58 protein-coding genes (2 of these 58 running past the window's edge) are annotated in these 56,774 nt (G+C 48.2%); 34 read left to right on the forward strand and 24 right to left on the reverse strand.

The genetic code is table 11. From position 1 onward, the window contains the following. Positions 1-251 carry the 5' end (the start) of an FMN-dependent NADH-azoreductase gene (locus NOG12_RS01055; RefSeq protein WP_313932173.1) on the reverse strand. It extends 313 nt beyond the left edge of the window, so 251 of the gene's 564 nt are visible here — the first part of the coding sequence; its start codon is at positions 249-251; its stop codon lies beyond the left edge, outside the window. Positions 252-395: 144 nt separating this feature from the next. On the opposite strand from NOG12_RS01055, the gene NOG12_RS01060 reads away from it, so the two are divergent. The 4 genes from NOG12_RS01060 (at position 396) to NOG12_RS01075 (ending at position 4,502) form a co-directional block, all read left to right on the forward strand. Next, on the forward strand, positions 396-1,331 hold the full coding sequence (locus tag NOG12_RS01060; protein WP_153826040.1) for a LysR family transcriptional regulator: 936 nt from the start codon (positions 396-398) through the stop codon (positions 1,329-1,331). Between the two features lie 99 nt (positions 1,332-1,430). Further along, positions 1,431-2,657, forward strand: coding sequence for an acyl-CoA dehydrogenase family protein (locus tag NOG12_RS01065; protein WP_313932174.1), 1,227 nt, complete (start codon positions 1,431-1,433; stop codon positions 2,655-2,657). Next, complete coding sequence (locus tag NOG12_RS01070) at positions 2,658-3,746, forward strand: phosphotransferase family protein (protein WP_313932175.1); 1,089 nt, start codon at positions 2,658-2,660, stop codon at positions 3,744-3,746. It abuts the gene before it with no gap. Positions 3,747-3,749: 3 nt separating this feature from the next. Continuing rightward, positions 3,750-4,502 carry an SDR family oxidoreductase gene (locus NOG12_RS01075; protein ID WP_110075332.1) on the forward strand — a complete coding sequence of 251 codons (753 nt, stop codon included), beginning with the start codon at positions 3,750-3,752 and terminating at the stop codon, positions 4,500-4,502. 12 nt (positions 4,503-4,514) lie between these two features. On the opposite strand, the gene NOG12_RS01080 is transcribed toward NOG12_RS01075, so the two are convergent. Next, on the reverse strand, positions 4,515-5,000 hold the full coding sequence (locus NOG12_RS01080) for a hypothetical protein (protein WP_110075331.1): 486 nt from the start codon (positions 4,998-5,000) through the stop codon (positions 4,515-4,517). Positions 5,001-5,017: 17 nt separating this feature from the next. Continuing rightward, positions 5,018-5,941, reverse strand: coding sequence for a pirin family protein (locus NOG12_RS01085; protein WP_313932176.1), 924 nt, complete (start codon positions 5,939-5,941; stop codon positions 5,018-5,020). A gap of 140 nt (positions 5,942-6,081) precedes the next feature. Between NOG12_RS01085 and NOG12_RS01090 the strand changes: the two genes are divergently transcribed. From NOG12_RS01090 to NOG12_RS01125, 8 genes are all read left to right on the forward strand, one after another. Further along, the gene (locus tag NOG12_RS01090; RefSeq protein WP_153826043.1) at positions 6,082-6,261 is read left to right on the forward strand and encodes a hypothetical protein; all 180 of its coding nucleotides are present in this window, start codon (positions 6,082-6,084) and stop codon (positions 6,259-6,261) included. Further along, complete coding sequence (locus tag NOG12_RS01095) at positions 6,251-6,535, forward strand: hypothetical protein (protein WP_313932177.1); 285 nt, start codon at positions 6,251-6,253, stop codon at positions 6,533-6,535. Before NOG12_RS01090 ends, NOG12_RS01095 begins: the two co-directional genes overlap by 11 nt. Positions 6,536-6,624: 89 nt before the next feature. Further along, entirely contained in the window at positions 6,625-7,032 is a 408-nt protein-coding gene (locus NOG12_RS01100; RefSeq protein ID WP_313932178.1) for a hypothetical protein, read from the forward strand. Further along, positions 7,032-7,835, forward strand: coding sequence for a 5-oxoprolinase subunit PxpA (locus NOG12_RS01105; RefSeq protein ID WP_313932179.1), 804 nt, complete (start codon positions 7,032-7,034; stop codon positions 7,833-7,835). Before NOG12_RS01100 ends, NOG12_RS01105 begins: the two co-directional genes overlap by 1 nt. Further along, positions 7,832-8,575, forward strand: a complete 744-nt coding sequence (locus NOG12_RS01110; protein ID WP_313932180.1) for a 5-oxoprolinase subunit B family protein — start codon at positions 7,832-7,834, stop codon at positions 8,573-8,575. Before NOG12_RS01105 ends, NOG12_RS01110 begins: the two co-directional genes overlap by 4 nt. After that, complete coding sequence (locus tag NOG12_RS01115; protein ID WP_313932181.1) at positions 8,572-9,534, forward strand: 5-oxoprolinase subunit C family protein; 963 nt, start codon at positions 8,572-8,574, stop codon at positions 9,532-9,534. Before NOG12_RS01110 ends, NOG12_RS01115 begins: the two co-directional genes overlap by 4 nt. Before the next feature lie 75 nt (positions 9,535-9,609). Next, positions 9,610-11,274: a glutamine--tRNA ligase gene (gene glnS / locus NOG12_RS01120; protein WP_313932182.1), complete on the forward strand. Its 1,665-nt coding sequence runs from the start codon at positions 9,610-9,612 to the stop codon at positions 11,272-11,274. Between the two features lie 90 nt (positions 11,275-11,364). Next, a complete protein-coding gene (locus NOG12_RS01125) occupies positions 11,365-13,077 on the forward strand; it encodes a sensor domain-containing diguanylate cyclase (RefSeq protein WP_153826050.1) in 1,713 nt (570 codons plus the stop codon). Here the strand turns inward: NOG12_RS01125 and NOG12_RS01130 are convergent. The 5 genes from NOG12_RS01130 to NOG12_RS01150 all read right to left on the reverse strand — a co-directional run bounded on the left by NOG12_RS01130 (position 13,037) and on the right by NOG12_RS01150 (position 16,421). Next, positions 13,037-14,254: a DEAD/DEAH box helicase gene (locus NOG12_RS01130; RefSeq protein WP_153826051.1), complete on the reverse strand. Its 1,218-nt coding sequence runs from the start codon at positions 14,252-14,254 to the stop codon at positions 13,037-13,039. The two genes, NOG12_RS01125 and NOG12_RS01130, sit on opposite strands and share 41 nt — an antisense overlap. A gap of 72 nt (positions 14,255-14,326) precedes the next feature. Then, positions 14,327-14,770, reverse strand: coding sequence for a ferric iron uptake transcriptional regulator (gene fur / locus NOG12_RS01135; protein ID WP_110075319.1), 444 nt, complete (start codon positions 14,768-14,770; stop codon positions 14,327-14,329). A gap of 17 nt (positions 14,771-14,787) precedes the next feature. Beyond that, positions 14,788-15,312, reverse strand: a complete 525-nt coding sequence (fldA, locus tag NOG12_RS01140) for a flavodoxin FldA (protein ID WP_110075318.1) — start codon at positions 15,310-15,312, stop codon at positions 14,788-14,790. Between the two features lie 29 nt (positions 15,313-15,341). Further along, positions 15,342-15,557, reverse strand: a complete 216-nt coding sequence (locus tag NOG12_RS01145) for a DUF2788 domain-containing protein (protein ID WP_313932183.1) — start codon at positions 15,555-15,557, stop codon at positions 15,342-15,344. A 60-nt stretch (positions 15,558-15,617) separates the two neighbouring features. Continuing rightward, on the reverse strand, positions 15,618-16,421 hold the full coding sequence (locus tag NOG12_RS01150; protein WP_153826053.1) for an alpha/beta fold hydrolase: 804 nt from the start codon (positions 16,419-16,421) through the stop codon (positions 15,618-15,620). 93 nt (positions 16,422-16,514) lie between these two features. Here NOG12_RS01150 and seqA point away from each other — a divergent pair, with 93 nt between their 5' ends. Both seqA and pgm read left to right on the forward strand, forming a co-directional pair. Next, positions 16,515-17,102 carry a replication initiation negative regulator SeqA gene (gene seqA, locus NOG12_RS01155; protein WP_153826054.1) on the forward strand — a complete coding sequence of 196 codons (588 nt, stop codon included), beginning with the start codon at positions 16,515-16,517 and terminating at the stop codon, positions 17,100-17,102. Then, positions 17,102-18,742 carry a phosphoglucomutase (alpha-D-glucose-1,6-bisphosphate-dependent) gene (gene pgm, locus NOG12_RS01160; protein WP_153826055.1) on the forward strand — a complete coding sequence of 547 codons (1,641 nt, stop codon included), beginning with the start codon at positions 17,102-17,104 and terminating at the stop codon, positions 18,740-18,742. Before seqA ends, pgm begins: the two co-directional genes overlap by 1 nt. Here the strand turns inward: pgm and NOG12_RS01165 are convergent. Continuing rightward, positions 18,739-20,004, reverse strand: coding sequence for an MFS transporter (locus tag NOG12_RS01165; protein ID WP_153826056.1), 1,266 nt, complete (start codon positions 20,002-20,004; stop codon positions 18,739-18,741). The genes pgm and NOG12_RS01165 overlap by 4 nt on opposite strands. A gap of 131 nt (positions 20,005-20,135) precedes the next feature. On the opposite strand from NOG12_RS01165, the gene NOG12_RS01170 reads away from it, so the two are divergent. Together NOG12_RS01170 and hda are read left to right on the forward strand one after the other, a co-directional pair. Further along, positions 20,136-21,431 (forward strand): DUF2066 domain-containing protein, encoded by a 1,296-nt coding sequence (locus NOG12_RS01170; protein ID WP_313932184.1) that lies wholly within the window; start codon positions 20,136-20,138, stop codon positions 21,429-21,431. Further along, positions 21,428-22,126, forward strand: a complete 699-nt coding sequence (gene hda, locus NOG12_RS01175) for a DnaA regulatory inactivator Hda (protein WP_110075311.1) — start codon at positions 21,428-21,430, stop codon at positions 22,124-22,126. Before NOG12_RS01170 ends, hda begins: the two co-directional genes overlap by 4 nt. On the opposite strand, the gene NOG12_RS01180 is transcribed toward hda, so the two are convergent. The 3 genes from NOG12_RS01180 to arsC are packed head-to-tail and all read right to left on the reverse strand — an operon-like array spanning position 22,123 to position 23,529. After that, positions 22,123-22,545 (reverse strand): DUF2069 domain-containing protein, encoded by a 423-nt coding sequence (locus tag NOG12_RS01180; RefSeq protein WP_313932185.1) that lies wholly within the window; start codon positions 22,543-22,545, stop codon positions 22,123-22,125. The two genes, hda and NOG12_RS01180, sit on opposite strands and share 4 nt — an antisense overlap. Before the next feature lie 37 nt (positions 22,546-22,582). Further along, the gene (locus NOG12_RS01185; RefSeq protein WP_110075310.1) at positions 22,583-23,164 is read right to left on the reverse strand and encodes a flavodoxin family protein; all 582 of its coding nucleotides are present in this window, start codon (positions 23,162-23,164) and stop codon (positions 22,583-22,585) included. Positions 23,165-23,175: 11 nt separating this feature from the next. Beyond that, positions 23,176-23,529 (reverse strand): arsenate reductase (glutaredoxin), encoded by a 354-nt coding sequence (gene arsC, locus NOG12_RS01190; protein WP_313932186.1) that lies wholly within the window; start codon positions 23,527-23,529, stop codon positions 23,176-23,178. Between the two features lie 77 nt (positions 23,530-23,606). On the opposite strand from arsC, the gene NOG12_RS01195 reads away from it, so the two are divergent. Then, complete coding sequence (locus tag NOG12_RS01195) at positions 23,607-24,083, forward strand: TlpA family protein disulfide reductase (protein ID WP_313932187.1); 477 nt, start codon at positions 23,607-23,609, stop codon at positions 24,081-24,083. Here NOG12_RS01195 and bepA read toward each other — a convergent pair. Continuing rightward, positions 24,080-25,594, reverse strand: a complete 1,515-nt coding sequence (bepA, locus tag NOG12_RS01200; RefSeq protein WP_313932188.1) for a beta-barrel assembly-enhancing protease — start codon at positions 25,592-25,594, stop codon at positions 24,080-24,082. The genes NOG12_RS01195 and bepA overlap by 4 nt on opposite strands. Before the next feature lie 160 nt (positions 25,595-25,754). On the opposite strand from bepA, the gene NOG12_RS01205 reads away from it, so the two are divergent. Beyond that, entirely contained in the window at positions 25,755-26,849 is a 1,095-nt protein-coding gene (locus tag NOG12_RS01205) for an AI-2E family transporter (protein ID WP_313932189.1), read from the forward strand. On the opposite strand, the gene bcp is transcribed toward NOG12_RS01205, so the two are convergent. Beyond that, positions 26,846-27,316 (reverse strand): thioredoxin-dependent thiol peroxidase, encoded by a 471-nt coding sequence (gene bcp / locus NOG12_RS01210; protein ID WP_313932190.1) that lies wholly within the window; start codon positions 27,314-27,316, stop codon positions 26,846-26,848. The two genes, NOG12_RS01205 and bcp, sit on opposite strands and share 4 nt — an antisense overlap. Before the next feature lie 156 nt (positions 27,317-27,472). Here bcp and dapA point away from each other — a divergent pair, with 156 nt between their 5' ends. Genes dapA through purC form a run of 3 tightly spaced genes read left to right on the forward strand, consistent with a single transcriptional unit; the run spans position 27,473 to position 30,179 of the window. Further along, the gene (dapA, locus tag NOG12_RS01215) at positions 27,473-28,357 is read left to right on the forward strand and encodes a 4-hydroxy-tetrahydrodipicolinate synthase (protein WP_153826061.1); all 885 of its coding nucleotides are present in this window, start codon (positions 27,473-27,475) and stop codon (positions 28,355-28,357) included. A 2-nt stretch (positions 28,358-28,359) separates the two neighbouring features. Further along, positions 28,360-29,427, forward strand: a complete 1,068-nt coding sequence (gene bamC, locus NOG12_RS01220) for an outer membrane protein assembly factor BamC (protein WP_313932191.1) — start codon at positions 28,360-28,362, stop codon at positions 29,425-29,427. Positions 29,428-29,465: 38 nt separating this feature from the next. Then, positions 29,466-30,179 (forward strand): phosphoribosylaminoimidazolesuccinocarboxamide synthase, encoded by a 714-nt coding sequence (purC, locus tag NOG12_RS01225; protein ID WP_153826063.1) that lies wholly within the window; start codon positions 29,466-29,468, stop codon positions 30,177-30,179. Here purC and NOG12_RS01230 read toward each other — a convergent pair whose 3' ends face one another. From NOG12_RS01230 to NOG12_RS01245, 4 genes are read right to left on the reverse strand one after another with little or no spacing between them, the layout of a single operon-like run. Beyond that, complete coding sequence (locus tag NOG12_RS01230) at positions 30,180-30,326, reverse strand: DUF2897 family protein (protein WP_110075301.1); 147 nt, start codon at positions 30,324-30,326, stop codon at positions 30,180-30,182. After that, entirely contained in the window at positions 30,314-31,027 is a 714-nt protein-coding gene (locus NOG12_RS01235) for a M15 family metallopeptidase (RefSeq protein WP_313932192.1), read from the reverse strand. Before NOG12_RS01235 ends, NOG12_RS01230 begins: the two co-directional genes overlap by 13 nt. Further along, entirely contained in the window at positions 31,021-32,145 is a 1,125-nt protein-coding gene (gene dapE / locus NOG12_RS01240) for a succinyl-diaminopimelate desuccinylase (protein ID WP_313932193.1), read from the reverse strand. The genes NOG12_RS01235 and dapE overlap by 7 nt, the downstream gene beginning before the upstream one ends. Continuing rightward, positions 32,142-32,507, reverse strand: a complete 366-nt coding sequence (locus NOG12_RS01245; protein ID WP_153826066.1) for an ArsC family reductase — start codon at positions 32,505-32,507, stop codon at positions 32,142-32,144. The genes dapE and NOG12_RS01245 overlap by 4 nt, the downstream gene beginning before the upstream one ends. A 311-nt stretch (positions 32,508-32,818) precedes the next feature. Here NOG12_RS01245 and yfbV point away from each other — a divergent pair, with 311 nt between their 5' ends. After that, on the forward strand, positions 32,819-33,232 hold the full coding sequence (gene yfbV, locus NOG12_RS01250) for a terminus macrodomain insulation protein YfbV (protein WP_153826067.1): 414 nt from the start codon (positions 32,819-32,821) through the stop codon (positions 33,230-33,232). A 5-nt stretch (positions 33,233-33,237) separates the two neighbouring features. Here the strand turns inward: yfbV and xthA are convergent, their stop codons facing one another. Then, positions 33,238-34,044, reverse strand: coding sequence for an exodeoxyribonuclease III (gene xthA / locus NOG12_RS01255; protein ID WP_153826068.1), 807 nt, complete (start codon positions 34,042-34,044; stop codon positions 33,238-33,240). Between the two features lie 156 nt (positions 34,045-34,200). On the opposite strand from xthA, the gene NOG12_RS01260 reads away from it, so the two are divergent. From NOG12_RS01260 to NOG12_RS01280, 5 genes are read left to right on the forward strand one after another with little or no spacing between them, the layout of a single operon-like run. After that, positions 34,201-35,268, forward strand: a complete 1,068-nt coding sequence (locus NOG12_RS01260) for an alpha/beta hydrolase (protein ID WP_153826069.1) — start codon at positions 34,201-34,203, stop codon at positions 35,266-35,268. 11 nt (positions 35,269-35,279) lie between these two features. Next, positions 35,280-36,380: a ferrochelatase gene (hemH, locus tag NOG12_RS01265; protein WP_153826070.1), complete on the forward strand. Its 1,101-nt coding sequence runs from the start codon at positions 35,280-35,282 to the stop codon at positions 36,378-36,380. Positions 36,381-36,402: 22 nt separating this feature from the next. Then, complete coding sequence (locus NOG12_RS01270; RefSeq protein ID WP_153826071.1) at positions 36,403-36,678, forward strand: hypothetical protein; 276 nt, start codon at positions 36,403-36,405, stop codon at positions 36,676-36,678. Next, positions 36,675-38,168: a phospholipase D family protein gene (locus tag NOG12_RS01275; protein ID WP_313932194.1), complete on the forward strand. Its 1,494-nt coding sequence runs from the start codon at positions 36,675-36,677 to the stop codon at positions 38,166-38,168. The genes NOG12_RS01270 and NOG12_RS01275 overlap by 4 nt, the downstream gene beginning before the upstream one ends. 46 nt (positions 38,169-38,214) lie before the next feature. Beyond that, positions 38,215-39,576, forward strand: a complete 1,362-nt coding sequence (locus tag NOG12_RS01280; protein WP_313932195.1) for an MBL fold metallo-hydrolase — start codon at positions 38,215-38,217, stop codon at positions 39,574-39,576. A 23-nt stretch (positions 39,577-39,599) separates the two neighbouring features. Here the strand turns inward: NOG12_RS01280 and NOG12_RS01285 are convergent, their stop codons facing one another. Beyond that, positions 39,600-40,985 (reverse strand): SLC13 family permease, encoded by a 1,386-nt coding sequence (locus tag NOG12_RS01285; RefSeq protein ID WP_313932196.1) that lies wholly within the window; start codon positions 40,983-40,985, stop codon positions 39,600-39,602. Positions 40,986-41,121: 136 nt separating this feature from the next. On the opposite strand from NOG12_RS01285, the gene NOG12_RS01290 reads away from it, so the two are divergent. After that, on the forward strand, positions 41,122-43,152 hold the full coding sequence (locus NOG12_RS01290) for a BCCT family transporter (RefSeq protein ID WP_153826075.1): 2,031 nt from the start codon (positions 41,122-41,124) through the stop codon (positions 43,150-43,152). A gap of 88 nt (positions 43,153-43,240) precedes the next feature. Here NOG12_RS01290 and NOG12_RS01295 read toward each other — a convergent pair whose 3' ends face one another. The 3 genes from NOG12_RS01295 to NOG12_RS01305 all read right to left on the reverse strand — a co-directional run bounded on the left by NOG12_RS01295 (position 43,241) and on the right by NOG12_RS01305 (position 47,903). Further along, positions 43,241-46,714, reverse strand: coding sequence for a putative bifunctional diguanylate cyclase/phosphodiesterase (locus NOG12_RS01295; protein ID WP_313932197.1), 3,474 nt, complete (start codon positions 46,712-46,714; stop codon positions 43,241-43,243). A gap of 101 nt (positions 46,715-46,815) precedes the next feature. After that, positions 46,816-47,286 carry a GNAT family N-acetyltransferase gene (locus NOG12_RS01300; RefSeq protein WP_313932198.1) on the reverse strand — a complete coding sequence of 157 codons (471 nt, stop codon included), beginning with the start codon at positions 47,284-47,286 and terminating at the stop codon, positions 46,816-46,818. After that, complete coding sequence (locus NOG12_RS01305) at positions 47,286-47,903, reverse strand: YceI family protein (RefSeq protein WP_313932199.1); 618 nt, start codon at positions 47,901-47,903, stop codon at positions 47,286-47,288. The genes NOG12_RS01300 and NOG12_RS01305 overlap by 1 nt, the downstream gene beginning before the upstream one ends. A gap of 109 nt (positions 47,904-48,012) precedes the next feature. Here NOG12_RS01305 and NOG12_RS01310 point away from each other — a divergent pair, with 109 nt between their 5' ends. Further along, a complete protein-coding gene (locus tag NOG12_RS01310; protein WP_313932200.1) occupies positions 48,013-48,951 on the forward strand; it encodes a mechanosensitive ion channel domain-containing protein in 939 nt (312 codons plus the stop codon). Here the strand turns inward: NOG12_RS01310 and NOG12_RS01315 are convergent. Beyond that, positions 48,948-51,116: a putative bifunctional diguanylate cyclase/phosphodiesterase gene (locus tag NOG12_RS01315; protein WP_313932201.1), complete on the reverse strand. Its 2,169-nt coding sequence runs from the start codon at positions 51,114-51,116 to the stop codon at positions 48,948-48,950. The two genes, NOG12_RS01310 and NOG12_RS01315, sit on opposite strands and share 4 nt — an antisense overlap. A 163-nt stretch (positions 51,117-51,279) precedes the next feature. On the opposite strand from NOG12_RS01315, the gene NOG12_RS01320 reads away from it, so the two are divergent. The 5 genes from NOG12_RS01320 to prpF form a co-directional block, all read left to right on the forward strand. Continuing rightward, positions 51,280-51,978 carry a GntR family transcriptional regulator gene (locus NOG12_RS01320; protein WP_313932202.1) on the forward strand — a complete coding sequence of 233 codons (699 nt, stop codon included), beginning with the start codon at positions 51,280-51,282 and terminating at the stop codon, positions 51,976-51,978. A 1-nt stretch (position 51,979) separates the two neighbouring features. After that, positions 51,980-52,858, forward strand: a complete 879-nt coding sequence (prpB, locus tag NOG12_RS01325; RefSeq protein ID WP_153826082.1) for a methylisocitrate lyase — start codon at positions 51,980-51,982, stop codon at positions 52,856-52,858. A 100-nt stretch (positions 52,859-52,958) separates the two neighbouring features. Beyond that, positions 52,959-54,083, forward strand: coding sequence for a bifunctional 2-methylcitrate synthase/citrate synthase (prpC, locus tag NOG12_RS01330; RefSeq protein ID WP_110075282.1), 1,125 nt, complete (start codon positions 52,959-52,961; stop codon positions 54,081-54,083). A gap of 84 nt (positions 54,084-54,167) precedes the next feature. Further along, positions 54,168-56,762, forward strand: a complete 2,595-nt coding sequence (gene acnD, locus NOG12_RS01335; RefSeq protein WP_313932203.1) for a Fe/S-dependent 2-methylisocitrate dehydratase AcnD — start codon at positions 54,168-54,170, stop codon at positions 56,760-56,762. Positions 56,763-56,766: 4 nt separating this feature from the next. Continuing rightward, positions 56,767-56,774, forward strand: partial view of a 2-methylaconitate cis-trans isomerase PrpF gene (gene prpF, locus NOG12_RS01340; protein WP_313932204.1) — the 5' portion only. It continues 1,177 nt past the right edge of the window; the window shows 8 of its 1,185 coding nt (coding positions 1-8); it begins with the start codon at positions 56,767-56,769; its stop codon lies beyond the right edge, outside the window.

The following is a 56,774-nucleotide window of genomic DNA, read 5'->3' on the forward strand; positions in this document are numbered from 1 at the left end:
TTGTACATAGGAGCGCCGATGACTAACACGTCGGCCGCTTGTACCTCAGCAATCAGTTGCTGAGTAAGAGCGTTGTCGCCGTCTAATAATGTGCTTGCATCTAAATGAGGCACAGGCTGCGTAACTAAGTCACGGTACACCAACTGAGTGGGCGATTGCTTCGCACTCAGGTGCGCGACTATGTCGGCGCTTAGTTTACGGCTAACAGACTGATCAATAAAAATGCCTGAATCTATGTGTAAAATATTCAAAACAACCTCTCAAAATTTTTTGCGCTGTAGGTTTGGGTATTAACTGATGATGAATATTCTACACTGTTCCATTTATGTCGGTAACTAGGTATATTGGAAAGTATCGTTCCATATATGGAACAAGGTCGCAGTTAAGGGAAACTTATGGCATTACCTGATCTCACCAATTATTTAATCTTTGCCAAAGTGGTCGCAGCGGGCAGCGTCAGTGCCGGTGCCCGTGATCTGAAGATGCCAAAATCGACCGTGAGTCGGCGCTTAACAGAATTAGAAGAACAGCAGGGGGTAAGGCTGCTGCATCGAAGTACACGCGGCCTTAAGCTAACCGATGTGGGCCAGGCTTTTCTGGTGCATTGTGAAACGCTAGTGGCAGCGGCCGAAGCGGCGCAACAAGTGACGCAACTGGTGATGGATACACCGCGAGGGGATATTCATGTGAGCTCTCCCTATGCTATTAGCCAAAGCATGCTGGTGGCGTTACTACCCGAATTTATGGCCTTGTATCCTGAAGTACGAGTGAATCTGATGGTGACTAATAAGCCTGTGAACCTGATTGATGAGGGCATTGATGTAGCGCTGCGGGTGCGCTCAAGTATTGAAGATTCATCGCTGATTGCAAGACCGCTGGCCGATGCTCCCTTGACCCTTTATCGAAGCCCCACGTGCGGCGACGTTGCTGCGATAGCTAAAGAGTTACAACATCCGTTAGATTTGGTGCATTTTCCACATTTAAGTTTGCACTACACCAGCGGTCAATATCGCTATGACTTAACCTCAGATACGGGCGATAAATTAGCCGTGAGTTTCCGACCTCGGTTAATCACCGACGATATGATTGTTCTCAGAGAGGCTGCAATTGCTGGGTTGGGAATGGTGGCGCTGCCAAATTATTTGTGCCAACAGGCGGTAGCTGCCGGGCAATTAGAACGCGTGTTACCCGATTGGTCATTGCCACTAGGTATTATGCATATGGTGTACCCTTACCGCCGAGGCTTGCTGCCTGCGGTGCGGGTCTTTATAGATTTTTTGGCAGCCCGACTGCCGGTGATTGCGAAACGTTCGTTAACAAATATTGATTGAGTTTTAGCGCCGCTTCACTACAATCATTTAAACAAGCGTTTAAGTTTTATCGAAAACGTACTACTAATAACGATTTCAGAACAACACAAGGCCCAGACGATGGATTTTTCTCCGAGTGCCAAGACCCTGCAATATCGGCAGCGGTTAATTGACTTTATGCGCGAGCATATTGAACCAATAGAAGCCAATTACCACAAAGAAAATCGCCGCTTGAACCCAGATGGGCAATGGCGTGATTGGCAAGTCGCCCCGATGATTCATGAGCTTAAACAACGTGCCAAAGCAGCTGGGCTATGGAATCTATTTTTGCCCGACGCGGAACTCGGGGCAGGATTAACGACTCTCGAGTATGCGCCGTTAGCCGAGGTGATGGGGCATAGTTTAATTGCACCGGAAATTTTCAACTGCAATGCACCGGATACCGGCAACATGGAGGTGTTGTATCATTTTGGCAGTGCCGCGCAAAAGCAACAATGGCTAACGCCCTTGCTTGCCGGTGAGATTCGTTCGGTTTTTTGTATGACAGAACCGGATGTTGCCTCATCAGATGCAACTAACATGCAAACGCAAATTACTGCCGATGGTGATGATATCGTTATTCATGGGCGTAAATGGTGGTCTACTGGGTTAGGTCATCCACAGGCGAAGTTTGCCATAGTGATGGGCCTAACTAACCCTGAAGCACCTAAACATCAGCGCCATAGTATGGTCATTGTGCCGCTTGATACCCCTGGCGTCACCGTGGAACGAATGCTCCCTGCTTTTGGTGAGTATGATGCACCGTACGGTCATGGCGAAGTGCTTTTTGATCAAGTTCGAGTACCTAAGGCAAACTTAATTAGCAACTTGGGTGACGGGTTTAAGATAGCCCAGGGGCGGTTGGGGCCAGGCCGTATTCATCATTGCATGCGCGCCTTAGGAGCGGCCGAGAAAGCGCTTCAGTTATTTATGCAGCGAGGGGCTGAACGTATTGCGTTTGGCAAACCGCTGTTGCAGCTTGGTGGTAACTTAGAGCGGGTTGCCGATATGCGGATAGCTATTGATCAAGCGCGCCTGCTGACCTTTTATGCAGCATGGAAAATAGATCAAGTTGGGGCGATGAAAGCCCTTGCTGAAATATCTGCAATCAAGGTCGCGGCACCTAATGCCTTGCAGATGGTGGTAGATGAAACCATTCAATTATTTGGTGGCGCCGGCATGAGCCATGATGTGCCGCTAACTGCTTTGTTTGCCGTAGCGCGCGCCTTACGCATTGCTGATGGTCCAGATGCTGTGCATCGAGCAACCATTGCTAAAGTTGAATTAGCTAAGTATCGGGAGCGCTAAGTGCAACAAGAGCAACATGTGCAACAAGAGCAAGCATTAGAAGATAAAGCCGGTCAGGTTCGTCCCGGTGAAGAGCTACCTGAAGCTGAGCTACTAGCTTATTTACAGCAACATTTAGAGGGCCTAACTGGGCCGATGCAGGTGACCCAGTTTAGTGGTGGGGCTTCAAACTGGACTTACCGTCTAGCTTGCGCCAATGCCGATTTAATTTTGCGGCGGCCACCGGCTGGCACTAAAGCTAAATCAGCTCATGACATGGGCCGCGAGTTTCGTATTCAGCAAGCGCTGAAACCGGTTTATCCCTATGTGCCTAAAATGCGCCATTATTGTGCAGATGAAAGCATTATTGGGGCCGATTTCTATATCATGGATCGGCTGCATGGCATTATTCCACGCAAAAATATGCCGCGCAATTTAGAGTTATCCACCGCGCAAACACGCACCTTATGCCAACGTGCGTTAGACTGCCTCATAGAATTACATCAAGTTGACATTCATGCGGCCGGCTTGACGGATCTTGCTAAAGGTGAAGGCTACACAGAGCGCCAAGTGAGTGGTTGGAGTGAGCGCTATCGCCGCGCTAAAACCTGGAATGTGCCATCGGGTAAAGGCATCATGCGGTGGTTAGCTGAACATATGCCACCCACCGAAACCATTTGTATGACCCATAATGACTTCCGCTTTGATAATTTGGTGCTAGATAGCCACGAGCCCACCAACATCATTGGGGTGTTGGATTGGGAACTGGCGACTTTGGGTAATCCATTAATGGATATTGGCAACAGCTTAGCCTATTGGATTCAAGCCGATGACGATGCTATTGCCCGTTCTACCAGGCGTCAGCCAACGCATTTGCCGGGGATGTTTACCCGTCAGCAAGTGATTGATTACTACTGTGACAAAATGCAGCTTGATGCATCAGATTTCGCTTTTTACGAGGTGTTTGGGTTGTTTCGGTTAAGTGTGATAGCGCAACAAATCTATTATCGCTATCACCATGGTCAGACTCGTAATCCAGCTTTCAAGAATTTCTGGTTTTTGGTGAATTATTTGCATTGGCGCTGCCGCAAACGAATGAAACAAGGATAATGCATGCGTAAAACAATATTGATAACCGGCGCAAGCTCTGGATTAGGTGAGGGCATGGCCCGCGAATACGCTAAACAGGGGCGTGACCTCGCCCTATGTGCCCGCCGTACGGAACGTTTAGAGCAACTTAAAAGCGAAATAGCGCAACAGTATCCGAGCGTGAAAGTGTCCGTAAAAGCCTTGGATGTAAACGATCATGATGCAGTGTTTCAGGTGTTTAAAGAGTTTCAACAGGAATTTGGTAGCATCGATAGAGTGATTGTGAATGCAGGCATGGGCAAAGGTGCATCGCTAGGAACTGGCTATTTCTATGCCAATGTGCAAACCGCACAAACTAATTTTGTAGCTGCCTTAGCCCAATGTGAGGCGGCCTTAGAGATTTTCTATCAACAACAGCATGGCCATTTGGTGACCATTAGCTCTATTAGTGCGTTACGAGGTATGCCGCGCGCCATGACCGTTTATGCCGCTACTAAAGCTGGCTTATTGGCACTGACCGAAGGTATTCGCGCTGATTTAATTAGAACCAAATCAAAGGTTAAAGTAAGCGCTATTTTACCTGGGTTTATACGCTCTGAAATTAACGAAAAAGTTAAGAACACGCCCTTTATGGTGGATACTGAAACGGGCTGTAAGGCTTTGGTGAAGGCGATTGAGCGAGAGCCGGTACAAGCTTATGTGCCCGGCTGGCCATGGGCGTTGATTGGCTTTTTAATGAAGCGTCTGCCGTTAAAGTGGGTGATGAAGTTAGGTTAACTCGTGTTAGCCCTAAGGCAGCGGGCAGTCTTCAGTGCGCTCGCTGCTTACCGCTAGGGTGAAGGGTTGACCTTGTTCATTACGGTAAATCACAGAACTTTTTGCCAACTGTAGGTCACCACGGCTATGACTGTGATGAATGATGAGTTGGCCATGTTTAGCTAAGCTCACAGTCAGGCATTGGCCTTGCTCGGCAGTCGCGATACGTTGCCAATCGTTACTGAGTGGTTGGCGTAGCCAGACTTCAAAGCCTTGCCATTGCTCACGTTTACCGCGTTGGCACTGGTAGACTTGAATTTCAGCGGCTACGGCAGACTGGTCGTTGGCTTTGAGTGGTAACACCTGCAAGGCTTCGCAGGCGGCCGCGGTTGGCGGCTCTGGCTCAAAGACCCACCATTTGTATAACAATACCGACACAAACAGCACGGCTAAAGTGATCACTGCAGCAATAACCCATAACATCAGTCGGTTTGCAGCAGAACGTAATTTAGCCAGCATTGTTTATCCTTTTTTGCTCAATCAGTATTAACATCGCCAAATCTTGGGTGGCCATTATCCCAATCTTGTTGTGCTTGCTCAACCCGTGCAAGCTCGGTGCTGACAAAATTCCAGCGCATAAACAGATGTTGACCAAATGGCTCACCACCTAATACCAGCACTCGAGTATCTGCGGCAAGCTCTATTTCTAAATGGTCACGTTCACTGCCTAGATCCAGTAATTGATGGGCAGTAATGGGCTGGGTTAGTTCACTGTCCACCAGATATAAGCTGCCACTCACGATATAGATAGCATGTTCAAACGAGGGGTTAAGTGACAAGCTTAGCACTGTGGTACGAGGGGTGGTTAGGCTTAATGCCAGGCTTGGATGGAAACTCAGCGCAGGTGATTGCCAGCGCTGCTTCAGTAAACGGTCGTAATAGTCGCCAACAATTAGGGTGGCAGTGCATTCGCCTAGGGCAAACTGTGGCAAATCGCGATAGTGATCAAAGCGTGGGTAAGTTAGCTCATCAGCTGGGGGTAAGGCGGACCATAATTGCAGCCCATGCAAAGGCTGGGTGGGATTATCTTGCGCTATTTCGGCATGACTGATACCGCGGCCTGAGGTCATTAGATTTAACTCACCTGGGCGCAAGGCTTGTTGATAACCTAAGCTATCATAGTGCATGAGTTCGCCCGAATATAACCAAGTTATCGTCTGTAGCCCAATGTGCGGATGAGGCGGGATATTGAAATCCTGATAGGCGGGCGTTGTTAGAGGACCGAAATGGTCTAAAAAACACCAAGGACCAATCATTCTTAGCTCTGCTTGCGGCACCACCCGCTGCACTTGCAACTGAGCGGTTAATGGCTTGGTTTTGCTATGCAGGATCTTTAATACACCGCCGCCTGGATTAGAGTCACATTCTTGTAAGTGCTGATCGCTGGCGCTTCTACTCATGGGCTTTACTCGCAAAGGGTGGCTAATATCGATAGCCATCAGTATGGCATTGGCCACGACAATAGTCGAATATCCACCCAAGAGGCTTTATTCGGCATCCAAATTTAAGTAAGGTGAGGTCCTAACCTAAGGAGATAATCATGATTTATGCAATCTTGATTCTAGTCATCGGGTTTGCCGCTATGTTGAGCGGCGTATGGGAGCACAACCTGGTGACCATTATTATTGGTTTAGTCATGCAAGCAGGTGGTGCAATCGGATTTTTTATCAGTTGGCGCAAAGCCGCTAAGCAAGGACATATAAACAACAATGACAACTAGTATTGCGAAGCGAATTGCCGCATTGGCTGTAATTATAGTGGGGCTGTTGTTACTGGTGCTAGCACCAGCTGGCGATGCCACCTCAAGTTATCGGATTGTTGGCCTGTTAGTGGCTGCAGCCGGTGGCGCTTGGCTAGGGGGACAACGACGAGATACCAGTAGGGTGACGGATGAACCTTATCAGCAGCCCGTATTGCGTTGGTATCAAGCACCGATTGTGCTGTTTCCCATTATCTTACTGATCGTGGCAAGCTTAGTTTATTTGGCCATGTAGTTGTGATGCCCGAGCTAAACTTGAGAAAAACAAAGACCTTTTCATGATTACTTTAGAGCCCAAATAGGGCTCATATCACAGGATGAATTATGGCGTTAACAACCCGATTAGTCATTTTGGCTGGTTTAATTGGCCTAATGTTTTATAACCTCAGTGACGAGCGCCTTGTCGCACTTATTATTGACTACCAGTTAGGCTGGTACAAGTTGGGCGTGCCACTTGCGTGGGGCTTGGTGTTGGGAGCCTTGCTGCAGTTGCTTGGGCTGAAGCAACTGCATAAATTTTTAGAGCCCATTACCTTTATTGCCGTATGTGTCATGACCATCGGATTAACCGGCGCTGCTGCTATTTTCGGTGCTCATCAAACGGCGATCTTGATGTTGCCAGCACTACAAATAGCGACCATAGGTTTGGGCGTTTATCTATTTGCCTATAGCTATGCACGCTTTGCCGGGGCACGAGAATCGTCATCAACTGCCACAGGCAAGGATGAGTGATGCTATTGAACTGCGATATGGGCGAGAGTTTTGGCGCCTGGCAGATGGGCAATGACGCGGCAGTGATGCCATACATTGATATGGCCAATATCGCCTGTGGCTTTCATGCGGGTAGCCCGACCATCATGGCTGAAACCGTAGCTTTGGCGAAACAGCACCAAGTATTGATTGGAGCGCATCCGGCGTATCCAGATTTAGAAGGGTTTGGGCGCCGTTCGATGAGTTTTCAGCAAAGCGAATTAGCCGCCATTTTAACCTATCAGATAGGGGCTATGGAGGCTATTTGTGCACAACAAGGGGAGACTTTAGCTTATGTTAAACCCCATGGCGCCTTGTATAACGATATGCAAAGTCAACCGCATTTGTTTGAGACGGTCGTGCAAGTGCTAGCGGAGCGTAATCGTCATCGTCAGCAACCCTTGCGCTTAATGACCCTAGCTCCGTTAGTTTCGGCCGCAAACACCGCCGCTACTTGGCAGCAACAACTTGCTCACCGCTACCGCGTGCCGTTATGGTTTGAGGCTTTTGCCGATCGGCGTTATGAGGCCAACGGTCAGTTACGTGCGAGGCGCCATGCCGATGCAGTGTTACAGACCAGCGCTGAGATTCTCAGCCAAGCCCAAGCGCTAGCCCAGCAACACCCCATTAACGCCAGTGATGGCAGTAGCATTCAGTTGCAGGCTGATACCTTGTGTGTACATGGTGATAATGCTGAGTCTATAGCTACGGTAGCGGCTATTCGTAAAGCCCTGACCGAGGTCACGCGGTCAACCACAGGTACGACCGCAGTCAAGCCGCAATGACAGCAAGGTTATCAGACTCCCAGCAGCCCCTAGCACAGGTGGAAATAGCTGCCGCAGATGCCTTGTTGGTTCGTTTTGCGAACCGAATTGATCGCAAGATTAATGCGCAAGTATTAGCTTTGCGAGACGCACTGCAACAGCGACAGCAGAGCGGCCAGTGGCCTTGGCTGCTGGAGCTAGCGCCGGCTTATCATAGTCTGTTGGTACAGTTAGATATTCGCCACATCATGCCCGATGCTGCCCAATATCAGCTCCAGCAGCTGTTAGCACAGCCCGAGCTGGTGCTGCAGTTGCAGGCTGCAACGCCAGCTAGTAAGCCTGATACAATCCACCAGATTGACGTGTGTTACCACCCCGAATTAGCCGCTGATTTGCAAGCTATTGCCAGCGCTGCGAATTTGTCAGTAGCCGAAGTGATAGCTTTGCATACCCAACCCACCTATCATGTGTATGCATTGGGGTTTGCGCCACAATTTGCTTATTTAGGAGATGTCCCTGAACCACTGCGAATGCCGCGTTTAGCCACGCCTCGACAACAGGTCCCCGCCGGGAGCGTAGCTATTGCCAATCAGCAAACAGCGATTTATCCGCGCACCTCGCCAGGTGGCTGGCAATTGATTGGACGAGCAGTAAGCTGGCCGCAGTTGCAAGCAGGTGATCAAGTTCGCTTCCGTTCGATTAGTTTAAGCTACTATCAACAAGCGGCAGCAGCCATTCACTCAGCGAGCGCGCGCGAATGAGCTTACGCATACTGCAATCTGGGCCGCTAACCACCCTGCAAGATTTTGGCAGATTTGGCTATCTACACCAGGGTATCAGTGTGGGCGGGCCTCTTGATGAGCAAGCTTTTCTGTGGGCTAATAGGTTGTTAAATAACCACTTTAATGCGGCCCAGCTAGAAATTACCTTGGGTGGCTTTCGTGCAGAATTTACCGCGGCTACGGCGTGGGTTGTGACAGGGGCTGAGCTGCCTATGAGCCTGAACGGTCAACCAGTGCCGGCGCAGCAGGTTCAACTGGCAGCGGCTGGTGACGTCCTGACGGTCGCACCGGGCGGAGTTGGCTTACGCGCTTACTTAGCTGTTGCTGGCGGCTTACTCGCCACGCCCGTCTACGGCAGCGTTGCTACCGTGGTGCGTGATGGCTTAGGAGGATTGCAGCAGCAGGGACAAGCAGTGCAAAGTGGCGATCAGATCGCTTACGCAACAGTGCCTGGTTATCGCACTCAGCTGGGGCGCCGCCCCGGGCGCAGCGTGGCGCCGCAGTTACCAACCGCAGCCACAGGCGCTCGCGACAAACCTGTTATTCTAGAGGTGATAGCTAGCGGACAGTATGCGCAGTTTGAACCGGAGCAACAGCAACTCTTTACGGATCAGCTGTACCAAGTGACGCCAGCCCAAGACCGGATGGGGGTGCGTTTAGCCGCAGCCGAGCCTTTGCAGTGGCCTCATGCACAAATCATTTCTGAGCCACTACCGGTCGGAGCTGTCCAAATTCCCCCCAACGGGCAACCGATTGTGATGCTCAAAGACCGGCAAACGCTGGGCGGTTATCCCAAACTAGCAACCCTAACGTGGCGGGCTCAGAACACGCTGGCGCAATTGCCAGCGGCTACGGAAATACAATTTCGCTGGGTTAGCGCAACCGCGGCAGCGCGCCACTTGCAGCAGGTTTATCAATTCTTTCAGGTGCAGCGTTAGGCCTTGCACCTATGCTAAGAACCTGCGATCATAGCGGTCATTTTTTCAGGTCTATTTACTGGAGACAACGAATCCATGGCAGCAGATGCGCCCCGTAGTAATTTCATTCGTCAAATTATCGATCAAGACCTAGCTTCAGGAAAGCATAACCAGGTACATACAAGGTTTCCGCCAGAGCCAAATGGTTTTTTACATATCGGTCATGCCAAATCCATCGTGTTGAACTTTGGCATTGCTGAAGACTATCAAGGCACCTGTAACTTACGCTTTGATGACACCAATCCGTTGAAAGAAAAAGTGGATTATGTGCACTCGATTCAAGCCGATGTGCAATGGCTGGGATACCACTGGAATGGTAAACCACGTTACTCATCTGATTATTTTGAGCAATTACACGGTTATGCGGTAGAGCTGATTGAAAAGGGCTTGGCTTATTGTGATTTTTCGAGCCAAGAACAAATGCGAGAAATGCGTGGCACCCTGAAGCAGCCGGGTAGCAATAGTCCTTATCGAGATACTAGCGTTGCAGAAAACCTGCAAATTTTCGCGGACATGACAGCGGGTAAGTATCAAGAAGGCGAAGTTTGTCTGCGTGCCAAAATCGATATGAGCTCACCTTTTATGTGCATGCGCGATCCGGTGATTTATCGGGTTCGGTTTGCTCATCATCACCAAACGGGTGACACTTGGTGTGTGTATCCTATGTACGATTTTACTCATTGTATTTCAGATGCTATTGAGGGGATCACCCATTCACTTTGTACCCTTGAGTTCCAAGATAACCGTCGCTTGTACGATTGGGTCTTGGATAACATCAGCATTGAATGCCACCCCCAGCAGATTGAGTTTTCGCGCTTAAACCTGCAATACACGGTGATGAGTAAACGTAAACTAAATCAATTGGTTGAAGAGCAACGAGTGAGTGGTTGGGATGACCCTCGTATGCCAACTATTGCTGGTATGCGTCGCCGCGGCTATACGCCGGCTTCTATCCGTGAGTTCTGTCACCGCATTGGTGTCACCAAAATGGATAATCAAGTAGAGATGAGCATGCTGGAGGCTTGTATTCGTGATGAGCTAAATCAGCATGCGCCTCGTGCGATGGCGGTATTAGATCCGGTGCGTTTGGTGATTGAGAACTATCCGCAGGATCACGTTGAACAACTGCAAGCGCCAAATCATCCGAATGATGACAGTATGGGCACTCGCACGGTACCTTTTGCGCGCGAAATATTGATTGAAGCCGATGATTTTCGTGAAGAAGCCAACAAAAAATACAAGCGTCTGGTGCTTGGAAAAGAAGTGCGGTTACGCAATGCCTATGTGATTAAAGCCGAGCGCGTTGAAAAAGACGAGCATGGCAATATCACCACTATTTTCTGTAGCTACGATGCTGATACTTTAGGCCAAGATCCTGCCGATGGACGTAAAGTAAAAGGCGTTATCCATTGGGTTGCAGCGGCTCATGCTAAACCAGCTGAGTTTAGGTTGTACGATCGCTTGTTCCAAGTGCCAAACCCAGCAGCAGAAGAAGATTTTGCGGCCACGCTTAATCCACAATCTTTAGTGGTTAAACATGGCTTTGTGGAAGCCTCGTTAGCTGACGCTCAGGTAGAAAAAGCTTATCAGTTTGAACGTATTGGCTACTTCTGTGCCGATAGCAAAGACCACAATGCTGAGCATTTGGTCTTCAACCAAACGGTAGGTTTACGTGATACTTGGTCCGATGAAGGCGAGTAAGCTAATTTAGCAAAAAGTTAAATAGATTTGCGTTACCGCAACTTTTAATGCCACAATCCCTGCTAGTAAAACAGCAGGGATTGTTTGTTAATGCCGTTACCGAAAAACCCATACCCCGATTTAAGTGATGCCCAAGTACGTGAGCAGTTGCAATGGCTTGAGACCATGATGACGCGCTCAAAAGTAGCGACTTGGAAGTTACATCGTCCCAGCATGAAAATGTTCATCAACTCGGCCCTAGCTGAGTTGTTAGGCCAGTCATGGCAGCGAGAACAAAGCTATCCTTTTGAGTTGTTAGTGGAAGCGATGCATGCAGAGTGTCGTCATTCGGCTATGGCTGTGATGCAACAATTGTGGGCTGGCGATCTTGAGCATGCTGATGTGATCTTTCGGGTGACAGCAGCACATGGCCAAGCGCGTACCATTCGCGATACAGTATCGGTGATTAGTCACGATCGGCAAGGGCAAGCTGAATGGCTCACCGGAGTCTGGATTGATATGACAGACACAGTGATGGCCCATCATCGCTTGGAGCGCATAGCTAGTACTGTGCCTGGGGTTATCTATCAGTTCTCTATGTATCCTGATGGGCGTATGTGTTTTCCTTACGCCAGTGCGGGTATCAAAGCTATTTATGGGGTTGATGCGGACGTTGTTAGCACCGATGGCAGTGCCGTGTTTGATGCCATTCATCCGGCTGATCGTGAACGGGTACGCAGTAGCATTCAGCAATCAGCCGAAAGTCTACAGCCTTGGTTTTGCGAGTATCGTATTGTACGAGGAGAACAAACCCGTTGGGTGGCCGGTAACGCTATGCCAGAACTGGATGCCGAAGGCGTGTATCACTGGTTTGGTCAGATCGTGGATACCACGTTAGATAAACAACGTGAGTTAGAGCTGGAAGAAAGCCGAATCACCTTAAAACGAGCCCAAGAAATAGCCGAGTTAGGTTACTGGAAAGCAAATTTTGCTACCGGCGAGCTCTATTGGTCAGATAAAATTTACGACATTTTCGGGCTCGATAAAGATACCGTAAAACCTAGTATTAGTTTGTTTCAGCAAGCTGTTCACCCAGACGATTTAGCGTTGGTGTTAGCGAGTGAACAACAGGCAAAAAAATTCGGCACGCACGATGTCGTGCATCGGATTATTCGCCCGGATGGCAGTGTTCGTTGGGTGCACGAGTTAGCTGACTATAACCAGTATATCCATGAAGACATTCTGATCGGGACAGTGCGAGATATCACGGAACAAAAAATTTATGAGCAAGAGCTTGAACGCTTGTCCATTACTGATGAATTAACAGGGGTTTATAATCGGCGCTATTTTATGCAGCAACTTGAGCAGTTGGTAGTGCGCTTTACGCCTTCTACCCAAGCCGTTGTAGCTATCTTTGATATTGATTATTTTAAACAGATTAACGATAACTACGGGCACGCCGAAGGTGATGCGGTGTTACGTCGCTTAGCTCAATTCATGCAACAGCAATTACGCCCCGGTGATATCTTCGCTCGTACTGGCGGAGAGGAGTTTGGATTGTTACTGCACCGCACTAATGCGGCAGATGCCAAGCGTCGCCTTAATGCAATTCGCATCTTAGTCAATGAATTAGAATTTGTGCCTAGCACAGGGACAGAGCAGCCTTATCGAGTATCGGCAACCATTGGTTTAACCAACGTGCATGTTGATGACGACAAGGATAGTGTGTTGTATCGAGCCGATCACGCCCTTTATTTTGGTAAAAACAAAGGGCGTAATTGTGTTATTTGGGCTGACGACGAGGCTGATGCCGACGTTGTCTAGGTTGTTGGGCTGGCTTTTTAGGAGCCGGCCGACCTTTGTTTAAATCAACCGGTTGGTAGCCAGGCGCACTGATACGTTCAAGTTTTTGATCAATCAACCGCTCAATAGCCTTGAGTTGTTTCACTTCTTCCGGGCTCACTAAGCTTAAGGCATGGCCACTAGCACCAGCACGTGCCGTACGGCCAATACGATGCACGTAGTCTTCGGCAACGTTAGGTAAGTCGTAGTTTACTACCAGTGGTAGTAAATCGATATCAATACCACGTGCAGCTATATCAGTAGCAACTAATACCTGTACTCGATTATTTTTGAAGTCATCCAGCGCTTTGGTACGGGCACCTTGGCTTTTATTGCCATGAATGGCGGCGGCCAAAAAACCATGCCCATCCAACTGCTTCACTAATCGATTAGCACCGTGCTTGGTACGAGTGAAGACCAACACTTGCGGTGTATTGCGTTCACGCAAGAGTTGCGCCAACAATTGCGTCTTCTGGTTTTGTTCAACACCATAGATGGATTGTTCGACTCGCTCAGCCGTAGTGTTTGGAGGGGCGACAGAAACTTCTACAGGATCATTCACCAAACCTTTTGCTAGCGCTCTAATCTCATCTGAAAACGTTGCTGAAAAAAGCAGGTTCTGGCGTTTCTTCGGTAAAATTCTTAAGATTTTCTTGATGTCGTGAATGAAGCCCATGTCTAGCATACGGTCTGCTTCGTCTAACACCAAAATCTCAAGCTGATTAAATTTGACGGCATTTTGTTGAAATAAATCTAATAACCGACCTGGGGTAGCAATGAGGATATCGACGCCTTTGCGAAGTTTCATCATCTGTGGGTTGATACCCACGCCGCCAAACACCACGGCAGAGGATAAACTCAGATTTCGACCGTAAGTAGCTACGCTTTCTGCCACTTGGGCAGCAAGTTCACGCGTAGGGGTCAGAATTAAAGCACGCACATGGTTTGAGCGTGCGCGCTCACCATCTTTGAGTAATTCTAAGATAGGTAAAGTAAAACCAGCGGTTTTGCCGGTTCCTGTTTGTGCTGCTGCCATCACATCTTTGCCTGCTAACACAGAAGGTATGGCTTGTTGTTGAATGGGGGTAGGGCTGGTATAACCTTGTTCGTTAAGAACACTTAAAACTTCTGGCGCTAGGCCTAAATCAGAAAAACTCATCAACGGCTGTGGTCTCTTTTTGCGTGAGGATGCTACCAGTATCACACTGGTAGCATCGGTATCTAGGTAGGATTATTCGCTACTTTGATTGTTTTCGCAGGTATCTGGTGACTGACATTCACCATACAAATACAAGCTATGATTGGTCAGTTTAACGTTATGTGCGGTAGCAATATCACGTTGACGCTGTTCAATCATTTCATCTTCAAATTCAAAAACATGACCACAGGTTAAACAGACCAGATGGTCGTGGTGGTCTTTATTGCTTAGCTCAAACAGTGAGCGACCGCCTTCAAAATGGTGACGACTTACAATACCTGCATCATCAAATTGGTTGAGAACGCGATACACGGTAGCTAAACCTATCTCTTCGTTTTTCTCCAACAAGATCTTATACACGTCTTCAGCACTTACGTGCTGATTAGCCGGGTTTTTGAGTATCTCCAGCACTTTAATCCGTGGTGAAGTTACTTTTAGTCCGGCTTTTTTCAGTTGTAATTCGTCTTTGCTGCTCATGTCTCTACATCGCTTAGTTAGGCGAGTTGGTCTAAGCCCATCTCTGTACGGATTTGCGCACACCATTGTTGCACGCGCTCTTTAGTGAGTTCAGGCTGACGATCTTCGTCGATGCCTAACCCAACAAAGTGGTCATCATCAACTAAAGCACGTGAGGCGTCAAATTGATATCCTGCGGTCGACCAGTGGCCAATGATAATTCCGCCACGTGCCTCAACGATATCGCGCACGGTTCCCATGGCATCAAGAAAATACTCAGCGTAATCTTCTTGGTCGCCACAACCAAAAATAGCAATCAGTTTGTTGTTGAAATCAATTTCTTCTAATTCAGGGAAGAAATCGTCCCAATCACATTGGGCTTCGCCGTAGTACCATGTTGGAATACCGAACATTAACAGGTCGTATGAGGCGATGTCTTCTTTGCTGGATTTGGCAATATCAAATACATCAATTAGGTTCTTACCTAATTCTTTTTGAATCATCTGTGCAACAGCTTCGGTGTTACCGGTGTCACTTCCAAAGAAAATACCAACACTAGCCATAAATTCGTTACTACCTACTTAACTGTGTATTACATGCCCGCTTCCCAAAAGGCTTGAATAATGCCTTTTGCGATAAAGCCAGCACAACCTAAAAATAAAACCAACCAAACGAACCAGCGGCCATACTTGGGTACGTTGCCTTTATTTAAAACGTCTTGAATAGCTAAGCCGATCAGCAAAAACAACACAGCAATGGCAAAATTCGTCGCAAGCGTTTCAATTAATTCGTAATGTTCTGACAACATAACAGCAACACCATTTCATTAGGCCGGAAAAATAAGCGCTGATTATAGCATGCAACCGGCTCAGGTGCGAGAATGTTGCTGGATAAATGCAAGCGCCAGACGGTTGAAAATACGTGGCTTTTCAGCATGCAGCCAATGCCCAGTACCCTCAATGATTTTCATCTCTATGTTACTGAAACGAGAACGAATTTCGTCCTCGTGTTGCGCTAATAAATAATCGGAATCGCCACCTTTGATAAACAAAATCGGGCCTTCATAGTGACCGTCGCGAACGGCGCCAGAAATCGCATCGTAACAGGTATCCAAGCGCGCTAACGGTAGCCGCCACTGATAGCCTGTGTCAGTGTGCCGCAGATTTTTCAGTAAAAACTGCCGCACGCCGCGGCTGTCAATACTTTTAGCCAGCTGGCGATCGGCATCTTGACGGTTAGTCACGGCGTCTAAATCCACGCTAATAAGAGCTTCCAGAATATGCCGATGGCGCGGGTCATAAGCTACAGGAGAGATGTCCGCCGCTATGACACTAAGGGTTCTATCGGGATAGGTTAGAGCGAACTCCATCGCAATCTTACCGCCCATCGAATGCCCGACCACATGTATTTGGTGTAATTGCAAATGGTCTAAAGTGGCAGCGAGGGCTGCTGCCATACTGGCATAATCCATCTTAGCAAATTCAGGAGAATCACCGTGGTTAGGAGCATCAACTAACAGCACTGGATAATGCTCGGCTAATTCTTTTGCTAAACTTTTTAAGTTATCTAAATCGCCGAACAAACCATGCAATAGCACCACGGGGGCCTGCTGCTTAGCTGCATCTGGTGACGGGCCGAGCTGTTCAAAATTAAGAATCTGTGCGTTACTCATGTTGAATTCCTGTACCCTTGGCGTTGCTTGGGTATAATAGCGTTTTGGTGAACCTTGTAAAACCACCCACAACTTAAAAGAAGCGAACGGGTAATGACAAAACGCATTGAAATTGATGACGAATTATACCGATTTATTGCCGGTCATACACTGCATATTGGCGAGAGTGCTTCGGCTATTTTACGCCGGCTGCTAAATTTACCTGCGGTAGTAGCTACCACCAGTACCACCGAGGCTGGTAGCGAACAGCCCACTGCTGCACCGGTAGTTGCTCAGCCACCAACCACACAACAAGCGATTGTGAACGCCAGTGAGCGCACGGAAAAGTTATCTACGCCAGCCGGTCGGCAGATTTTTGATGTGATGACCCGAGCCGATTTAGCCGGGCAACGCAGCGTTGTCGCACGCTTTCTCTATATTCTTAGTATGCTTTATAAATGCCACGCTAAGCAGTTTGACCAAGTGCTGCAGATTAGCGGTCGCGACCGCCAATATTTTGCGAAATCTGAAGCTGAATTAGCGGCCAGTGGCACCAGCACTAATCCCAAGCAGATTCCGGATGCACCTTATTACGTGGTGACTAATAATAACACCACCCGCAAGAAATCGATGTTAACGCAGGTGGCACTTGAGTTAGGTTACAGCGAGCAACAGGCAGAAAAAATCAGGGACTTTTTATAATGGCGATACATGCACGGGCCGGACAGCCCGCACAAGCAGAAGATTTGACCAATATTGCGCAGTTAGTTAGCGCATATTTTGTCAATGATGTGGACCCTCGCGATCCAGCGCAACAGGTAAAATTCGGTACTTCAGGGCATCGTGGTTGTGCCTTAGACTGCTCCTTTAATGAGGCACACATTCTAGCTATCAGCCAAGCCTTGGTGCGCTATCGTGAAGAGCAGGGGATTACTGGGCCATTATTGGTGGGGCGGGATACCCATGCTTTGTCTGAAGCCGCATTTATGACGGCCCTAGAAGTTTTTATTGGTAATGGCATTGAAGTACAGGTTCAAGCCGATGATGGCTACACGCCAACGCCGGTCATCAGTCATGCAATTTTGCGTTATAACCGCGGTCGTACTCGCGATCTAGCGGACGGAGTGGTGATTACACCTTCGCACAATCCACCAACCGATGGCGGCTTCAAATACAATCCTCCACACGGTGGCCCTGCCGATACTGATGCTACCAAAGTCATTGAAAAATATGCGAATGCGTTATTATCATCAGAGCTTTTGGGCGTAGAAGCCGTGTCCTATGCTGAGGTACGAGCTAGTCGCTTACTGCAGCAAGTGGATTGGCGCCAGGCGTACATAGATAGTCTGCCTGAAGTGATTGATATGGAAGCTATCGCCAAGCAAAAGATTCGGATTGGCGTGGATGCGATGGGCGGTGCTGGCGCAAGTTATTGGGCCCTAATTGCAGAGCAATACGGCTTAGACATCGAGGTTCATAACGCCGCGGTAGATGCTAGTTTCCGGTTTATGAGCCTTGATAAAGACGGCAAAATTCGAATGGACTGTTCGTCTCCTTATGCTATGGCGTCCTTATTAAAATACAAAGATAACTACGATATCGCCGTAGGTAACGACCCTGATTATGATCGTCACGGTATAGTAACGCCTACCCATGGTTTGATGAATCCTAACCACTATTTAGCTGTTGCGATTGATTATTTGTGTTCACAGCGCCAATGGTCGTCAACTCTGGCTATTGGTAAAACCTTGGTATCTAGTGCAATGATTGATCGTGTCGTCGCTGCGCATCAACGTGAGCTGCGCGAGATGCCGGTTGGGTTTAAATGGTTTGCGCAAGAATTGCATCAGGGCATCACGGCGTTTGCCGGTGAAGAAAGTGCCGGTGCAACTTTTCTAGACAAGCAAGGGCAAGCTTGGACCACCGATAAAGACGGTATCATTTTAGCGCTATTGGCGGCTGAGATTTGTGCGGTAACAGGGCGTAACCCTAGCCAACATTACGATGATCTCTGTGCCAAGCATGGTACCAGTTATTATCAACGCGTGGATGTCAGTTCATCGAGCGAGCTGAATGCCGCTTTTGGTGATATTCGTGCCTATAAGCTAAAGATTGCTGAGCTAGCAGGTGACAGTGTGCTAGATATTACCACCAAAGCACCGGCCAACGGTGCCCTTATTGGCGGGGTTAAAGTCACCACAGCCAATGGGTGGTTTGCGGCTCGGCCATCAGGTACTGAGCCAGTGTATAAGATCTATTGTGAGAGCTTTGTCAGCGCTGAACATCTTGCTGAAATGACCAGCCAAGCTCAGCAACTGGTGCATATCTGGCTGCAGGGTTAACGCCCCGCAGCAGCTTCGTCGTCTTGATACTCTTGCTCATCAGCTAAGCTGGTGAGCAATTCATCGGAGGTTTGGGTCGGGGTTAACATCGCGTAAGCACTGTGACTTTGGTCTTCAGGTTTGGCACGGCGAGTCACACGATAGAGTGAGTAGCCGCAGACAATACTGGTGAGCACCATAATCAATAAAAAGAAGTAATCTACCGCACCAAACTGCATCAATGCTGCCACCGATGGTGCGCCTATGATTGAACCCATGCCACCTACTTTTATGATGGCCCCAGTTGCACCAACCATTTGGTCTTTATCTAAAAAGTCGTTGGTGTGAGCCATGCCGAGAGAATAGAGTGGCAGGGCGCAAGCGCCAAACAAACCTACACATAAATAGATTAACCACACCGTTTCTGAACCCAATTGTGATAACACAAAGGCCATGATGGCGGCAGTACCAGCACAGGCAGCCATAATAAAGCGTCTATCGATGCGATCTGATAATAAACCTATTGGCGCCTGTGCCAACATGCCGCCTAAAATAAAGGCGGCCATAAATAACGATACTTGCCCTACGCTTAAGCCGATATAGGTGGCGTACATCGGGCCGATGCCATAGAACATGGCATAACAAGCTTGCATGATAAAGGCACTTACCATGCCCAAAGGCACTACCTTCAATAATGAGCGAATGGGCACTTTCTTGGCTTCGTGGGTGGTTGGTTCAACAGTCACGCTGATTAAGATCGGGATCAACGCTAAGTTGATCAGCAGGGCAACAATCGCAAAGGCAAGGAACCCAGCCGGGTCAGCAACCCCGAGAATCAATTGCCCAGCCACTAAACCACCGTAAATAAGTACTAAATAGACCGACAACAAGGTGCCACGGTTTTTATTGTCAGCCATGGTGTTGAGCCAGCTTTCCACGATCACAAAGATGGCAGAGATAGCAAAACCGGTCAAAAAGCGCATTAGGAACCAGACTACCGGATTAACCCAAATGGCTTGAATTAGAATAGAGGCAGCCGCTAAGGCTGCTAAGCCACCGAAAGCGCGAATGTAGCCAACCCGCCGAATATCTTTCGGGGCCCGAGTGGTGCCAAATAAGAAGCCGATAAAATACGCTGACATGATCACCCCGGTGGTGAGGGTGCCGAAGTCTTCAATGGTAGCGCGCAAACTCAACAAGGTGCTGGTCATGCCGGTACAAATACCAATTAGGGTAATGCTGGTCAGCAGAGAGCTAATAGCGCGCAGTTGTTGTTTTAACATGGCGGCAATCCTTGTGCGTTGCGGTGTATTTTTGGGCGGCAATGATGGAAAGTTTACCACGTTGTGAAAAATTCGGAAACGTCAAGAGGTTATCCACAGCTTGTTACTTGCTCCTGGTTCGTAGGCTGTTTATGATGCACCTATTGTTCTTATCTGAGGTTGCTATGATCGCTGCAGTGATGAAACCCCTATGGCTGGCATTGACGCTAGCACTGGTCTTAGTGGCAGCTACGCCAGCGCCGGTCCAGGCGGCACTTGAGTTGACCCGCATGTATCAGGCGCAAATCGCCGTGAATGACCAATCGGTGGCACAACGTAACCAAGCGTTGCGTGAAGCACTCACCTATACCTTATTAAAAGTTTCTGGCGACGAGCAGGTGTTATCCCACGACTTAGTGCAATCGGCATTGCAAAATGTGAGTAAATTTGTGGTGCAGTATGGTTATCGGCAAGCGCCTGCAGTAACCCAGCCAAAAAGTAACTCCAGTAACCTTAGTAATGATGATACAAGTCCAGCTCCAGCGCGAGAGTTACAGCTATGGGTACAATTTGACCAACCGCAAATAGACCGTTTGTTACAAGAAGCGGGTTCTGGCGTCTGGAGTAATTTACGCCCGGAGTTGTTAATTTGGACTGTCTATGAAGACCTCAACTTGCGGCGGCGGTTACTCGGTAGTGGTGATAATCACGAGGCTAGCGAGTTCATGCAGCAGTTGGTGACACATGCCAATGCCCGCGGTTTACCCATTAAGCTGCCCTTATTAGACCTAAATGACAGTATGTCATTAAGTGTGCTTGACGTGTGGGCGCGGTTTGAGGATACCTTAGCTTTTGCCAGTAGTCGTTATAGCCCAGACGGTGTTATTACGGCTCGTGTATACCAGGCCGAGCCAACCCCCAGCGATGCCGCAATAGAAGGTGCCGCCGAGTCAGCCCCGCAATGGGTACTTGATTGGGTCTTACAATTAGGCGAGCTGCGTTGGCGGGGCGAGGTGAGTAGTTCCGAACAAGTGCAATTAGCTCAGCTTTTTATTAGTGATGTAACGGCACAATTGGCACAAAGATACCGGATCAGTAGCCATGCCGGTAGCACTCAACAATGGCAACTGCAGGTACAAAATGTCACCTCGTTAACGCAGGCTATCGCCGCCGAGCAATTCTTGTTAGCCTTGCCGTCGGTGGCAAATGTGCAAATTGAGGCTTATGGCGAGCACACCGCACAATTTAATTTATTGCTGCAAACCAATCCCGGCCAAATTCTGCAAGCTATCGATCTATCCAAGCAGATGCGACCAGTCTCGGTGCCTGGGCACGAGACTGAGCCAGCGCAACCCAATTATCGCGAACGCTTCTTGGCACCACAGACGCCAGAACAACCACCAAAAACACCGCCGATGCCGGTGTATCGTTGGGTTGGTAGCGAATGACGCAAGCCCAATTACCTCTTGCTATTCAGCTTCCTGATGATGAAACTTTTGCGACCTTTGTGGTGGGGGACAATCAGGATGCGCTAGCGCTGGCGCTTACACACACCGACACCTTACTGTACTTGTGGGGTGCTCATGGCGTGGGTAAAAGCCATTTATTACATGCCATCTGTGCAGAAACGCAAGAACCTTTGATGTACGTGTCGTTACGCGAGCTTTATGGGCAAGTGCAACCACAGGTTCTGCAGGGATTAGAGCGCTACAAGTTAATTTGTCTCGACGATATTGATAGCGTAAGCCATGATCCTGATTGGTGCTATGAGCTATTTGCCTTGTTGAATCGCTGTCGCGACCAACAAGTACAACAGCCGCAACAGGCGTCGCGATTATTGGTGACGGCGCATGCCGGGCCTGCTGCATTAGAAGTGGCCTTGGCCGATGTGCATTCGCGGTTACAGTGGGGTGTGGCACTGCAACTGAAAAGCTTAAGTGATGGCGACAAAGCGCAAGCGCTGCAACTACGAGCAAAAACCTTAGGCTTGCATTTAAGTGCAGATACTGCGCAATTTATGGTGCAGCGCTTGGGGCGTGATATGCGTACGTTGATGGCTTGCTTGAAGCAACTAGATAGAGCATCGATTGTCGCCAAACGGCGCCTAACCACGCCGTTTGTCAAACATGTCTTGGGTATTTAGGTTTGGTCTTTGAGTTTCTTCAGCCCTAAGCCCTGAGCTCGGCCTTGAGTGCGGGCGTAGCCGGTGCAGCCAACAAACGCAATACAAGTTAAGACAAGCTCGGCTACCGCTAGATATTTAGCCTCGGTAGCTACCCACAACAGCGTTAAACTATGTAAAAAATACCACATCAAAATGAAGTTGGCCCACGCATGAGTGTATGGTTTGCCGCGAATGATACCGGGCGTAGCAAACAGCAAGGGTAGTACCCAAAACAGCAACCGAAAGGTCAAACTGAGCTCGCTCGTTTGGGTGTAAAACAGTTGCCACAGCACCATAAACAATAATAATCCGATATAGCCAGTTAAAGCCATAACCCGAAACGTACGAATGGTTTCAGCAGAGGCAATAGGTTTACTGGCGTTAGCATCGTTCGTCATAGAATTCTCACCGTTGTTTGACCGTCAAGAGATGGGTTTAAGCAGCCGCTTTTAAGGTAATCGCGAGGCTGGCAACGCGCCGGCCTAGCGCAATAGCACAGGCATATTCGTCCTTACTCAACGCCGTTGCAGCATGGCCAACATGGCTGGCACCGTAAGGTGAGCCACCGGTTTGGGTGGTTTGAATAGCCGGCTCAGTGTAAGGAATACCGCATAGCATCATGCCATGATGTAACAAAGGTACCGCCATCGCTAACAAGGTTGATTCTTGCCCACTATGCATACTACTGCCAGAGGTAAAAACCGCCGCAGGTTTGTCTTGTAAGCTACCTTTTAACCAAGCTCCGGCCGTGGTTTCCCAAAATTGCTGTAAATGTGCACTCATGTGACCAAAGCGAATAGGGCTACCTAAAATTAATCCGTCACATTGGTTAAGCTCATCAGCGCTAAGCTCTAAATCACGTGCGCTGGCTGGCTCACCTGGTGCTGCGACCGTGCGTAGCAGGGCAACTGCACCCGTTTGTTCAACCCCAGCAGCAATCGCATCAGCGAGTAACTGAGTACTGCCATTACGGCTGTAATACAAAATAATAATCTGAGTTAGGTTGGCATCTGCCATGGCTGTCGTCCTTAGGCCAGTAGCTCAAGCACAGCCTCAGGCGGACGCCCCAAGCGAGCTTGCTCAGCGCGCACCACGATGGGGCGCTCAATTAACTTCGGATGAGCCACCATAGCTTCAAGTAGAGCTTGCTCGTTGGTTTCTTCGGCCAGATTCAGCTCTTGATAAATGGCTTCTTTGGAGCGGATCAATTCCCGCGCCGAAACCATGCCGAGTTGCTTGACTAACGTAGCTAGCTGACTTACCGTCAGCGGAGTTTTAAGGTACTCAACAACCTCAATCGATGCTCCTTGTTGCTCTAGCAACTGCAAGGTTTGTCGACTCTTCGAACAACGAGGATTGTGGTATATGGTGACAGTAGTCATGTCTGAGTATCCTTTTGGCTAAAATCTACGTATAACAAGAATAAGAGTAAATTACGCAATAGCTTAAGGGAAAGCATATGGTTTGTCGATTATTGAAAGGCGCAGGACAACTGGCAGGTGTAACCTTGCTAGCACTCACGTTAACGGCCTGTAGCAACGAGCCTGAGGCTGATTTTCATTCAGATCAACATGGGCCAGAGCAATGGCAACAGTTGCAAGGACGTTACGTGGTAGTGAACTATTTTGCAGAATGGTGCGCGCCTTGTTTACGTGAGCTGCCTGAACTCAATGAGTTTCATCATTTGTACGGTGACCAAGTGAGCCTTTACGGGGTGAGTTTCGATGGCTTAGACAACGTTGAGCTAGCTGCCTTGCGAGAGCAATACAGTATTGAGTTTCCTCTCATTCAAAATCAGCCCTTGCCGAATTTGCCGTTCGCCACCCCGAATGCGTTACCAGCTACTTATATTGTCACCCCTGCGGGTGAAGTAAAAGGGCCGTTATTAGGTGAGCAAACCATTCAATCGCTGAAAAATGCCACCGGCTTGAATTAATTACGGAGCTCGTCAACTTGCCGCTTCTGCTCCATGAGTTTATCGATGCGAGCTTGTAAGCGGCGTTTGTCGAGGTCGTGTGCGTTTTGCTTATGGGCGCTATGGAGATAATTAATCGATTGATCGAAAGCACCATGCAGCGCTGCCAAGTCTGCTTGCACTTCGTACATGCCACTAATATTGCCATTTAATCGATAGGCCGTAGAGAGTAAATCTAAACTTACGATATCTTGCGGATTGCGTTGTAAAAAATCACGCAGTAAATCGATAGCCAGCTGAAACTTGCGCGCTTTTACCGCGGCGTTGGCAAAGTTTAAGGTAATGGTACGTTCATTAGGCTGTCGCATATAGGCTTGCTCTAGCAATCTTAAAGCCTCGCCATAGCGTTCTTGCCCTAATAAAATATCCGTTTGCACATCAAGATAGAACGTATTGCGAGGGTCTGCTTGCAGCAAAGGTGCCAGCGTTGCGGCTGCTTGCTGGTGCTGATTGTCGTCGAGATACCAAATCGCCAAGCCGTAGCGAGCTGCAGTTGCATATTCAGCAACATTAGAACTCATAGCTCGTTGCAATTCAGCTTCAGATTTTTGCCGTAAATGTCTGGTTTCGGCTCGTATTTTTGCTAACCAGAATTGCTGTTCATCGCGTTTAACCACTCTTGGCATTAGCGCTACTCGCTGCCGCGTGTCAGCCACCCGTGATTCAGTATAAGGGTGGGTTTGTAAAAACTCAGGTAGGCGCGTGGCGTAGCGATACTGCTCTGCTAAGCGGCCGAAGAAATCGGGCGCGCCGTTTGGATCAAAGCCCGCTCGCGCAAGAATATCGATACCGACCCGGTCGGCTTCTTGCTCAAATTGCCGAGTGTAGTTGATTTGTACCTGTTGCGCCCCTGCCGTGGTGGTGGTCATTGCCGCCATGCCTAGGGTAGGGTTAATCACTGCCAATAATAAAGACCCTAGAAAAGCTGACATAGTGGTAGCGGAATTAGCCTGCATACGCTCCATATTTCGCACTATGTGACGTTGCGAGACGTGGGCGATTTCGTGACCTACTACCGCCGCTAATTCAGATTCAGTGCGGGCAGCAGCGATTAATCCGGTATGCACACCAATATGCCCACCAAAGAAGGCAAACGCGTTAATGGCGTCATTATTTACCCAGAAAAAAGTATAGGGGAAACGCACATTGTCGGTAACCCGAACCATACGGCTGCCCATATCATGCAGGTATTCATCTAATACCGGATCGTGAATAAGTGGCGCCGATGCACGTATTTGTCGCATATAAAGATCGCCATAAATAAGCTCACGTTCAATCGACATCACCCCTGCGCCAGCGGTACCTATCTCTGGCAGCCGGTCTTGGGCGCTAACTGGGGTCGAGGTGGTTGCCGATAAACTTAAAAGTAAGCTTAAAGCTATCGCACTGAAAGCCCCGGCACTCGTCTTGAGCGCTGCTTTAGGAGATGTCTTTGATTTGCTAGATAGTGCTAAATGACGCTTCAACTGCATGATTTCTTACCTTAAATGATGTAGCTATGAGTCTAGTTGACTGAAAAGGTTCCGTGAATTTCAGTTCAGCTACTGTAACTCTTAGCCCGACCCAGCTATCATGTGATATCTCACAAGCAACTGCAAACGCTAACAGGCTTTTTAGCAAGGAAACTTGAACATGTTGCAATACTTAAAAGACTGGTATACCCGCAAGTTCTCAGATCCTGATGCTGTTACCTTATTCCTATTATTAGTGACTAGTTTTGCTGTCATTATCTTTTTCGGGGATATCCTAGCCCCTATCATTGTTGCCTTAGTGTTAGCCTATTTGCTTGAATGGCCGGTGCAGCGGCTACTACAAACCGGATTACCCCGGTTAACCTCGGTACTCGTGGTGTATACCGGCTTTATAGGTGTCTTTATTATCTTGTTGCTGTTCATGGTGCCAGTGATTTGGCAACAAACGGTGACGTTAGTGGCCGAGCTGCCGCAAATGCTTAGCCAACTCAAAGTATTGCTTAACCGTCTACCGGAGATGTTTCCTGGCTACATTAGCGAGGCTAATATCAATCATTATGTGCAAAGCACCACCGAGAAACTGCTCGCGTTTGGTGAGAATTTACTCAGCCAATCCCTTAGCCGTCTCGTGGGCGCCATGGCACTACTCATTTATTTGATTGTGGTGCCATTACTGGTGTTCTTTATGCTTAAGGACAAACGGCAGCTTTTGGATCACATCAACGCCATCTTGCCCAATAATCGCCGCCTTATTTCTCAAGTAAGTGATGAAATGAACCTACAGATCATGAATTACATTCGTGGTAAAGCCGTTGAGGTGGTGATAGTGGGTGTGGTGAGTTATTTATGTTTCACTTTATTTGATCTGCGCTATGCCCTATTACTCGGTGTGTTGGTTGGTTTTTCAGTGCTTATTCCTTACATAGGTGCTGCCGTAGTTACCTTACCTGTGATGCTGGTGGCCTTGTTCCAGTTTGGCTGGAGTGCCATGTTTGCTTGGGTGATGATTGCTTATCTGGTGATTCAGGCGCTCGACGGTAATGTGTTGGTGCCTTTGTTATTTTCTGAGGTGGTGAATCTTAATCCGGTTTACATCATTGCTGCAGTTTTAGTATTTGGCGGATTTTGGGGATTCTGGGGCGTGTTTTTCGCTATTCCGCTAGCTAGCTTGGTGAAGGCGGTGATTACCGCCTTACGATCGCCGCCAACCGTGGCTACTGAAACAAAGTTAGCGGACCAAGAGGCTAACAGTTAGGCATCAGCTAAGTAGTCGAGGACCACTTGGTGATGATCTTTGGTTTTAAATTTATCAAAGACATGGGCGATAGTCCCATCTTGGTTAATCAAAAAGCTCATGCGGTGAAGGCCATCATAAACCTTACCCATGAACTTTTTTTCACCCCAAACGCCAAAGGCTTCGGCCACTTGATGATCTTCATCACTAAGTAAGGTGAAATTGAGCTGATCACGTTCGCTGAATTTTGCTAAACGAGTCGGCGCATCCGTGCTAATACCTACGACGGTGATGTTATGGGCGGCAAGTTGTTGTTGGTGGTCGCGTAGTTGCTGCGCCTGCACTGTGCAACCTGGGGTCATGGCTTTTGGATAAAAATAGACTAAGACACGTTGTTGCTGCAGTAACTGCGCTAAGGCAACCTCGTTTTGTTGGGCATCAAGTAACGTAAATTGTGGGGCTTTTGCACCTGCCGCTAATGGCTTCATACTGCGCTCCTAGTTCATACATGAGTGAGAATACGATACTCATCATAAAAGATGCGCCGCAGGAGCGCAAAGAGCAATCAGCAAAGATGAACCAGCGCTTGTGTTTAGAGGGTGGTAAAAGTACCATGGAAATCAGAATGAGATTGAGGGGATAGTATGCTAACAGGCAGTATTGTTGCGCTGGTGACGCCATTTACGCAACAGGGCAATATTGATTACACAGAATTAGAAGCCTTAGTTAACTGGCATTGTGAGGCTGGTACCGATGGTATCGTTGCCATGGGTACTACGGGTGAAGCCGCGACTATGAGTCACGACGAACATGTCGATGTGGTCAGTGCAGTTGCTGAAATCGCCGCAGGGCGTATTGCAGTTATTGCTGGTAACGGCTCGAACTCTACCGCGGAAGCGGTCAATCTAACTGAGCGCATGAGCCATCTGCCTTTGGCCGGCTTTTTAAATGTGAATCCTTATTACAACAAGCCTTCGTTGCGCGGGCTTATTGCTCATTACACTGCTTGTACTCAAGCCAGCGATTTGCCACAGTTACTGTACAACGTGCCTGGGCGAACCGCGGCCGATTTGTTACCCGAACAAGTGGCTGAACTGGCTCAAATCCCGAATATTGTCGGTATCAAAGAAGCTACTGGTGATTTAACACGAGTGGCACAACTGCAAGAACTTTGCGGCAAAGATTTTATTTTATTGAGTGGTGACGATCCTACTGCCTGTGAATTCTTGTTGCGAGGTGGTCATGGGGTTATCAGTGTGACTGCGAACGTAGTGCCAGCCCAAATGAAACAGATGATTAGTGCGGCGGTAGCGGGTGAGCGCGAGCAAGCTGAGCGTATTGATAGCGAGTTGGCTGCATTGCACGAAGCTATGTTTGTACAAGCAAACCCGATACCAGTTAAGTGGGCACTAGCCTTGATGGATAAATTACGCCCAGTTTATCGATTACCGATGACTGAGCCGGAACTTCCGCAGCAACAACATATCGAACACATACTAAAACAAGCTGGATTAATCAAAGCGGAGTAAGAATGAAATTAAAATTAATCGCCTTGGCCTGCTGCAGTGCAGCCATGGCTGCTGGATGCAGTTACACCCCAGCCGGGCAAGCCCAAGGATCGTTCGAATACACAGACGTGCAGCAACGCCCAGAATTACAAGCCGCTGATGGTTTAAACAAGCCGGTTAGCACTAACCGTTACGAGATCCCACCGGTACCTGCGAGTGAGCCGGTTGGTACTGAAGTCGATATTAATGCACCAGTAGTGGTTTGGCCCTTAGCTGATGGCAGCCGGGTAGAAGAAACCGAGCAACTGCCACGCATTTACTTTGATGAGCTTGAGGGGATGACTAATATTTCTGATTACGTGTGGAACTCTGCATTGCAAGGGTTACAAGCGCGTAATATTGGAGTAGCAGCCATCCAAGATAAACAAGTGATTAGTACCGATTGGCTAACCACTCAGTATCAAATAGGTGAGAATGAAACTCCCTTGCAAGTTCAACGGCGCTTTAATTTAATCATGGAATCTGCGCCACACGGTCGCACTGCGTCCTTATTGGTTGAAGTTGCAGAGCGGCAAGATAAGGGTCCAACTATTGGTGAGGTACTTGCCTCTAAACAAGATCGTGATGCCGCTGCAGGGTTGTTAAACCAAGTAGTTAGTGAAATTGCTATCATGCAATATCAAGGCGTCGGCAGCTTAACCGAAGACGGTACTTTAGCGATTGATGCAGGCTTTGATGATGAAGGCTCGCCAGCGATGGTATTGGGCGCTAGCTTTAACTTCAGTTGGACCTTAATGGCCAGCGTCGTAGAAGAATTGGGCTTTGAAATTGATGACTTGAATCAGTCTACGGGCCGCTACTATTTGGATTACGATAAAGACAAGTCAGGTGCTTCAAGCCTAGCTTTTTGGCGTAGTAGCAAAGAAGGCAAGTTAGATATTGCCAATGGTAGTTATGAGTTAAAAGTGACCGGTGATAGACGTCGTACCACGTTAACTTTCTTCACCAACGGCGAAGCTTTTAGCGCGGCTGAGTTAAATCGAATTTTTGCGCCTGTAGCTGCTGAAATTAAACGCCAAAGTGAATTATAATAGGCGCTTCTTACACCTGCTTGGAGACCTAGTTGCTCATGGAAAAACGTACTGAATTGTATCGCGGAAAAGCGAAAACTGTGTTTACCACGGATAACCCAGACCGCTTGATTCTTGAATTCCGCAATGACACCTCAGCTTTTGATGGTGAAAAAGTAGAGCAGCTAGACCGTAAAGGTATGGTCAATAATAAGTTTAATAACTTTATTATGAGCAAACTTGAGGCCGCTGGCATCCCCACTCAATTGGATCAGGTATTGAGTGATACTGAAACCCTAGTCAAAAAACTTAGCATGATTCCGGTCGAGTGTGTGATTCGTAACTATGCCGCCGGGTCGTTAGTACGTCGTCTTGGGGTTACCGAAGGGCAACAGCTAAATCCGCCTACTTTTGAGCAGTTTCTGAAGAATGATGCGTTGCATGATCCTATGATCAATGAATCTTTAGCGATCAGCTTTGGTTGGGCCACCGCCGAACAATTAGCCAAGATGAAGGAATTAACCTTTAAAGTGAACCAAGTATTGCAAGCCTTGTTTGATGAGGCTGGCATGTTGTTGGTAGATTTTAAACTTGAATTTGGTGTTGATAGCGCTGGTAATATTGTCTTAGGCGACGAATTTAGCCCTGATGGTTGTCGTTTATGGGATAAAGAAACCCGCAAAAAACTAGATAAAGATCGCTTCCGCCAAGGTTTAGGTGGGGTGGTTGAAGCTTACGAAGAAGTGGCATCACGTTTAGGTGTGCCACTGTAACTAAGCGTCTTTATCACTATCCCAATCGTCATCATGCCGCTGCGAGTGTTCTACTTTCGGCGGCATTTTCATAGGTGCGGTATGGCGTAACAGCATGATATTGCCAATGACAATACCAAAAACGATAAGTAAGGCTATCCAAACCATGCGCTGGCTCCTGTCACCTCTGGGCTACAGATGGTATCGACATACCGCTGTTTTAGTTCAGTTAACTGCGCCAAGATATAGCTTTTACCAGCAATATCAGCCTCAGTTATGACTTGTCGCAATAGCTCATTGCTTAATTGTTGTTGTGCGGCTGCAGCACATTCAACATGGCTGATGTGCCAAGGTTCAGCTGCCACCCCACCTTGATAACGAGCGTAGGGAAAGAAAAAGCCAAACTCTTGTGCATGGCTCTGTAGCCATTGCCACATGGAATAGCAGGGGCCGCCCTCTTGATACTCGTTAGCAACCAGCTGTAGCTTGCTCTCATGGGCAGCAAAGGGGCGTGGGTCGTACACATCTATATCCGTGCCCCAATGATGGCGACTTGCGCCGGGTAGGGCAGAATAAAGCAAAATCGCCTCGACTTTTTCCCCAGGGCTTAAATTCTCGGTAGCTAGTTGTTCGCCACGGTCATTGTAAATGGGGAGCTCACCATAAAACTTTCTATTCCAAATGCTTAGCTGTCGGTCGAAGTCACGAAAACTCGAAGCAACAGCAACTTCAATGCCGGCACTTGCCGCAGCCTTTTGCATGGCGGTAAAGGCTGCGGCCACCGGTGCTTGTAACAACACCTGCGGCGCATCAGGTAACGCCTCTAAGTGACTTGTCGTACGACCGGTAAGTTGCGCTGCCGTTAGCATAGAAGGTGCTCCAGAATACGCTCATAAATATCTGTGAGAAGTTCCAGATCTTGTTCTTTAACACATTCGTTTACTTTATGGATGGTTGCGTTCACCGGGCCTAGTTCAATCACTTGGGCACCCGTTGGCGCAATAAAACGGCCATCCGAGGTACCACCAGCAGTAGATAACTCAGTTGTGCGCGCCGTGATTTCCGTGATCGCCATTTGGGTTGCTTCTAGTAAGCGTCCTGATTCGGTAAGAAAAGGCTCACCGTTTAGCTTCCATTGCAATGAGTAATCAAGGTCGTGCGCATCTAGAATGGCGATAACCCGTTGTTTTAAACTTGTGGCAGTACTTTCAGTACTGAAACGGAAATTAAACTGCAGATGAAATTCACCAGGAATAACATTGCCGGCGCCGGTGCCAGCATGCAGATTGGAAATCTGAAAACTAGTAGGTGGAAAGTACTGATTGCCATCATCCCAATGTTCAGCACATAACTCGGCGATGGCAACAGCGGCTTTGTGTACCGGATTTTCGGCTAAATGGGGATAAGCCACATGACCTTGAATACCAAACACCACCAAATCACCAGTGAGGCTGCCGCGACGGCCATTCTTTACAACATCGCCGACGTGGTTTGTACTTGAGGGCTCTCCTACTAGGCACCAGTCGATCTTTTCTTGTCGCGCTTCTAACGTCTCGATGACCTTGGGCGTGCCATTGATAAACGGGCCTTCCTCATCACTGGTAAGTAGAAACGCAATACTACCTTGATGATCCGGGTGTTTCTGCACAAAACGTTGGGTGGCTTTAACCATCGCCGCTAAACTGCCTTTCATGTCAGCAGCCCCACGGCCGTACAAATAGCCCTCGTGGCGAGTAGCAGCAAAAGGCGGGAAGCGCCACGCATGTTCTGCTCCAGCTGGGACCACATCGGTATGCCCAGCAAAACAGAATAACGGAGCCTTGGTACCACGGCGGACCCACAGGTTGGTGGTATCAGCGAACACCATAGACTCCAATTTGAACCCTAACGGTTGCAGATAACTCCCAATAAGCTCCTGACAACCTTCATCGGCGGGGGTTACTGAGGGGCGCTGAATAAGCTCACAAGCTAATTCAATGGTACTCATGGGGTAAGCTCTAAAAATTGTTGCCAAGCAGTACTATTAAAACCAGTCAAGTAGCGGTCTTCTTGTGCTAGCAAAGGCCGTTTCATTAGTGTGGGATACTGCTGTAACAAGGCAACGATAGCGTCATTGTCGCCTTGTTTCACACTTTGTTGCTGGGCACTGGTTAATTCTCGCCAACTGGTACTGCGCTTATTGACTAAAGCATCCGCTCCCAGTTGCTGTAGCCAGCTACTTAAAGTGGTGCTAGCGACGGGTTCGACCCGCACATCGTGAAAGCGATAGGTTATTTGGTGTTGTTCTAACCATTTGCGTGCTTTTCGCACGGTGTCACAATTGGTGATGCCATAGACAGAAAGGCTCATGGATAAGGTCTCTTGTTATCGTTTAGTGTTACCAGTTATTCTACTATTGTAGTGTTCATCGCAGCATTGATCTACTATAACGACATTCTGGCAAAGGCGCTGTGAATTCTCCACAAATTATGTGGATAACTCTGTGGGTTAGCTGCTTTGAACTAAGTAAGCCATTGAAAATCATGGCAAAAGTTTTATGGTTGAATAGTGACCAGTTTGTCTGAAGAATGATCTGTCAAGGTTTATCTAAAGTATTTTCACCAGCGACTTGGATGAACGCGGTGCGTTAACTCATTAGCATCAATAAGAGTATCCTGACTATGAGCCAATCCTTTTGGCAGAGTTTTAAAGATGGCCAAGCTTATGCTGCCATCTGGCCTAAACATTCAGTAGTAGCAGCCATGACGGAATCACGAGTGGTTCCAGCGGTTCGCTTAGCTGCGCGCTGGATGCCAGCCCTAGCTGTGCTGAACTTTGTGTTGCAGTGGCAGTTACAAGGGCAGGCGATGCAACCGCAAGGCATCGTCACCTCATTATTTATGCTGAGTTTGCCGTTTCAAGGCTGGTACTGGCTGGGTAAACGCGCCAACAGCAAGTTGGATGCGCGGTTACAGCATTGGTATTTAGATTTAACGCAAAAATTGCAGGTGCAGCCGCGGCCAGAGCCGCGCTACATGGATTTGGCTAAGCTGATCCGTAAGGCGCTGCAGGAGCTACCACCGGATCAGCATTAGCAATCTTAGAACTGAAAGGTAGACCAAATAGGGGCGTGATCGGACGGTTTTTCTATGCCGCGTAATTCATAGTCAATCCCACTATCAATGCATTGCTCAGCTAACACCGCAGTGGCTAAGATTAAATCAATGCGTAACCCGCGGTTATCATCAAAGCCACGTGAGCGATAATCAAACCAACTAAATTGATCCATGCTATCTGGATAGCGAGTGCGGAAGGTATCTACCAGGCCCCAATCTAGGACGCCATTAAGCCACTCGCGTTCTTCCGGTAAAAAACTGCACTTGCCGGTGCGTAACCAGCGCTTAGCATTATCGGCACCAATCCCGATATCACAATCTTGATGAGAGATGTTCACATCCCCCATCACAACTAAAGGTTGGCTAGGATCTTGTGTGGCTAAGTAAGCCATTAAATCGGCATAGAATTTTTCTTTAGCCGGAAACTTCAACGGATGGTCACGGCTTTCGCCTTGCGGAAAATAACCATTTAAAATGCGTACACTACGACCATCGTCGCTTTCATAGTCGCCCATAATCATGCGCCGTTGTGCATCCTCAGCGTCTCCAGCAAAGCCGTACTGGACATTAGTGAGTGGTTTTTTACTGAGTAAGGCAACGCCATAGTGGCTTTTCTGGCCAAAGAAGACCACGTGATAGCCCATCGCCTCAACGTCTGCGAGCGGAAATTGTTCATCATGAACTTTGGTTTCTTGTAACCCAATAACATCGGGTTGGTGTTTGTCGATTAAAGCTTGTAGCTGGTGCAATCTGGCACGAAGACCGTTGATATTAAAAGAAATTAATTTCATCAAAAACTCTCATTTCGGTTCATTCTAGAAGTTATCGGCAAGCATAGCAGATTGCCGCAATCGGTGCGACAGTGGGCTGCCTTGGGGTATTAATTCAGGTATACTCGAAGCATAAATTATCAAAAATCATTAGGTTGTATTACAGGGCAGTGAATCATGGCAGGCGATTTAATTCGGGTACGAGCTGGACGACAGGCGTGGCAGCAGATTAAAGAACAGGGGTTGCGACAACAAGATATTGAGTTGTTGCTTGGTGCTTCTGGTGGGCCTAAGTGGTTTATATTGCAAGGCTTAGATCGCTATTTCTTTGGTGATTTCTTTGCCGCACGGCAGCGTCCGTTGAATACTTTAGGAACTTCCGCTGGCGCTTGGCGTTTCGCCAGTTTAGGCCAGCAAGATCCTGTTGCAGCAAGTGACTTGTTTTGTCGCTTGTACCGAAGCCAAACTTACAGTGCTAAACCTGATGTTGCGGAAATCACCGAAGAGGCACGCAAGTTATTGCATGAGTACATTCCTGATGCCGCAGTGGCTGATATTTTACAACAGGATCGATTTCATCATCATTGGATCGTGACTCGTTGTCGTGGACTTACTGCGCACGAAGGCAAACGTCAACTGCTGGGCTTATTAGGCTCGGCCGCCGCCAACAGCGTTAGCCGTAAGTGGTTGGGACGCTTTTATGAGCGGGTGGTTTTTCATCATCCGCATGCAAGTGCTGAGTTTAGTCGCGCTTGGCGTGATATGCCGACGGTACATGTTCCGTTAAGCGAGCAAAATTTTAAACCAGCCTTGCTAGCAACGGGCTCCATTCCCATGGTCTTGGCTGGAGTAAAAGATATTATTGGGGCACCAGCAGGTACCTATCGCGATGGCGGTATTACGGACTATCATTTTGATGTCGATTTGTCTGCCGTACCTGGATTGGTGCTGTATCCGCATTTTCATCAACAGGTGGTACCAGGTTGGTTTGATAAGAACTTAGGCTGGCGGCGTACGCATGGTAAACAATGGCCTAATGTGATCTTAATCACGCCAACAGACGAATTCATTGCGTCATTACCTTATGGCAAAATTCCAGATCGTACAGATTTTGCTAAGTTGTCGGTTCCTGATCGTTTTGCTTATTGGCAGCAAGCAGTACAGCAGGGACAGCAACTAGCAGCGCAGCTACAGGAATGGATTGAAAGTGGTGAAATTCGCAACAAAGTGGCCTTGTGGTCTTAGGAGAACAGCCAATGAAATTTACAGGTAGCCCCAAATTTAGCCATCAACAACGGGATCGAATTGGTGTGCTTATCACCAACCTTGGTACTCCTGATGCGCCCGATACGCCATCACTGCGACGTTATCTACGCCAGTTTTTGTCGGATCCTCGTGTGGTTGAGGTACCTCGCTTATTATGGTGGTTGATTCTTAATTTAGTGATTTTGGTGATTCGCCCTAAGCGTTCGGCGGCCGCCTATAAAACCGTCTGGACCGAGCGTGGTTCGCCTTTACTGTTCCATACGCAAGATCAACAGCGAGCTTTGCAACAGGCGTTAGCGCGCGATTATGGTGACGATGTGTTGGTGGAATTTGCCATGCGTTATGGTAATCCAAGCATTCAGCAAGGTTTACAGTCTCTGTTTGAGCAAGGCGCAAGAAAACTGGTGGTGTTGCCTTTGTATCCGCAATATTCGGCGGCAACTTCGGGCTCAACCTTTGATGCAATAGCGGCAGATTTTACCCAGCGGCGATGGTTACCAGATTTCAGGTTTATTGCGCATTATCACGATTACGCGCCTTATATCAAAGCAGTTGCTCAATCGATTGAGCGTTACTGGCAACACCATGGTAAGCCTGATAAGTTAGTCCTGAGCTATCATGGCGTTCCTTTAAAATACTTGCACCAAGGTGACCCTTACCATTGTGAGTGTCATAAAACATCGCGATTAATCGCTGAGCAACTTGGTTTAAGCAAGGACCAATACGTGACGACCTTTCAATCACGATTTGGTCGTGAAGAGTGGTTGCAGCCCTACACTGATGCTACCTTAAAAGCATTACCGGGGCAGGGGGTTAAGAACATTCATGTGGTTTGCCCTGGCTTCTCGGCTGATTGTCTTGAGACCATTGAAGAAATTGGCGAAGAGAATCGTGAGTATTTTATCGAAGCTGGCGGCGAAAATTATGGTTACATTCCAGCTCTGAATGCTGAACCTGAGCATATTGAAGCGCTAGCTCAGTTGGTTCGCGACAATCTAGTCGGATGGCAGTTACATCACGACGAGAGCGCTCGAGCAGCTCGCGCAGAAGCCGTACAAGCGGCATTAAAAAAGAGTAAATCTGCCGGTTAACAAGCCGGTTAAGGAGTTCATCATGACAGTTGATAATCACCAGCAACCAGCTGCAACGAACGATGACCATAACAGTAGTGAGGATGAGCGGCATCGGGTGTATCAGGTGAGTGCCAATCGTGGCCGAGCTAAGCACAAAATGCGCTACGTTGAAAGCATGATAGCCGATGAGGATAGTGGTGATTGCCGGTTGTGTCGCGGTGCCTTGGCACCTAATGATGAGGACCAAGCAGCCACCACCAATACGGGTGATCAGGCTGATACAGACCTGACCGCGAAGCCACCGAAAGCACCATGAACGCAGCTAGCTCGGCACCTCAGCCGGCCGTTTATGCTACTCCATTACAAACGCTGAAACGGCAACATCCGGGCTTAAGCGGAGTGTTGCCGTTAGTCGCAGCGCCAGATGCTTTTGCTACCCGCGTGTGGCTGGCGCGCCAAGCTCAACATAGCCTTGATCTGCAATACTACATTTGGCGACATGATCGCACTGGTACCTTATTATTCGAAGAATTGCATGCTGCTGCCGACCGCGGGGTGCAAGTGCGGCTACTGTTAGATGACCACAATACCGCTGGGCTAGATGCCATTTTGTTTGGCTTACAGCGCCATCCAAATATTCAGATCAAGCTGTTCAATCCACTCAAATTGCGGCGCCCACGGTGGCTCAACTATCTGCTTGAATTTCGGCGTTTAAACCGGCGCATGCATAACAAAGCTTTTATTGTCGATCAGCAGGTGTTGGTAAGCGGTGGGCGTAATATTGGCGATGAATATTTTGGCGCCACTGATGATCGTCTCTTTGCTGATTTAGATGCCGTCATGGTTGGCCCAGTCGTGGATCATGCTGTCAGCCAGTTTGACAGTTATTGGCAATGCTCAGCAGCAGTACCTATCAATCAACTCATCACCTTAACCAAGCCACAGCAACTGAGCCTGCTGGCACAACGCGCGCACGAGGTGAGCCAAGATCCGAAGGCCCAGCATTACATGCAAGCGTTACGGGATTCTAATTTTGTGCAGCAGTTAATCCAACACCAGCTTGAGTTTGTCTGGTGTGATATCAAACTTGTGGCCGATGCGCCCAGTAAAATCATGGGGCGGGCGCGTGGGCGACAGTTGTTGAGTCAGCAGTTACAAGAAGTGATCGGGCAACCGCAGCAGCGGGTACGCTTGGTTTCGCCATATTTTGTCCCAACTGCAACTGGGGTTAAACTGCTCACAGAGATGGCAGCTCGCGGTGTTCATATTTCAATTCTAACCAATGCGCTAGAAGCAACCGATGTGGCAGTGGTGCATTCTGGTTATGCTAAGTGGCGTAAGCCGCTGCTGCGGGCAGGGATTGAATTATTTGAATTACAGCGAATTTCACCGTTAGCCCGCAAAAAAGAACGTCAACTAAGACGGCAGCGGCTGAAGGGGAAAGAGCGGTTAGGTAGCTCAGCATCAAGCTTGCATGCAAAAACCTTCAGCGTCGATCAACAACGGGTGTTTTTAGGTTCGTTTAACTTTGACCCACGCTCTGCGCAATTGAACACTGAGCTAGGGTTTGTGATTCACAGTGAAGTTTTGGCGAAACGTATTGATGATGCCTTTGTTGAAACTGTACCCAACTACGCTTATAGTCTAGTGTTAGAACCACATGTCCATGCCCAGCGAGCGAAACTCGTTTGGCAAGAACGTCTGGGTAGTCAAATAAGTCAATATCATAGCGAACCAGGCACCTCTTGGTGGCGTCGCATGGGCATGAAGACCCTAGCGCTGCTGCCAATTGACTGGTTGCTTTAGCGAATACGGAGCAGCCGATTCGCCTTTCTTAAGCCAAGGAGTATGTATGCGATTAACCTTTTTAGGTGCAGCCGAAACGGTAACAGGCTCTAAGTATTTGCTCGAAACTGCCACCACTCGAGTGCTGATTGATTGTGGGATGTTTCAGGGGTACAAATGGCTACGGCGGCGCAATTGGCAGCCGCTACCATTAGGGATTAATCATGTTGACGGGGTCGTGCTTACTCATGCTCATCTCGATCACTCCGGCTTTTTACCCTTGTTGTATCGTGAAGGTTACCGTGGCCGCGTGTTTACTCATGCTGCTACTGCTGGCTTATGTGGCCTCTTATGGCCTGATAGCGGCAAGATCCAAGAAGAAGACGCAAAGTTCTATAAACGCCATAAGTTAAGCAAACACCAAAATCCAGAACCTTTGTACGATGAAGCCACAGCAGAAGCAGCCTTAACACTGCTTGAGCCGGTTGAGTTTCATCAACCTTTTAGTATTGGCGATATTCAGTTCAGTTTACGACCAGCAGGACATATTCTTGGAGCTGCTAGTGTCATTGCTGAGGCTGATGGCGTGCGGATTGGTTTTAGCGGAGATGTTGGGCGGCCTAACGATATCTTAATGATGCCGCCAGAGCCACTGCCTGAATTAGATGTTTTGTTATTAGAAGCAACCTATGGCGATCGGCGCCATGATCCGGAAGACCCTTGGCAACAGTTAACTGACGTCGTAAACGAAACCGCCAGCAGTGGTGGGGTGTTACTGATCCCAAGTTTTGCGGTAGGACGGGCTCAGTTGTTGCAGCATATGTTGATCACCCTGATGCAGCAAAAAAAGATCCCTCGGATGCCGATTTTCTTGGATAGTCCAATGGCTATCAATGCATCTGAGCTGTATCAACAATTTCATCAGTATCACCGCTTAACAGCCGAGCAATGCTATGCGGCTGCAGCAGGAGTTGAATACACCAGGCATGTAGAAGATTCGAAACAAATAGCACAGCAAACTGGGCCTCATATCATTATTGCTGGTAGTGGGATGGCTACTGGTGGGCGCATCTTGCATCATTTTAAACATTGGCTGGGGGATCATCGCGCAACCGTCTTGTTTTCTGGCCATCAGGCTGGTGGCACACGTGGCGCCAAGATGGTGCAGGGCGTTGAGCGAATCAAACTGCACGGTGAGTGGTTGCCCGTGAAAGCCCGTATTCGGCAGCTTAACGGTTTGTCAGGACACGCCGACTACAGTGAAATAGGCGATTGGCTGAAGGCCTCCAAGCTACCGCCACAGTTGCAGATCTTCTTGGTGCACGGTGAGCCTGATAGTCTTGAGGCCATGTCAGATTACCTCAAACAAGAAACCCCATTTGATATCAACGTGGCTGATTATATGGGTGTGCAGCACTTCAAGCGCTAAGCTTGCGGGCTTTGGCCCGCAGTTTATACCAGCACCAGTACCAAGGCGGTGGTAAGCACCGCCAAGATAATATTCAACATCAGGCCTTCGCGGACCATATTTTTGATGGTGACTTGATTGGATGCAAACACAATCGAGTTTGGCGGTGTTGCAACGGGCAAACAGAAAGCACAGCTACAGGCAATCGCCGCAGGAATCATCAGCACTTCTGGGGGTAATTCTAAAGCGGTTGCAGTAGCAGCTAAGACCGGCATCAACAAAGTAGCGGTGGCGGTATTGGATGTCACTTCAGTTAAGAAGCTTACCGCCAAAGTTAAGGCCAGAATCAAGAGCCACAGAGGCAAGCCTCCAAGCCCAACTAAGGCTTGTCCGATAATATCGCTCAGCCCGCTTGAAACAAACCCCTGGGCGAGCGCAATACCACCGGCAAATAGCAGCAAAATCCCCCATGGAATAGCCACCGCATCCTGCCATGTGAGCAACGGTGAGCCCTGCTTGTCGGTCACAATAAAAAGTGCTAGTACTCCAGCGAAAGCGACCGTAGCATCGCCAACACCAGCCAGCCCTAGCCAATCGGTCCAGCCACCGAAAGGAGCGGTACGAGTTATCCAGAGTACAATGACGGCGCCAAATATCCATAACACACGGCGCTCGTTACTTTGCATGGTTGGCAGGTTGGCTAAGTGGAGCGTAACGCTACCTCTGAGTGAGCGCGTTAACCACCAAGCAATGACAGGAATACCGACAATGACCAAGGGTAACCCTATTTGTAGCCAACGTAAAAAACCAAAGCTGGTGCCAGTATAGCTCTCGTAAACCGAAGCAAAAATTAAGTTGGGCGGGGTGCCGACTAGGGTAGCGACGCCACCTAATGAAGCTGAATAAGCTAATCCTAGTAGCAACGCACGCTGAAATTTATGATCATTCGCAGCCTCGGCCAATGCTAAAGCGACTGGCAAGAGCGCTAGCACGGCCGCCGTGTTAGAGATCCACATCGATAAAATAGCAGTAGCTAACATAAAGGCAAATACCATACGCCGCCCGCTGCTAGCGCCAAGACGCTTCACTAAACCAAGCGCAATGCGTTTATGCACACCGCTAACCTCAACTGCTTTGGCGAGCATGAAAGCACCCATAAACAGCAGAATGATGGGATTACCTAAGGCGGCTGAGACCTCATTGACGCTCGCGACGCTGCCCAAAGGTAACAAAATAAAAGGTAGCAACGAGGTTACTGGTAATGGGAGAGCCTCGCTAATCCACCACCAAGCCACCCAAATGGTGGTGGCTAAGGTCCAAGCCGCTGGCGCCGGTATCTGCCCCCAGTGTTGGGCTAAGAGATAGCTCACAAGTGCCGCTAACGGTCCTAGCCATAGTGGATTAAACCAAGATTTTAAGCTATTTAGCATGGCAGAGGCTCGCTGGTTAAGGGGTATCTAGTTGGGTTTTTACGTGAATGACTAATTTAGCAGAAACTAAGTTTATTTGAAATTTTAACGCTTTACGCATAGGGTAAAAAGAAACAACTTACAGGAGAAAGGATTTATGTCCGCAACCAAAGCGAAGTGGAACTCCGCTATTTTGGCACCGGTCTTTATACCCGCTGTTGCCGTCATCGCCTTGTTAGTCATAGGCACCCTAAGTAATCCCGAGCTAGCTGGCGAGGTGTTCAGTGATGTGTTGGCCTGGATAACCGCTGATTTTGGCTGGTTCTACATGCTAGCGGTCGCTATTTTCTTAGTTTTTATTGTTGTGGTGGCTGTCTCCAAGTGGGGCCGAATAAAACTAGGGCCTGATCATGCAGAACCTGAGTACAGTTTTGTGGCTTGGTTTGCCATGCTGTTTTCGGCTGGTTACGGCATAGCCTTACTCTTTTTCGGGGTGGCTGAGCCGGTGCTGCATTATGCAAGCCCGCCGATGGGGGCACCAGAGACGGTCGATTCTGCTAAGCAAGCCATGCAAATAGCTTACTTTCACTGGGGCTTTCATATTTGGGCTATATACGGCTTGGTTGGTTTGGTGTTAGCTTATTTCTCTTTCCGTCATGGTCTGCCGTTGTCGATGCGTTCTACTTTGTATCCACTCATCGGCGAGAAAATCCATGGTCCAGCTGGGCATGCCGTCGATACCTTTGCCATTCTAGGGACCATGTTTGGTATTGCTACCACCTTGGGTTTATCGGTGATTCAAATTAACGCTGGTTTGCACTATCTGTGGCCCGATATTCCGATCAATTCAACCGTGCAGATTATCGCTATTGCGGTGATTACTGTGTTTGCTATTTTATCGGTGGTAGCGGGTCTAGACAAAGGGGTTAAACGACTCTCCTACGTCAATATGGTGTTGGTGCTCTTCTTACTGTTATTTGTGTTTTTTGCAGGGCCAACGGTCCATATCTTGGAGACCTATTTACAGAACACAGGAGCTTACCTGAACAATATTGTTGAGCGAACCTTTAACTTGCAGGCTTATTCGCGGAGCGATTGGATCGGTAACTGGACCTTATTTATTTTTGGTTGGACCATTGCTTGGGCGCCATTCGTTGGTTTGTTTATTGCGCGTATTAGTCGTGGCCGCACCATCCGCCAGTTTGTGTTCGGGGTGATGTTTGTGCCTACCATGTTTACGTTCTTTTGGTTCAGTGTATTTGGTGACACCGCACTGAATTTAATCATGAACGAAGGTTACACCACCTTGATTACTGAAGTGCAAAACGATGAAGCTATCGCGTTATTCAAGTTATATGAACGCTTACCTTGGACAAATATTTTGTCGTTTGCCACGGTGGTATTGATTGTTACTTTCTTCGTTACCTCGTCAGATTCGGGCTCGTTAGTGATCGACTCGTTGGCTTCCGGTGGACGTACCGACACGCCGGTATGGCAACGGGTGTTCTGGGCCTCGTCAGAGGGAGTTGTGGCAGGGGTGTTATTGCTTGCTGGAGGGCTAGGAGCGCTACAAACCGCAGCTATTGCCAGTGCTTTACCCTTTGCGGTGGTGATTCTTATTGCAGCGTTTGGTATGTGGCGTGCGTTGGTGATAGAGGGACATCAGCATGCTAGCTTGAAAAGCGCGATGCGTACCCACCGTCGTGGGGTTCATGCAGGGCCATCCTATTGGAAGAAGCGCTTAGCCGGAGTCGTTGATTTTCCTAAACAACAAGCAGTGCGAGAGTTTATTGAGCACACCGTAATGGAAAGTTTAGGTGATGTTGCAAAAGAACTTAAAGGGCAGCAATGGCAGGCCGAGACTAGCTTTGATACCGAAAATATTCGGGCTATTTTTAGCGTGCAAAAAGACGATGAAGTAGACTTTACCTACGAAGTGCGGATGCGTGCCTATCAACGACCACAATTCGCGGTAGATAAATCGAATGGTAAGGATCGTGAATACTATCGAGCTGAAGTCTTCCTGCGCCAAGGTGGACAAGCTTATGATTTATATGGTTATGAGCCGGGCGATATTATTAACGACGTGATTAATCAATTTGAAAACTACTTGCAGTTTATGCATATCTCACCAGGGAGCTTACCTTGGGATTTAGAGCAGCATGATGACGACTTGAAATCATCGTAATGATAGTGCTTTCTTAACGCAAAAGCCCCGCCCAGTGTAGCTGAGTGGGGCTTTTTTTAGGCCATCACAAGTGCTTTAACAATCTTGCTTATGCGTGCTGAGCCAAATAAACTTTAAGCTCTTCTAACGGCATAGGCTTGGCATAGTAGAAACCCTGAATGTAGCCGCAGCCTAGCTGTTTGAGCATAGTAATTTGCGCTAGGGTTTCGACACCTTCAGCAATCACTTCCATATCAACCTGGGTGGCCATATTGATGACCCCAGAAGTGATCGCCTGATCACTTGCAGATTGGTCTATGTCTTGCACAAAAATACGGTCAATTTTAAGCTTGCTAACCGGGAGCTTCTTTAAGTAACTCAGCCCAGAAAAGCCGGTACCAAAATCATCAATCGCAACTCGAATACCAACCTCTTTAAAGCGCTGTAGAACCTCGATGGTATGATGTGAGTTCTCCATAAGAATACTCTCAGTCAGTTCTAATTCGAGGAGATCGGCAGGGGTGCCCGTTTCCTCGAGAATGTTCTGTACCTGATCGAAAAAGTCAGCACGGTGAAATTGTAAAGCAGATAAGTTTACCGCAACTCGGATAGCGCCAAATTGTTGCATCTCGTGCACATCGGTGCAGGCTTTACGCAGCGCCCAACGCCCAGCTGGAATAATTTGTCCGGTAGACTCAGCCAGTGGAATAAACTCGCCCGGTGAAATGAACCTGCCATCTGGAGTTATCCAACGCATCAACGCCTCAACGGTAACCACGCGGCCGCTATGCAAATCAATAATAGGCTGGTAATGAAGCTGTAACGCATCATCATCAATGGCTTGCTGAAATTCACTCCTTAAAATAACATTCGCTTGATAGTTATCATTGTTGGCGGCTTGATAAATCTGGAAGTGATTACGGCCCTGTAATTTAGCCTGGCTCATGGCTATATCAGCTTGCTGAATCAATTCCAACGGCTGCTTTATCTTCCGAGTGTAATAGGTCACCCCAATACTCGCTGAAATGTAAATATTGTGGCCCTCGACATGGTAGGGTTCATCAATGACATCCATCAGCTGTTGAACTAGGCTTGTTACCGTGCTGGTATCCTCAATTTCGCTGATTACAGCAACAAACTCATCGCCGCTAAAGCGGCTGATAAAATGCGGAGCTTGAATAAGTCGCTGCAGGCGCTCAGCCGCCTGTTGCAGAATCGTGTCGCCAACTTTGAGACCAAGACTGTCGTTCACTGGCTTAAAGCCATCTAAATCGATGAATAACACGGCCAAAGTACCTGGCGCATGCCCTTGTTGTTGACGCTGCACTAAGCTTTGTAGGTGCTGCTCTAAACTGAAGCGGTTGGCTAAACCAGTGAGTGCATCATGGCTGGCCTGATAGGCGAGTTGCTCTTTATCTGCAACCTGTTCAGTAACATCATGCTGTACTCCCAAAAAGTGAGTGACGTTGCCTTGTTCATCTCGTACTGGCGACAGGTATAAATCATTCCAGAAACTACTACCATCTTTGCGATAATTAAGTATTTGCGTACGAAAATCTCGTTTTTCACGCAGCGCTTGCGCGATTTCGGTAACCGTAACTGGATCGGTCTCAGGGCCTTGTAACAAAGCACAGCTTTTCCCCACGATCTCGTGATAGGAATACCCTGTTATCTGTTGGAACACTTTGTTCACATAAACCACTGGGAACCCAATCACATTCGCATCGGCAATGACAATACCATTGACGCCACTATCAATGCCGCGACTAAGCAGCAGCCGTTGTTCAGCATCTTTTTTGGTTTGGGTAATATCTTTGGCGACCCCAAAGGTACCCAGTATGTGTTCGTTTATTTTGATGGGCAGGTTGGTCAGATCTAAGTCTATCTCCTGCCCATGCGCAGCTATGGCGGTGACCTCGTAGCGCTGACTATGGCCAGCTAGCACTTGTTCAAACAAAGCAGCAACCGATGGATGTTGACTGCTTGGTATTAGCTTACTGTAATGCATGCCAAGTATTTGTTCGCGAGGCAACTGCAACAGCTTGCAGAAAGCATCGTTCACCTGACTGAGGCAGCCATTAATATCTAACGAAAAGGCTGGGTCTGGGTTGTTATCAAACAGCGAGCGGTAGCGCTGTTCGCTTAAGCCGAGTGACAACTGCTGTTCACGCATCAGCCGGTTTTGTTGAAACATCAGCAAAAAGGCCATGCTAAACAATAGGCCCAAGGCCACAATGACGCTACGCATACCGGCAGCACGATTGAGGTCAGCAAAGCTATGTAAAGTAGCCGTTAGGGTTAAGTTTGGCCCGTGAGGTATCTCAAGTAACGTGGAAGCGAGCACCACTTCATGGCCATGAGATGGCTTGCCCTCGTCAAAACTACGCACAAAGCCACTACCCAGCTGCGTATAGATTTTAATTTCATCATCTGACACCCGCGTATCAGGGTTCATCATTCTGTTCAAATTAAGCGTAGTGAGTAGGTAGCCCGGCTGACTACTCACTCGATTTACCGGCACCAACAGCAGTGCCACGGCGGGTAGATCACGCTTGGCAAAACGCAGGGGAGGGATGAGATACTGAGTTTGTTGAGGTTGTTGTGCCAACCATTGTTGCACTTCTGCATCACGCAGAACTTCCGCTGCTAGGGCAAAACTGTCATCGCGGTCAAAGCGCCAGAGCGGTTGTGCTTGGGAGTCGAGTAACGAAATCGATAAGATATGAGGGATATCCCGCATGTAGGCCTGCACATCTGATTGTTGCATATCAATCGCGAGCCGATCATCTGCGACCCGCCAGCGTTCAACCATACGCTCAAGTAGTTGGACATTGACATGGGCCATTTGAATCCGAGCTTTTGCAACCCGTTGTAGGCCATCATCAGCAGCTGTTTGAATTAACTGCAAATGGCTTTGCCCCATATAGAACCAGGTTGAGCAGGTAATAAATACGGCTAAACCACCTAGACTCGAGGCGGTGCGGTTAGGCATTCGTATAGGGGGTGCTTGGCGATGACTAGCAAGTAGAAAAGCAATCCCTATCAGTAATAAAAGAATACCTGCAACCCCGGTAATATCGGGATGCGGGCCAAAAATCATAAAGCCGCGAGAATCAAAATGAGCGACTAAAATAATACTACTGGCAATGATCACCACTAATGCTAGGGTGCGCACCCACAGCCGCTGCACTATACCGCGAGGATTGAGCATAAGCATGGTGCCAAGCAACATGAACAAGGCAACCATGGGGGTGTATAACACCGCTTCGTAGTTGGCGAGCCACGGCATAAAAAATACGCGGTTTAAGCTCGAGTGTACCAATAGACTATGTAAGGCGAAGCCAACGATCACCGCACCTGCGGATATTTGCAGCCAACGTCGTGCCGTTAACAGCCCCAATAACGCCGCAGCAATGGCCACACAAATAGCTGCGGAGGTGTTAGAAAGCATGCGATCGAATAAGCCCGTAGGAGGGCTGATGAGGTTGGTCAACAACCCCCAAGCGCCGATGGTCGCAGTGGCGGCTAATCCAGTGAATAATGCTGCGGAAATCACCGCCGGATGGACTCTGAATGATGTCATAGTTGGCTGTTATCGTTTTCTTGTAATTCTTATGTAAACAGCACTATATGAGAACCAAGCGGACTTGGTCAACCGTTGTCACAGGGTTGATTCAGGATATTTTATGGGTGTAGGTCACAACTCAGCAACAAGCGGTCTTCGCCCGGGCCTAAAAAGTCAGCTAAATAGGCTTGTTCGGTAAACCCTAACTGCTGATACAGCCCAATGGCTGCGGTATTGTTGGGGGCAACAGTGAGCTTTACTTCACGATAACCCGGCGGTAGATGCTCAAGCCATGCTTGTAACAATTGTTTGCCTACGCCTTGTCCACGCCAAGCGGAATTAACTAACACCGACATGATCCAGCAGCACTCGGGTTGTTGGTCGGGGGCGGCCATGATGTAACCCGCTAACTGCTCAGTCCTAGTCGATAGCCCGGTGCCCTCTGCGAGCCATTGCAAGTGCGGCCACTGCGCGAGCGCTTGATAGAAGAGTGGGGCGGGATAAGCTTCGGCACCGTACTGGTCGTATTCTAGCGCAGCTAACTGCAGCACATCGGCTGCAGTTGCGATACGTACATTTAGGGCAGCCATTAGCGAGTAAATTGCACCGAGAAAGTCACAGGTACGCTGTAATCAATCCGTTTTAATCCGGCAATGTCACGTAACTGATTAATCCCCTCGGCTAATTTAAACGCTTGAGTATCAATCATCAGCGGTTGTACGGTGGTTGCTAAAAAACGATTTTCCGCCAAGCGTGTGACCTGCAAGGTGGCATTCAGTTTCTCAGTCTCGCCGGCAATAAACACACTTAAGGGTAAGCTCAGAGGTAAGCTCTCGCCCACTTGTAAGCGCAACAGCGGGGCTTCTTCTACCGTAGCTGTGGCAGTCACAACTGTGTAATTGTCAGAGTCAAACAGGTGCTTCAGCATGCGTTCATTGCGAATGGGTATCAGTGTATCTAAGCTAATCACCGGGATTTCGATGCTTACTTGGCTGTCGAGCCACTGGCCTTGTAGGTCAGTAAAACGATGCACTTCTGCAACCACATCGTTTTTGACCGAAACAAAATGTAGCTGTGATAATTCGCTATCTAATTGCCATTCACTTGCTTGTACCGTAGCGGTGGCGCTTAATCCCAATAGGCTGCCGGCAGCAATCGTGTGTAGTGCCAACTGTTTAAATTTGGTAAAAGGTAATTGCAACATCATAAGCTCCTTGTTTCTGTAGAGGATATAGCCGTATCGACATGTTATTATTACGCAATAAGTATTATGATTGTTCACCAGCACATTGTACGAGTAAATCAACGAGACCGCCATGCAAGTTGCAGACACTTTACGCCAAGTTATCTCGGAATTTGAATTAACCGGTAACATCACCAAGCCCCTAATTGCGACTTTGATTTTAGTGTCGGCGATTTTATTGGTACGGGCGATATTGGCTAAGTTTATTCGCAAAAGTGTCAGTACTACCGAATTAAGGCGGCGTTGGTTAGTGCAAACGCGCAATGGTTTGTTGCTGTTGATGATGCTGGGCTTAATGCTGATATGGGCGGAAGAATTGCGCACGTTAGCGCTAGGTATTGTGGCCATTGCAGTGGCGTTTGTGGTGGCAACCAAAGAGCTTATCATGTGCTTAACGGGCAGTTTAGTTAAGTCCGGCAGTAGTTCGTTTAGTATCGGCGATAGAATTCAAATCAAAGATTTTCGTGGTGATGTGATTGATCAAAACCTACTGGCGACCACTCTATTAGAAGTAGGGCCGGGCAAGCACAGTCACCAACGAACCGGGCGCATGATAGCTATCCCTAATTCGTTGTTTGTGTCGGAGCCGATCATTAATGAAAGCTACACCCATGATTTTGTCTTACATGTGTTTACCGTTCCTTTTAAACGTGAAGACAACTGGCGTGCAGCACAAGCTGCGTTTTTAGAATCGGCTAATCGGCATTGTGCCGATATCCTCGAATTTGCCCGGCGCTATATGCAACGCATGAGCGATCATCGAGGCATAGATGTACCCTCAGTGGATCCGCGCGTTACCATCACGGCTCCCGTTGCTGGTGAAATACACTTAATTGTTCGGTTTCCGGCTAAAGCTGGAATGCGTAGCTATTTAGAACAAGCTATCTTAACGGAAGTGTTTGAGCACCATGATTTTACCAACAAGAATAGCACTGCTGAGATAAGTGTCAGCAAAAGTGGGCGCAGCAGCACCGAGACTGCTGCGGAAATCATCACGCCACCGCTTACTTAATCCGTATCAGCACTGGTAGCGAAATGTTGCTCGAACTCAGCTTGCGGCAGCGCTGGCGCGTACAAGTAGCCTTGCAGTAGGTCACAGCCTTTGGCGAGCAAATGATCTCGCTGAGCCGGCGTTTCCACCCCTTCGGCAACAATATTCATTGTTAAACTGTGAGCCAGCTGGATCATGGCTCCCACAATCGACGCCATGGATGGAATCACTAGCATGTCGCGGACAAAAGTAACGTCAATTTTGAGTGTCTCGAACGGCATTTCTGCTAAATACAATAATGATGAGTAGCCGGTACCAAAATCATCAATCGCAAAGTGAATGCCATGGTCACGTAGCTGCGCCATTTTTTCGGCGACAGCTTCGACATCATGTAGTAATAAACTTTCAGTCACTTCAAGTTTAAGTTTACTTGGGCAAACGCCGTAACGTTTAACCGTATTCAGCACTCGCTCAACAAAGTCGGGCTGCTGAAATTGCATGCCGCTGACGTTGATAGATAACACTAGGTTGCTCAGGGGCGCGTGGTATTGCCACTGTTTTAACATAGCGCAAGCTTGTTCTAGTACCCAATGGCCCACCTGAATAATAAGCCCCGTTTCTTCTGCTAGCGGGATAAATTCAGCAGGGGATACAAATCCTCGTTGTGGATGTTGCCACCGAAGAAGTGCCTCTGCGCCTACCCATGAGCCATCGGCATCCACTTGCGGTTGTAAAAATAAAGCTAATTGCTGTTTCTCGATAGCGTTACGTAAGTCGGCCTCAAGTTCTAAGCGCTGTTGCGCTTTTAATGAAAATTCGTTGTCGTAACATTCAATGCCTGTTTGTCGTTGCTTTGCATGCGCAAGGGCTAAGCTTGCTTGTTGCAGCGTCGTCTCCGGAGCCGTGAATGCATCAATGCGGGTTACCCCAACAGACACCGTGCTCAGATGGCTATAATGGCCCAATTGGTATTCTTCTTGAAGGTGATCTCGCAGCGCCTGAATTTTAGCAAAGGTAGCTTGTTGTTCTGCGACATTGGCATCGCGTTGGCGGCAGGGAAGGACCACAGCAAAATCATTGGCGCCCAATCGCGCGACAAAATAATGGCCGTTGCTCCAATCAAGAATACGTTGCGCTACTTGTTGGAGAAGTACATCGCCATAGCTGCTTCCAAAACTGTTATTGAGAGCTTTAAATTTATCTAAATCATAGATTGCTAAAACGTGAACTGCACCAGCGCTAGCATCTGGCTTGAGCTGCTGATTTAGAAGCTGTAAATGCTCGAGCAACAGCGCGCGATTAGCTAGGCCAGTTAAACTATCTTGGGTGGCCATCGTACGGATCATTTTTCTAGCTTCGCGTTGAGATTTAGCATGAGCGTAAAAGCGTTGGTCAACTTTACTACCAAGGGTAGCCGCAATCGTGGCTGCAATCAGACTAAACCAAACCACGTAGGCCAACCAATTATCGTGTTGATGGCCATGCATGGCTATTTCTTGGCTATAAAAACGGGCCGCTAACATCGCAGTGTAATGCATGCCGCTGATGGCTGCGGCGATGATGGCAGCAGGAAACAAGCGACTCACTAGACGCTGTAATTGGCCATCACGTTCAAAACGCAGCAGACCGCGGTAAGTTAACATGGCTACGATACCTAGGCTTAGTGCTACCACTAAGGAGGTGAGAAACCAAGTAATGTCATAGACTAACGCGCCATTAAAACGCATGGCTGCCATACCGATATAATGCATCGCACCAATCCCCAGCCCCAGCACGAGGCCAGCGCTAATGGTTCTGCCCGTAGCGGCCGTTTGGCGAGCATTATCATTGAGCGCCGGTAGTTGACTGTGCAGGGCGTAAGCATTGGCTAAAATAGCAGGTATCACTGAGAGGATGGTCAACCCAGTATCATGATGAATGGCCAGTGGAATTTGAAATGCCAGCATGCCAATAAAATGCATACTCCAGACCGCCACGCCGGCTATTGCGGCACTTATCCATAACCATAAGTTGCGATAAAAGGCATGGCGATAGCTTTTTGCTCGGCTGAGAGTTAACAACGACGTGTAGCTACCAACTAATGCTGCTAGGTAGGACAACATTACCAAGCCTAAATGATGAGAACCGGGTATGGCGCTGTACTTGAATTGGCCGAGGTCGAAAAAATGGCTTAGGGCTTCATGCATGTTGTTGTACATCCTTTGTTAGTCATCTTGATGAATAACGTAACCCATGCGACTTTAGTTTAATTGTCGACAATAAAATTGATTTCAACCTTGGAATTCCATTTCCAAGGGCGTAGAATAAGCTCAATTCAAAGATGCTGTCGACAATCTATCGGGTAACGTCATGACAACCGAAGCTGCCACTATACATAGTCCTATCTGGCGTTCGCCGGTCACTTCGGCTGATCGCGTCTTACATGAAATTCAACGGGCAATCGTAGCAGGTGACATTGCTGCGGGCAGTAAAATCAGCGAACCTGAATTGGCGCGGCGCTTTGATGTCAGCCGTGCGCCTTTGCGCGAGGCGTTAGCGCGACTAGAACGTTGCCACTTGATTGAACGAACGCCTAATGCTGGCTCTCGTGTCGTTACCTTATCGACCGCAGGGCTGCAAGCTTTATACCAAATTCGTGAAGAATTAGAGGGCTTAGCCTGTCGTTTGGCTGCCACCAACATGGATGAGCATGAAATTGAACAGCTGCGCCAGTTGCTAGACCAACACCTCACCAGCCAACGAGTACGCGAAGGTGAAAGCTATTATCAAGAGGCGGGCGATCTTGATTTTCATTATCGCATTATTATGGGTAGCAAAAATCCTTACCTCATCAATATGTTATGCGATGAATTGTACTTTTTAGTACGAATGTATCGAGTTCAGTTGGGGATGAATGGTCCGCGCGTGTCGCGTGCGTTTGATGAACACAAAGCTATTATTAATGCCATCGCTAATCGCGATGGTGAACTGGCGGATCTGCTGATGCGCCGCCACATCGCTGCCTCGCGTGGCAACATTGAATCTAAACTACAGCAATTGGGGAAATAACATGACTCAAGTACACAGTGCCGGCGCTAAGTTTCGCCAAGCCATTGCCGCCAACAAACCGTTGCAAATTGTTGGCACCATCAATGCTTACACCGCCATGATGGCAGCACGGGTTGGCCATCAAGCACTTTATTTATCGGGTGCCGGCGTTGCCAATGCTTCATTTGGTTTACCTGATTTAGGTATGACGTCACTGAATGACGTGTGTGAAGATATTCGACGTATTACTGGCGCAACGGATGTGCCCTTATTAGTTGATGCTGATACGGGTTGGGGCGGAGCCTTTAATATTGCCCGTACGGTGAAAGAAATGACGCGCGCAGGTGCGGCAGGTTTTCATATTGAAGACCAAGTAGCGCAGAAACGTTGTGGCCATCGCCCAAACAAAGAGATCGTGTCACAAGCAGAGATGGTAGACCGAGTTAAAGCTGCAGTAGATGCTCGCATTGATGATCAGTTCTACATCATGGCGCGTACCGATGCGTTTCAGCAAGAAGGCCTCGCCGCAGCGATTGAACGTGCACAAGCCTGTGTTGAAGCTGGTGCTGATGCGATTTTTGCTGAAGCAGTGCATACTTTAGAACATTATCAAGCCTTTACCGATGCGTTGAACGTACCTGTTTTAGCCAATATCACCGAGTTTGGTGCAACACCGTTGTTTAGCAAAGATGAGCTAGCTGAGGTTGGTATTGAATTAGTGCTATACCCACTTAGTGCCTTCCGCGCCATGAACAAAGCAGCCTTAAATGTGTACGAAAGCATTTTAGCCAAAGGCCATCAGCAAGACGTAGTAGACAGCATGCAAACCCGCGCTGAACTGTATGATTTTCTGAATTATCACGCCTTTGAAGATAAATTAGATTCATTGTTTAAAAAGTAGAGCAACAGCGCTAGTGGGTTTTAACTAGATCGATATTGGGGTGGTGGCAGTCAGCAAATAGCTGCTATCACCTTAAGATTTCAATAATAAGGAGTTAATCATGGTTGATAAGAAACTAACAGGGGCCGGATTGCGCGGTCAAGTAGCAGGAGAAACGGCACTTTGTACGGTAGGTAAAAGTGGCTCAGGCCTAACCTATTACGGCTATGACATTAAAGAATTAGCCGACAAAGTGAGTTTTGAAGAGGTTGCTTACTTATTATCACGTGGCGAGTTACCGAACGCGACACAATTAGCTGAGTTTAAAGCGCGTCTTAAACAACAACGTGGACTGCCACAAGCATTGAAAGATGTGCTAGAGCGCATTCCAGCTGATGCTCATCCGATGGATGTGATGCGCACCGGCTGTTCGTTTCTAGGCAACATCGAACCTGAGCAAGATTTTAGCGAAGCAGATGCAAAAATTGAGCGGATGTTAGCCGCATTCCCTAGTATTTTGTTGTACTGGTATCGCTTTAGTCATGATGGCAAACGTATTGAAACTGCCACTGACGATGATTCCATTGGCGCGCATTTCCTTCATTTATTGCATGATAAAGCGCCGTCAAAATTACACACGGATGTCATGAATACCTCATTGATTCTGTATGCGGAGCATGAATTTAATGCTTCAACCTTTACTGCTCGGGTATGTGCTTCAACCCTTTCTGATATTTTCTCATGTGTTACCGGTGCGATTGGTTCGTTACGCGGTCCATTGCATGGTGGCGCAAACGAAGCCGCAATGGAGTTGATTGAGAATATGCAAAACGCTGATGACGCTGAGCAACAGCTGATGGGCATGTTAGAGCGTAAAGAGAAAATCATGGGCTTTGGTCACGCTATTTATCGCGAATTTGACCCACGCAACGATATCATTAAAGAGTGGTCAGAAAAGCTCTCGCAAGAGTTTGGTGATAGCCGTCTGTACGATGTATCTGTGCGTTGTGAAGAAGTGATGTGGCGCGAGAAGAAATTGTTCCCAAATGCCGATTTCTTCCATGCTTCGGCCTATCATTACATGGGCATCCCAACTAAATTGTTTACCCCAATCTTCGTGATGTCGCGGGTAAGTGGTTGGACTGCACACGTAAAAGAGCAACGTGCAAATAACCGTATTATTCGTCCTAGTGCCGACTATACAGGTCCTGCACCGCGCCCAGTTCCAGCGTTAGCCGACCGTTAAACCGGCGTACGCACCAGCTTAGTTGCTCCGGCAAACATTCAGTGTGTCGGAGCACTTTTGTCCTATTCATCTAAGGGGACCGCCATGAATCAAGAATTTCGTCAACAGCTCCCAGGCACAACGTTACAATATTACGACACCCGTGCCGCGGTAGAAGCTATCGAACCAGGCGCATATGATCGCCTACCTTACACGTCTAAAATTTTAGCTGAGCAGTTAGTGCGTCGCTGTAACCCCGCGGAGTTAACGGCCAGCCTTGAACAATTGATTTATCGCAAGCGCGATCTGGATTTTCCATGGTACCCAGCGCGGGTAGTATGCCACGATATTTTGGGCCAAACAGCGCTCGTTGATTTAGCTGGTTTACGTGATGCAATTGCAGCTAAAGGTGGCGACCCAGCTAAGGTTAACCCGGTGGTACCAACCCAGTTAATCGTGGACCACTCGCTAGCAGTAGAACATGCTGGCTTTGAGAAAGATGCCTTTGAAAAGAACCGAGAAATAGAAGACCGTCGTAATGACGACCGGTTTCATTTTATCAACTGGACTAAAACAGCCTTTAAAAACGTTGATGTTATCCCTCCAGGGAACGGCATCATGCATCAGATCAACCTAGAAAAAATGTCGCCAGTTGTGCAAGTGCGTGACAACGTGGCTTTTCCTGACACCTGTGTAGGTACCGACAGCCACACCCCCATGGTCGATGCCTTAGGCGTCATTTCTGTTGGGGTAGGTGGCCTAGAAGCCGAGAGCGTGATGCTGGGACGAGCCTCTTACATGCGTCTACCCGACATTATTGGGGTAGAGCTAACAGGCAAGCTTAAACCAGGCATCACTGGTACCGATTTGGTCTTAGCTATCACTCAGTTTTTGCGGAAAGAGCGCGTGGTAGGAGCCTACTTAGAGTTCTTTGGCGAAGGTGCTGATGCTTTGTCAGTAGGTGATCGGGCGACTATTTCAAATATGACGCCAGAATATGGTGCAACTGCAGCCATGTTCTACATTGACCAGCAAACCATTGATTATTTGAAGCTTACCGGTCGTGATGACAAGCAAGTTGAGCTAGTTGAACGCTTTGCCAAACACACGGGCTTGTGGGCGGATAGCATGAAGGCAGCTGAGTACGAGCGGGTATTAACCTTTGATTTAGCCGCTGTTGAGCGCAATTTAGCTGGGCCGTCTAACCCGCATGCGTTGCTACCTACAGCTGATTTGGCAGCACGTGGTATTGCGAAGCATATTGACCAGCCCGAAGCAGGTTTGATGCCTGATGGCGCAGTCATTATCGCGGCTATTACCAGCTGTACCAATACCAGCAACCCACGCAATATGATTGCGGCCGGCTTGATCGCACGTAATGCTAATAAACTAGGTTTAACCCGTAAGCCTTGGGTGAAAACCTCGTTAGCACCGGGCTCAAAAACGGTAAAAATGTACCTAGAAGATGCCAACTTATTGCCAGAACTCGAAACCTTAGGGTTTGGCGTCGTTGGTTTTGCCTGTACAACTTGTAATGGTATGAGTGGTGCTTTAGATCCAAACATCCAGCAAGAAATTATCGAGCGAGATTTATTCTCAACGGCGGTTCTCTCTGGTAACCGTAATTTTGATGGCCGTATTCATCCATACGCCAAGCAAGCATTCTTAGCATCACCTCCGTTAGTTGTGGCTTATGCTATTGCCGGCACTATTCGCTTTGACATCGAAAAAGACGTTCTAGGTCTCGACCAGCAGGGTAACCCTGTTACCTTAAAGGATATTTGGCCAAGCGACGAAGAAATTGACGCCATTGTTAAACAAGCGGTTAAACCAGAACAGTTCCGTACGGTTTACGACCCTATGTTTAGTTTGAACGTTGATTATGGTGAGAAGACTGAACCGCTTTATAACTGGCGTCCACAGAGCACTTATATTCGCCGCCCACCTTATTGGGAGGGCTCATTTGCTGCAGGGAACAGCTTAAAGGGCCTACGTCCGCTAGCTGTGTTAGGTGACAATATTACGACCGATCACTTGTCGCCATCCAATGCGATTTTACCTGACAGCGCAGCCGGTGAATATTTAGCCAAGATGGGTTTGCCCGAAGAAGATTTTAATAGTTATGCAACTCACCGTGGTGACCATTTAACCGCACAGCGAGCAACATTTGCTAACCCTAAACTCTTTAATGAGATGGTCCGTAACGATCAAGGTGAGGTGATTCAAGGCTCTTTAGCACGAGTAGAGCCCGATGGCAAAGTGATGCGCATGTGGGAAGCCATTGAAACCTACATGGAGCGTAAGCAGCCATTGATTATTGTTGCTGGCGCTGATTATGGTCAAGGATCGTCACGAGATTGGGCTGCCAAAGGTGTTCGCTTAGCGGGTGTTGAGTGTATTGTGGCAGAAGGCTTTGAGCGTATCCACCGTACCAATTTAATTGGTATGGGAGTGCTACCGCTAGAATTTGAAGCGGGTACCACCCGTAACACTTTAGCTATTGATGGCACTGAAACCTTCGATGTGGAGGGCGAGGTGCAGCCGGGGGCGACCATGACTTTGGTGATTCATCGGGCCAACGGCGAAGTGGTAAAAGTACCTACCAAGTGTCGCTTAGATACTGCTGAAGAAGTGTCAATCTATGCAGCTGGCGGTGTTTTACAACGTTTTGCTCAAGACTTTTTAGCTGGTGAGGTTTAATCCTATGGCATT

The sequence above is a fragment of the Pseudidiomarina fusca genome, from assembly GCF_032227045.1.
Lineage (GTDB): Bacteria > Pseudomonadota > Gammaproteobacteria > Enterobacterales > Alteromonadaceae > Pseudidiomarina > Pseudidiomarina fusca.

Bases quoted from the DNA above. Each gene is read 5' to 3' on its own strand.
- yfbV (WP_153826067.1), top strand. From the start codon at position 32,819: ATGAGCCAATCCTTTTGGCAGAGTTTTAAAGATGGCCAAGCTTATGCT.
- NOG12_RS01245 (WP_153826066.1), bottom strand. From the start codon at position 32,507: ATGAGCCTTTCTGTCTATGGCATCACCAATTGTGACACCGTGCGAAAA.
- pgm (WP_153826055.1), top strand. From the start codon at position 17,102: ATGGCGATACATGCACGGGCCGGACAGCCCGCACAAGCAGAAGATTTG.
- glnS (WP_313932182.1), top strand. From the start codon at position 9,610: ATGGCAGCAGATGCGCCCCGTAGTAATTTCATTCGTCAAATTATCGAT.
- acnD (WP_313932203.1), top strand. From the start codon at position 54,168: ATGAATCAAGAATTTCGTCAACAGCTCCCAGGCACAACGTTACAATAT.
- NOG12_RS01315 (WP_313932201.1), bottom strand. From the start codon at position 51,116: ATGCATGAAGCCCTAAGCCATTTTTTCGACCTCGGCCAATTCAAGTAC.
- NOG12_RS01065 (WP_313932174.1), top strand. From the start codon at position 1,431: ATGGATTTTTCTCCGAGTGCCAAGACCCTGCAATATCGGCAGCGGTTA.
- NOG12_RS01185 (WP_110075310.1), bottom strand. From the start codon at position 23,164: ATGGCAGATGCCAACCTAACTCAGATTATTATTTTGTATTACAGCCGT.
- purC (WP_153826063.1), top strand. From the start codon at position 29,466: ATGGAAAAACGTACTGAATTGTATCGCGGAAAAGCGAAAACTGTGTTT.
- bamC (WP_313932191.1), top strand. From the start codon at position 28,360: ATGAAATTAAAATTAATCGCCTTGGCCTGCTGCAGTGCAGCCATGGCT.
- NOG12_RS01165 (WP_153826056.1), bottom strand. From the start codon at position 20,004: ATGTTAAAACAACAACTGCGCGCTATTAGCTCTCTGCTGACCAGCATT.
- NOG12_RS01060 (WP_153826040.1), top strand. From the start codon at position 396: ATGGCATTACCTGATCTCACCAATTATTTAATCTTTGCCAAAGTGGTC.
- NOG12_RS01195 (WP_313932187.1), top strand. From the start codon at position 23,607: ATGGTTTGTCGATTATTGAAAGGCGCAGGACAACTGGCAGGTGTAACC.
- NOG12_RS01170 (WP_313932184.1), top strand. From the start codon at position 20,136: ATGATGCACCTATTGTTCTTATCTGAGGTTGCTATGATCGCTGCAGTG.
- NOG12_RS01280 (WP_313932195.1), top strand. From the start codon at position 38,215: ATGCGATTAACCTTTTTAGGTGCAGCCGAAACGGTAACAGGCTCTAAG.
- NOG12_RS01230 (WP_110075301.1), bottom strand. From the start codon at position 30,326: ATGGTTTGGATAGCCTTACTTATCGTTTTTGGTATTGTCATTGGCAAT.
- NOG12_RS01130 (WP_153826051.1), bottom strand. From the start codon at position 14,254: ATGAGTTTTTCTGATTTAGGCCTAGCGCCAGAAGTTTTAAGTGTTCTT.
- NOG12_RS01305 (WP_313932199.1), bottom strand. From the start codon at position 47,903: ATGATGTTGCAATTACCTTTTACCAAATTTAAACAGTTGGCACTACAC.
- NOG12_RS01275 (WP_313932194.1), top strand. From the start codon at position 36,675: ATGAACGCAGCTAGCTCGGCACCTCAGCCGGCCGTTTATGCTACTCCA.
- NOG12_RS01310 (WP_313932200.1), top strand. From the start codon at position 48,013: ATGCAAGTTGCAGACACTTTACGCCAAGTTATCTCGGAATTTGAATTA.
- NOG12_RS01320 (WP_313932202.1), top strand. From the start codon at position 51,280: ATGACAACCGAAGCTGCCACTATACATAGTCCTATCTGGCGTTCGCCG.
- NOG12_RS01080 (WP_110075331.1), bottom strand. From the start codon at position 5,000: ATGCTGGCTAAATTACGTTCTGCTGCAAACCGACTGATGTTATGGGTT.
- bcp (WP_313932190.1), bottom strand. From the start codon at position 27,316: ATGAAGCCATTAGCGGCAGGTGCAAAAGCCCCACAATTTACGTTACTT.
- NOG12_RS01150 (WP_153826053.1), bottom strand. From the start codon at position 16,421: ATGAGTAACGCACAGATTCTTAATTTTGAACAGCTCGGCCCGTCACCA.
- NOG12_RS01260 (WP_153826069.1), top strand. From the start codon at position 34,201: ATGGCAGGCGATTTAATTCGGGTACGAGCTGGACGACAGGCGTGGCAG.
- xthA (WP_153826068.1), bottom strand. From the start codon at position 34,044: ATGAAATTAATTTCTTTTAATATCAACGGTCTTCGTGCCAGATTGCAC.
- NOG12_RS01235 (WP_313932192.1), bottom strand. From the start codon at position 31,027: ATGCTAACGGCAGCGCAACTTACCGGTCGTACGACAAGTCACTTAGAG.
- NOG12_RS01205 (WP_313932189.1), top strand. From the start codon at position 25,755: ATGTTGCAATACTTAAAAGACTGGTATACCCGCAAGTTCTCAGATCCT.
- NOG12_RS01075 (WP_110075332.1), top strand. From the start codon at position 3,750: ATGCGTAAAACAATATTGATAACCGGCGCAAGCTCTGGATTAGGTGAG.
- NOG12_RS01090 (WP_153826043.1), top strand. From the start codon at position 6,082: ATGATTTATGCAATCTTGATTCTAGTCATCGGGTTTGCCGCTATGTTG.
- fur (WP_110075319.1), bottom strand. From the start codon at position 14,770: ATGAGCAGCAAAGACGAATTACAACTGAAAAAAGCCGGACTAAAAGTA.
- NOG12_RS01100 (WP_313932178.1), top strand. From the start codon at position 6,625: ATGGCGTTAACAACCCGATTAGTCATTTTGGCTGGTTTAATTGGCCTA.
- NOG12_RS01110 (WP_313932180.1), top strand. From the start codon at position 7,832: ATGACAGCAAGGTTATCAGACTCCCAGCAGCCCCTAGCACAGGTGGAA.
- NOG12_RS01085 (WP_313932176.1), bottom strand. From the start codon at position 5,941: ATGAGTAGAAGCGCCAGCGATCAGCACTTACAAGAATGTGACTCTAAT.
- arsC (WP_313932186.1), bottom strand. From the start codon at position 23,529: ATGACTACTGTCACCATATACCACAATCCTCGTTGTTCGAAGAGTCGA.
- NOG12_RS01145 (WP_313932183.1), bottom strand. From the start codon at position 15,557: ATGTTGTCAGAACATTACGAATTAATTGAAACGCTTGCGACGAATTTT.
- hemH (WP_153826070.1), top strand. From the start codon at position 35,280: ATGAAATTTACAGGTAGCCCCAAATTTAGCCATCAACAACGGGATCGA.
- prpB (WP_153826082.1), top strand. From the start codon at position 51,980: ATGACTCAAGTACACAGTGCCGGCGCTAAGTTTCGCCAAGCCATTGCC.
- NOG12_RS01290 (WP_153826075.1), top strand. From the start codon at position 41,122: ATGTCCGCAACCAAAGCGAAGTGGAACTCCGCTATTTTGGCACCGGTC.
- NOG12_RS01285 (WP_313932196.1), bottom strand. From the start codon at position 40,985: ATGCTAAATAGCTTAAAATCTTGGTTTAATCCACTATGGCTAGGACCG.
- NOG12_RS01125 (WP_153826050.1), top strand. From the start codon at position 11,365: ATGCCGTTACCGAAAAACCCATACCCCGATTTAAGTGATGCCCAAGTA.
- dapE (WP_313932193.1), bottom strand. From the start codon at position 32,145: ATGAGTACCATTGAATTAGCTTGTGAGCTTATTCAGCGCCCCTCAGTA.
- NOG12_RS01270 (WP_153826071.1), top strand. From the start codon at position 36,403: ATGACAGTTGATAATCACCAGCAACCAGCTGCAACGAACGATGACCAT.
- fldA (WP_110075318.1), bottom strand. From the start codon at position 15,312: ATGGCTAGTGTTGGTATTTTCTTTGGAAGTGACACCGGTAACACCGAA.
- NOG12_RS01295 (WP_313932197.1), bottom strand. From the start codon at position 46,714: ATGACATCATTCAGAGTCCATCCGGCGGTGATTTCCGCAGCATTATTC.
- NOG12_RS01300 (WP_313932198.1), bottom strand. From the start codon at position 47,286: ATGGCTGCCCTAAATGTACGTATCGCAACTGCAGCCGATGTGCTGCAG.
- NOG12_RS01095 (WP_313932177.1), top strand. From the start codon at position 6,251: ATGACAACTAGTATTGCGAAGCGAATTGCCGCATTGGCTGTAATTATA.
- NOG12_RS01105 (WP_313932179.1), top strand. From the start codon at position 7,032: ATGCTATTGAACTGCGATATGGGCGAGAGTTTTGGCGCCTGGCAGATG.
- hda (WP_110075311.1), top strand. From the start codon at position 21,428: ATGACGCAAGCCCAATTACCTCTTGCTATTCAGCTTCCTGATGATGAA.
- NOG12_RS01180 (WP_313932185.1), bottom strand. From the start codon at position 22,545: ATGACGAACGATGCTAACGCCAGTAAACCTATTGCCTCTGCTGAAACC.
- bepA (WP_313932188.1), bottom strand. From the start codon at position 25,594: ATGCAGTTGAAGCGTCATTTAGCACTATCTAGCAAATCAAAGACATCT.
- seqA (WP_153826054.1), top strand. From the start codon at position 16,515: ATGACAAAACGCATTGAAATTGATGACGAATTATACCGATTTATTGCC.
- prpC (WP_110075282.1), top strand. From the start codon at position 52,959: ATGGTTGATAAGAAACTAACAGGGGCCGGATTGCGCGGTCAAGTAGCA.
- dapA (WP_153826061.1), top strand. From the start codon at position 27,473: ATGCTAACAGGCAGTATTGTTGCGCTGGTGACGCCATTTACGCAACAG.
- NOG12_RS01115 (WP_313932181.1), top strand. From the start codon at position 8,572: ATGAGCTTACGCATACTGCAATCTGGGCCGCTAACCACCCTGCAAGAT.